General features: G+C 60.4%; 52 protein-coding genes, 1 other RNA gene and 1 other annotated feature (2 of these 54 running past the window's edge). Of the genes, 24 read left to right on the top strand and 29 right to left on the bottom strand.

The window, feature by feature from the left end; genetic code table 11:
• Positions 1-88: the 3' portion of an NfeD family protein gene (locus tag QMZ29_RS16120; RefSeq protein WP_025301808.1), read on the top strand. The gene continues 374 nt to the left of window position 1, outside the view; only the last 88 of its 462 coding nucleotides appear in the window; the start codon falls outside the window, past its left edge; the stop codon is at positions 86-88.
• Here QMZ29_RS16120 and cueR read toward each other — a convergent pair.
• Positions 85-486 (bottom strand): Cu(I)-responsive transcriptional regulator, encoded by a 402-nt coding sequence (gene cueR / locus QMZ29_RS16115; protein WP_025301807.1) that lies wholly within the window; start codon positions 484-486, stop codon positions 85-87. The genes QMZ29_RS16120 and cueR overlap by 4 nt on opposite strands.
• A 238-nt stretch (positions 487-724) precedes the next feature.
• On the opposite strand from cueR, the gene QMZ29_RS16110 reads away from it, so the two are divergent.
• The 8 genes from QMZ29_RS16110 (at position 725) to ybaK (ending at position 10865) form a co-directional block, all read left to right on the top strand.
• Complete coding sequence (locus QMZ29_RS16110) at positions 725-1630, top strand: LysR family transcriptional regulator (protein WP_060432572.1); 906 nt, start codon at positions 725-727, stop codon at positions 1628-1630.
• 117 nt (positions 1631-1747) lie between these two features.
• Positions 1748-3808, top strand: coding sequence for an FUSC family protein (locus QMZ29_RS16105; protein WP_060432571.1), 2061 nt, complete (start codon positions 1748-1750; stop codon positions 3806-3808).
• Positions 3801-3992 (top strand): DUF1656 domain-containing protein, encoded by a 192-nt coding sequence (locus QMZ29_RS16100; protein WP_060432570.1) that lies wholly within the window; start codon positions 3801-3803, stop codon positions 3990-3992. Before QMZ29_RS16105 ends, QMZ29_RS16100 begins: the two co-directional genes overlap by 8 nt.
• 16 nt (positions 3993-4008) lie before the next feature.
• The gene (locus QMZ29_RS16095) at positions 4009-4929 is read left to right on the top strand and encodes an efflux RND transporter periplasmic adaptor subunit (protein ID WP_154618021.1); all 921 of its coding nucleotides are present in this window, start codon (positions 4009-4011) and stop codon (positions 4927-4929) included.
• A gap of 4 nt (positions 4930-4933) precedes the next feature.
• A complete protein-coding gene (locus QMZ29_RS16090; RefSeq protein WP_283225784.1) occupies positions 4934-6358 on the top strand; it encodes an efflux transporter outer membrane subunit in 1425 nt (474 codons plus the stop codon).
• 147 nt (positions 6359-6505) lie between these two features.
• Positions 6506-9217: a copper-exporting P-type ATPase CopA gene (gene copA / locus QMZ29_RS16085; protein ID WP_261425475.1), complete on the top strand. Its 2712-nt coding sequence runs from the start codon at positions 6506-6508 to the stop codon at positions 9215-9217.
• A gap of 133 nt (positions 9218-9350) precedes the next feature.
• A complete protein-coding gene (locus QMZ29_RS16080) occupies positions 9351-10157 on the top strand; it encodes a TraB/GumN family protein (protein WP_025301805.1) in 807 nt (268 codons plus the stop codon).
• 228 nt (positions 10158-10385) lie between these two features.
• Positions 10386-10865, top strand: a complete 480-nt coding sequence (ybaK, locus tag QMZ29_RS16075) for a Cys-tRNA(Pro)/Cys-tRNA(Cys) deacylase YbaK (RefSeq protein WP_004940240.1) — start codon at positions 10386-10388, stop codon at positions 10863-10865.
• Positions 10866-10875: 10 nt separating this feature from the next.
• Here ybaK and dacB read toward each other — a convergent pair whose 3' ends face one another.
• Positions 10876-12342, bottom strand: a complete 1467-nt coding sequence (gene dacB / locus QMZ29_RS16070) for a D-alanyl-D-alanine carboxypeptidase/D-alanyl-D-alanine endopeptidase (RefSeq protein WP_164063564.1) — start codon at positions 12340-12342, stop codon at positions 10876-10878.
• 92 nt (positions 12343-12434) lie between these two features.
• Positions 12435-13592 (bottom strand): multidrug effflux MFS transporter, encoded by a 1158-nt coding sequence (locus tag QMZ29_RS16065; RefSeq protein ID WP_025301802.1) that lies wholly within the window; start codon positions 13590-13592, stop codon positions 12435-12437.
• A 100-nt stretch (positions 13593-13692) separates the two neighbouring features.
• Here QMZ29_RS16065 and QMZ29_RS16060 point away from each other — a divergent pair, with 100 nt between their 5' ends.
• Positions 13693-14460, top strand: coding sequence for an AraC family transcriptional regulator (locus QMZ29_RS16060; RefSeq protein WP_261425476.1), 768 nt, complete (start codon positions 13693-13695; stop codon positions 14458-14460).
• 108 nt (positions 14461-14568) lie between these two features.
• Here QMZ29_RS16060 and ushA read toward each other — a convergent pair whose 3' ends face one another.
• Complete coding sequence (gene ushA, locus QMZ29_RS16055) at positions 14569-16221, bottom strand: bifunctional UDP-sugar hydrolase/5'-nucleotidase UshA (RefSeq protein WP_261425477.1); 1653 nt, start codon at positions 16219-16221, stop codon at positions 14569-14571.
• A 178-nt stretch (positions 16222-16399) separates the two neighbouring features.
• Here ushA and QMZ29_RS16050 point away from each other — a divergent pair, with 178 nt between their 5' ends.
• Complete coding sequence (locus QMZ29_RS16050; protein ID WP_025301799.1) at positions 16400-17620, top strand: MFS transporter; 1221 nt, start codon at positions 16400-16402, stop codon at positions 17618-17620.
• A 245-nt stretch (positions 17621-17865) separates the two neighbouring features.
• On the top strand, positions 17866-19557 hold the full coding sequence (gene ybaL, locus QMZ29_RS16045) for a YbaL family putative K(+) efflux transporter (RefSeq protein WP_025301798.1): 1692 nt from the start codon (positions 17866-17868) through the stop codon (positions 19555-19557).
• A 59-nt stretch (positions 19558-19616) separates the two neighbouring features.
• Here ybaL and QMZ29_RS16040 read toward each other — a convergent pair whose 3' ends face one another.
• The 12 genes from QMZ29_RS16040 to QMZ29_RS15985 all read right to left on the bottom strand — a co-directional run bounded on the left by QMZ29_RS16040 (position 19617) and on the right by QMZ29_RS15985 (position 32922).
• The gene (locus tag QMZ29_RS16040) at positions 19617-20921 is read right to left on the bottom strand and encodes an inosine/guanosine kinase (RefSeq protein ID WP_060432564.1); all 1305 of its coding nucleotides are present in this window, start codon (positions 20919-20921) and stop codon (positions 19617-19619) included.
• Between the two features lie 90 nt (positions 20922-21011).
• Entirely contained in the window at positions 21012-21974 is a 963-nt protein-coding gene (gene hemH, locus QMZ29_RS16035) for a ferrochelatase (RefSeq protein ID WP_004940253.1), read from the bottom strand.
• Positions 21975-22093: 119 nt separating this feature from the next.
• Positions 22094-23257: a glycerate kinase gene (locus QMZ29_RS16030; protein WP_261425478.1), complete on the bottom strand. Its 1164-nt coding sequence runs from the start codon at positions 23255-23257 to the stop codon at positions 22094-22096.
• 9 nt (positions 23258-23266) lie between these two features.
• On the bottom strand, positions 23267-24532 hold the full coding sequence (locus QMZ29_RS16025) for a GntP family permease (RefSeq protein WP_173889141.1): 1266 nt from the start codon (positions 24530-24532) through the stop codon (positions 23267-23269).
• A 119-nt stretch (positions 24533-24651) separates the two neighbouring features.
• Positions 24652-25785 carry a sugar diacid recognition domain-containing protein gene (locus QMZ29_RS16020; protein WP_025301794.1) on the bottom strand — a complete coding sequence of 378 codons (1134 nt, stop codon included), beginning with the start codon at positions 25783-25785 and terminating at the stop codon, positions 24652-24654.
• A 166-nt stretch (positions 25786-25951) separates the two neighbouring features.
• On the bottom strand, positions 25952-26596 hold the full coding sequence (gene adk / locus QMZ29_RS16015) for an adenylate kinase (RefSeq protein ID WP_025301793.1): 645 nt from the start codon (positions 26594-26596) through the stop codon (positions 25952-25954).
• Between the two features lie 203 nt (positions 26597-26799).
• Complete coding sequence (htpG, locus tag QMZ29_RS16010; protein WP_038628970.1) at positions 26800-28665, bottom strand: molecular chaperone HtpG; 1866 nt, start codon at positions 28663-28665, stop codon at positions 26800-26802.
• A 144-nt stretch (positions 28666-28809) separates the two neighbouring features.
• Positions 28810-29415: a recombination mediator RecR gene (gene recR / locus QMZ29_RS16005; protein WP_261425484.1), complete on the bottom strand. Its 606-nt coding sequence runs from the start codon at positions 29413-29415 to the stop codon at positions 28810-28812.
• Positions 29415-29744 (bottom strand): YbaB/EbfC family nucleoid-associated protein, encoded by a 330-nt coding sequence (locus QMZ29_RS16000; protein WP_025301790.1) that lies wholly within the window; start codon positions 29742-29744, stop codon positions 29415-29417. The genes recR and QMZ29_RS16000 overlap by 1 nt, the downstream gene beginning before the upstream one ends.
• A 41-nt stretch (positions 29745-29785) precedes the next feature.
• Positions 29786-31744 (bottom strand): DNA polymerase III subunit gamma/tau, encoded by a 1959-nt coding sequence (dnaX, locus tag QMZ29_RS15995; RefSeq protein WP_261425486.1) that lies wholly within the window; start codon positions 31742-31744, stop codon positions 29786-29788.
• Positions 30389-30453 (bottom strand) — a sequence feature (DnaX frameshifting element). (Overlaps the previous gene by 65 nt.)
• Before the next feature lie 92 nt (positions 31745-31836).
• On the bottom strand, positions 31837-32388 hold the full coding sequence (gene apt / locus QMZ29_RS15990; protein ID WP_019454166.1) for an adenine phosphoribosyltransferase: 552 nt from the start codon (positions 32386-32388) through the stop codon (positions 31837-31839).
• Between the two features lie 153 nt (positions 32389-32541).
• Entirely contained in the window at positions 32542-32922 is a 381-nt protein-coding gene (locus QMZ29_RS15985) for a DUF454 family protein (protein ID WP_043135674.1), read from the bottom strand.
• Positions 32923-33056: 134 nt separating this feature from the next.
• Here QMZ29_RS15985 and priC point away from each other — a divergent pair, with 134 nt between their 5' ends.
• Both priC and rsmS read left to right on the top strand, forming a co-directional pair.
• Complete coding sequence (priC, locus tag QMZ29_RS15980; RefSeq protein WP_049209315.1) at positions 33057-33593, top strand: primosomal replication protein PriC; 537 nt, start codon at positions 33057-33059, stop codon at positions 33591-33593.
• A 106-nt stretch (positions 33594-33699) separates the two neighbouring features.
• The gene (gene rsmS, locus QMZ29_RS15975; protein WP_016928837.1) at positions 33700-33879 is read left to right on the top strand and encodes a pleiotropic regulatory protein RsmS; all 180 of its coding nucleotides are present in this window, start codon (positions 33700-33702) and stop codon (positions 33877-33879) included.
• Between the two features lie 40 nt (positions 33880-33919).
• Here the strand turns inward: rsmS and mscK are convergent, their stop codons facing one another.
• The 3 genes from mscK to acrR all read right to left on the bottom strand — a co-directional run bounded on the left by mscK (position 33920) and on the right by acrR (position 38443).
• The gene (gene mscK / locus QMZ29_RS15970; protein ID WP_261425488.1) at positions 33920-37303 is read right to left on the bottom strand and encodes a mechanosensitive channel MscK; all 3384 of its coding nucleotides are present in this window, start codon (positions 37301-37303) and stop codon (positions 33920-33922) included.
• Positions 37304-37403: 100 nt separating this feature from the next.
• On the bottom strand, positions 37404-37757 hold the full coding sequence (locus QMZ29_RS15965) for a DsrE/DsrF/TusD sulfur relay family protein (RefSeq protein ID WP_004940282.1): 354 nt from the start codon (positions 37755-37757) through the stop codon (positions 37404-37406).
• Positions 37758-37768: 11 nt separating this feature from the next.
• The gene (gene acrR / locus QMZ29_RS15960; RefSeq protein WP_025301785.1) at positions 37769-38443 is read right to left on the bottom strand and encodes a multidrug efflux transporter transcriptional repressor AcrR; all 675 of its coding nucleotides are present in this window, start codon (positions 38441-38443) and stop codon (positions 37769-37771) included.
• A 142-nt stretch (positions 38444-38585) separates the two neighbouring features.
• Between acrR and sdeX the strand changes: the two genes are divergently transcribed.
• The 4 genes from sdeX (at position 38586) to ykgO (ending at position 43531) form a co-directional block, all read left to right on the top strand.
• Positions 38586-39773: a multidrug efflux RND transporter periplasmic adaptor subunit SdeX gene (sdeX, locus tag QMZ29_RS15955; protein ID WP_025301784.1), complete on the top strand. Its 1188-nt coding sequence runs from the start codon at positions 38586-38588 to the stop codon at positions 39771-39773.
• Between the two features lie 17 nt (positions 39774-39790).
• Positions 39791-42937 carry a multidrug efflux RND transporter permease subunit SdeY gene (gene sdeY, locus QMZ29_RS15950; RefSeq protein ID WP_025301783.1) on the top strand — a complete coding sequence of 1049 codons (3147 nt, stop codon included), beginning with the start codon at positions 39791-39793 and terminating at the stop codon, positions 42935-42937.
• A 186-nt stretch (positions 42938-43123) separates the two neighbouring features.
• The gene (locus QMZ29_RS15945; RefSeq protein WP_004940303.1) at positions 43124-43378 is read left to right on the top strand and encodes a type B 50S ribosomal protein L31; all 255 of its coding nucleotides are present in this window, start codon (positions 43124-43126) and stop codon (positions 43376-43378) included.
• Between the two features lie 12 nt (positions 43379-43390).
• Positions 43391-43531, top strand: coding sequence for a type B 50S ribosomal protein L36 (gene ykgO, locus QMZ29_RS15940; RefSeq protein ID WP_004940304.1), 141 nt, complete (start codon positions 43391-43393; stop codon positions 43529-43531).
• Between the two features lie 108 nt (positions 43532-43639).
• On the opposite strand, the gene QMZ29_RS15935 is transcribed toward ykgO, so the two are convergent.
• The 3 genes from QMZ29_RS15935 to QMZ29_RS15925 are packed head-to-tail and all read right to left on the bottom strand — an operon-like array spanning position 43640 to position 46111.
• A complete protein-coding gene (locus tag QMZ29_RS15935; protein ID WP_173889151.1) occupies positions 43640-44518 on the bottom strand; it encodes a metal ABC transporter substrate-binding protein in 879 nt (292 codons plus the stop codon).
• Between the two features lie 25 nt (positions 44519-44543).
• Positions 44544-45401 carry a metal ABC transporter permease gene (locus tag QMZ29_RS15930; RefSeq protein ID WP_043135664.1) on the bottom strand — a complete coding sequence of 286 codons (858 nt, stop codon included), beginning with the start codon at positions 45399-45401 and terminating at the stop codon, positions 44544-44546.
• Positions 45398-46111: a metal ABC transporter ATP-binding protein gene (locus QMZ29_RS15925; RefSeq protein WP_173889153.1), complete on the bottom strand. Its 714-nt coding sequence runs from the start codon at positions 46109-46111 to the stop codon at positions 45398-45400. The genes QMZ29_RS15930 and QMZ29_RS15925 overlap by 4 nt, the downstream gene beginning before the upstream one ends.
• Before the next feature lie 408 nt (positions 46112-46519).
• Between QMZ29_RS15925 and QMZ29_RS15920 the strand changes: the two genes are divergently transcribed.
• From QMZ29_RS15920 to hha, 3 genes are all read left to right on the top strand, one after another.
• Positions 46520-46873 (top strand): hypothetical protein, encoded by a 354-nt coding sequence (locus QMZ29_RS15920; protein ID WP_025301779.1) that lies wholly within the window; start codon positions 46520-46522, stop codon positions 46871-46873.
• A 158-nt stretch (positions 46874-47031) separates the two neighbouring features.
• Positions 47032-47400: an Hha toxicity modulator TomB gene (gene tomB / locus QMZ29_RS15915; RefSeq protein WP_004940312.1), complete on the top strand. Its 369-nt coding sequence runs from the start codon at positions 47032-47034 to the stop codon at positions 47398-47400.
• Between the two features lie 50 nt (positions 47401-47450).
• Complete coding sequence (gene hha / locus QMZ29_RS15910; protein ID WP_004940313.1) at positions 47451-47654, top strand: hemolysin expression-modulating protein Hha; 204 nt, start codon at positions 47451-47453, stop codon at positions 47652-47654.
• 330 nt (positions 47655-47984) lie between these two features.
• On the opposite strand, the gene ffs is transcribed toward hha, so the two are convergent.
• Positions 47985-48081, bottom strand: an RNA gene (gene ffs / locus QMZ29_RS15905) — signal recognition particle sRNA small type.
• A 156-nt stretch (positions 48082-48237) separates the two neighbouring features.
• On the opposite strand from ffs, the gene QMZ29_RS15900 reads away from it, so the two are divergent.
• Complete coding sequence (locus QMZ29_RS15900) at positions 48238-48552, top strand: MGMT family protein (protein WP_025301778.1); 315 nt, start codon at positions 48238-48240, stop codon at positions 48550-48552.
• A 64-nt stretch (positions 48553-48616) separates the two neighbouring features.
• Here QMZ29_RS15900 and QMZ29_RS15895 read toward each other — a convergent pair whose 3' ends face one another.
• Positions 48617-49108 carry a YbaY family lipoprotein gene (locus QMZ29_RS15895; protein ID WP_025301777.1) on the bottom strand — a complete coding sequence of 164 codons (492 nt, stop codon included), beginning with the start codon at positions 49106-49108 and terminating at the stop codon, positions 48617-48619.
• A gap of 231 nt (positions 49109-49339) precedes the next feature.
• On the opposite strand from QMZ29_RS15895, the gene tesB reads away from it, so the two are divergent.
• A complete protein-coding gene (gene tesB / locus QMZ29_RS15890) occupies positions 49340-50203 on the top strand; it encodes an acyl-CoA thioesterase II (RefSeq protein WP_016928847.1) in 864 nt (287 codons plus the stop codon).
• Positions 50204-50293: 90 nt separating this feature from the next.
• Here the strand turns inward: tesB and amtB are convergent, their stop codons facing one another.
• From amtB to QMZ29_RS15865, 5 genes are all read right to left on the bottom strand, one after another.
• Positions 50294-51580: an ammonium transporter AmtB gene (amtB, locus tag QMZ29_RS15885; RefSeq protein WP_049295142.1), complete on the bottom strand. Its 1287-nt coding sequence runs from the start codon at positions 51578-51580 to the stop codon at positions 50294-50296.
• 36 nt (positions 51581-51616) lie between these two features.
• Complete coding sequence (glnK, locus tag QMZ29_RS15880; RefSeq protein WP_004940327.1) at positions 51617-51955, bottom strand: P-II family nitrogen regulator; 339 nt, start codon at positions 51953-51955, stop codon at positions 51617-51619.
• A gap of 279 nt (positions 51956-52234) precedes the next feature.
• The gene (gene smdB / locus QMZ29_RS15875) at positions 52235-54013 is read right to left on the bottom strand and encodes a multidrug efflux ABC transporter permease/ATP-binding subunit SmdB (RefSeq protein ID WP_060432558.1); all 1779 of its coding nucleotides are present in this window, start codon (positions 54011-54013) and stop codon (positions 52235-52237) included.
• On the bottom strand, positions 54006-55781 hold the full coding sequence (gene smdA / locus QMZ29_RS15870; RefSeq protein ID WP_060432557.1) for a multidrug efflux ABC transporter permease/ATP-binding subunit SmdA: 1776 nt from the start codon (positions 55779-55781) through the stop codon (positions 54006-54008). Before smdA ends, smdB begins: the two co-directional genes overlap by 8 nt.
• A gap of 92 nt (positions 55782-55873) precedes the next feature.
• The gene (locus QMZ29_RS15865; RefSeq protein ID WP_004940330.1) at positions 55874-56335 is read right to left on the bottom strand and encodes an Lrp/AsnC family transcriptional regulator; all 462 of its coding nucleotides are present in this window, start codon (positions 56333-56335) and stop codon (positions 55874-55876) included.
• Between the two features lie 122 nt (positions 56336-56457).
• On the opposite strand from QMZ29_RS15865, the gene QMZ29_RS15860 reads away from it, so the two are divergent.
• Positions 56458-57228 carry the 5' portion of a PLP-dependent cysteine synthase family protein gene (locus QMZ29_RS15860; RefSeq protein ID WP_025301773.1) on the top strand. The gene runs 270 nt beyond the window's last position, so 771 of the gene's 1041 nt are visible here — the first part of the coding sequence; its start codon is at positions 56458-56460; the stop codon falls past the right edge of the window.

The following is a 57228-nucleotide window of genomic DNA, read 5'->3' as shown; positions in this document are numbered from 1 at the left end:
GGCGGCGGAAGATCTGCCCGCCGGCACCGAGGTGGAAGTGGTGGCGGTGGAAGGGGTCACGCTGGTGATCCGCGCCATCAGCCGTTAATTAGAACGACAACACCCCGCCAGGTTATTGATGATGGGGCACTCCGCCCCCTCATCGCCCGGGCATTGTTCCGCCAGCGTCAGCAGGCGCTGGCGCATGTTCCCCAGCTCGCTGATGTGCTTTTCGATCTCCGCCACCTTCTGCAGCGTGCGTGCCTTCACGTCGGCGCTGTGGCGGGCCGGATCGTTGAACAACGCCACCAGTTCGCGGCACTCGTCCAGGTTGAAGCCCACCTGCCGCGCCTGACGCAGCAGCGTCAGCTCTTCGACATGCTTGGCGGAATAGTGGCGGTAACCGTTGTCGCTGCGGATCGGGGCGGTAATCAGCGCTTTCTCTTCGTAAAAACGAATCGTCTTGCTGGTTAACCCGGTTTTTTTCGCGACATCGCTAATATTCATTTGCTCCTCCCAAACCGCTCTCAAGTGAAAGCCGCTTTAATTTTAACGAACTCGCCCTGCCGTCTCCAGGCCAACTCACTATACGGAAAATTAAGTAAACGAATGAAAGCTTTCGTCAATGGCGTCTGTAGTTTTCCCTTCTCATCCCACTTGGCCGCCTGTTATTGGCTATAAAACTTATTTTTTTTTCCGCATACTCTCGGAATAAGAGCGATTCTCATTCGGAGTATTGATATCGATGCGCCCCGACCTGAACATGTTGTATGCCCTTGAAGCGTTGCTGGAGGAAGGTAGCGTCGTCGGCGCTGCGCGACGCATGAATCTGAGCCCGCCGGCGATGAGCCGCGCGCTGGGACGCATCCGACACACCGTCGGCGATCCGATCCTGGTGCCTTCAGGGCGAGAACTGGTGCCAACGCCGCGCGCCATCGAGATCCGCGACCAGCTCAAAGATGCCCTGCAACAAGCCACCGCGGTTCTGGCAAAAAGCGGCGATATCGATTTACGCAGGCTGGAAGCGCGTTTCAACGTCCGGGCCAACGACATTTTCATTGGCATCTATGCCGGCAAACTGCTCGACATCATGCAAACGCAGATGCCTTGCGCGACGCTGTGCTTTACCCCTGAAGAAAACGATGTCGACAACGAAGCGCTTCGCACCGGACGAATCGACCACTTCATCAGCGCATCGCGCCCGTTCGGCAAAGAGATGCACGTTCAGCCCTTGTTTTCCACTCACATGGTCGGCGTGGTTGGCGCGAATCATCCGATTCTCGCGGAGGATATCACGCCGGCGAGCCTTGTCCGCTGGGGACATATCGGCGTATCGCGCCGCGGCAAAAACCATGGCCCGCTGGATGAAGCGTTGGCCCGGCACGGGTTAGCCAGAAAGGTGGCGTTGGTGGTCCCTACGCCAAGCAGCGCCCTGCTGGCTCTGAACGCGACCGACTTTATTCTGTCCTTACCGGAACAGCTCGCTCACGCCGCGCGGCAAGCCGGCCTTGACATCGCCACGTTCAAACTGCCGGTAGCCCTGGCAGATATACTTATCACGCAGACCTGGCATCCGCGCCACCAGCACGATCCGGCTCACCAGTGGCTGAGGCGCACCATCCGTACACTTACAGAATCGCGTATAACATAACCGCCCGCAGACGTGCGTTTAACGCACGTCTGGCGTGCAATATGGCAACTTCCGCCTTTTTGCGGCCACTTTTACACTCCCCTCGTCGTTATGCCACCGTCGATGAGGAAGTTTCGCATGCCGCCCGCCCCCCACCTTCGCCAGACAAGAGCGCCATTCATCAATCTGCTGTCGCATCTGGACTTCATTACGCCACGGTGCGCCTATATCGTCCGTTCGATTGCCGCTGCGGGACTGGCGCTGGCCGTCGCCTACCAGCTCGAACTGGATATGCCTTATTCCGCGGCTTCCACCGTGCTATTGGTGATCAATCCAACGCAAGGAGCCGTCATCGGCAAAGGCAGCTGGCGCCTGATCGGCACGCTGATCGGTATTCTGGCCGCGCTGTTGCTGATGTCGTTATTCGGCCAAATGCCGCTGCTTTTCATCATCGCCTTTGGCTGTTGGATGGGGTTGTGCGTTGCTGCCATGACGCTGTTGCGTCATTTCAAAGGTTCTGGCGCCGTCGTCGCGGGCTATACCGTCGGGCTGGCGACCTATGGCGCGATGGGGCACCCGGAAAAGACCTTTGAGCACGTCATTGGTCGCGGTTCAACGGTGGCTATCGGAGTCGTTTGCCTCGGCCTGGTGGTTTCTTTATTCAGCGCACGCGGCATGCGCGAGAAACTGGCCGCTCACTACGCTCGCCTGGCGGCGAACACGGCGAAGATCATCGGCGACAGCACGCCCGCCGCCGAGCCGGCCAGGGTGCACATCATGAGCGATATCTACAGCATCGACGACCTGCTGGCTCTGGGCAAAGCCGAGTCAAAAGAGCTTGCACAACGCGCAGCGGCGATTCGCGATGCCATGTCTTCGCTTTTCAGCGCACTGGCCGGCGGGCCAACGCCGCAGGACTGCCCTCCAGAAGCCCTGAAGGCGTTGAGTTCGCCGCTGCAGGCCGCCTGGCTCAGCGCCGGCGATGCTTTAGCGGAGGGCGCCGATGGTGCACGGCGCGCCGTCACCATTTTACAGGCAGCCCGCGCGCATCTTATCGAACAGCGTGACGCATTGAATTTGCCAAATATGCGGGAAGAGGCGGCATTGCTCATTGCCGCGGATCGACAGCTGGAGCAGGTGGACGATTATCTGGCCGCGTTGGTCGGGCTGTCAGCGATCGATCGCCCACGCGCACCGCTGAAAAAAAGACGGACGGTACATTTTCACCGCCCGTTAGCCAGCGCCGCGCAGAACGGCTTTCGCGCCATGCTGACCCTTGTTCTGGCCGGTTTTTTCTGGCTGGAAAGCGGCTGGAATTATGGCGACATGATGTTGCTCGTCCTGGCGCCTTATTGCGCATTGGTCGCTACCATGGGCAACCCGGCCGCCGGCGCCTGGCAGTTTCTGAAAGGCACTATGTACGCCGTGCCGGCGGCGTTTGTCTGCGCATTCGGCATCCTCCCGCATCTTGACGGCCTCCCGTTGCTGGTCATCACGCTGGCGCTGTTCTGGCTACCTGGGATCTACGCGACCACGCTACCTCGGCATATGCTGGCGGGCCTGGCGTATCTGGTTGGATTCAACACGCTGGCCGCCGCCGACAATCCCATGCATTACAACCTGCATGATTTTCTGAATTACAGCGTCGCCTGGATCGCAGCGACCGCTTTCGCCGTGTTGAGTTTTCAGCTGCTTCTGCCACGCAACCCGGAAAGAGACATCGAGCGTTTACGCCATCGCGTGCGCAACGAAACATTGGCGCTTCTGCGAGGCAAATCTCCGGACGCCGTCGTCTGGCAACAACGCCAACAGCACCGAATAGCGCAGCTTGGCGCGATGCTCAAAAGCAGCCCGCAACGGATAGCCGCGGAGCTCGCCCCCGCGCTGGCGGCGATCCACGTTGGGCGAGAAGTACTGCGGATCAAAAAAACGCTCGCCTCTCGCCGACTGCCCCCTACGCCGCACACCGTGGCCCAGCGGGGGATGGTGCGTCTTGCCGCCACCGCAGGTTCGTCCTCCCGCACAATACGCCATGCCCGGCGTACCGCACGCCAGCTCGCAGGCATGGCAGAACGCTATCCGCAGCAGCGGCAAGACATTCAAAAAACCATGGCGGCCTTCGCCGATATTTTTTGGCTGATCCAGCGCCATGCCCACTATTTCAACGCGCTGCCCGCGCAGGAACGCCTCCATGAGTGAGTTCGCCATCGCCGAAACCTATGTGTCGCCTTTTTTCATCTATGCCTGCGTCACGCTCCCTATCTATATCACCGTCAGGGCGCTGCTGGCGCGCAGCGGATTGCTGCGGTGGGTATGGCATCCCGCCCTGTTCGAATTCGCCGTTTCGCTGATGCTGTTGGCAGCCTTAATCCTTTACGTTTAATGCAAAGAGTTTCGCCATGTCCTTGCCCGTCAATAAATTATTCAGAGTTCTGTTCACGCTCGGCGCCTGTGCCGCCGCGCTATCGCTGGTGGTCGCGCTTTGGAAGGCTTATGTCATCGCCCCCTGGACCCGCGATGGCCGGGTCAGCGCGGATGTTGTGCGCATCGCGCCGGAAGTGGCCGGCACCGTCCTGGAGGTCGCCGTCGAGGATAACCAACGCGTCAAACGCGGCGATGTGCTGTACCGCATCGATCCGCAGCGTTTCAAACTGGCTGAAACCCAGGCAAACGCCCAACTTGCCGCCGCCGAAGAAACGTTGCACCAACGCCAGGAAGAAGCGAAACGGCGCCGGGGCCTCGACGAGATCGTGCCCCTGGAAGATATCCGCCGCGCCGGACGCAGCGTCGCCATCGCCCAGGCGGACATGCAAAAGGCGCAGGCCGCCTTGCATATCGCCCAGTTGAACCTCGAGCGCAGCGTGTTGCGCGCGCCTGCGGACGGTTTCATCACCCACCTTCGTTTGCGCCAAGGCGACTATGCACTCGTCGGCCAGGCCAACATAGCCTTGATCGATGCCACCAGTTTCCGGGTTACCGGTTATTTCGAAGAGACCAAGCTGCGTCGTATCACCGTCGGTGCACCGGCCAGCATCCGTCTGATGGGCAGCGACAAACCGCTGGCGGGCCATGTCGCCTCTATCGGACGCGGCATTTCCGACGACAATGGCAACCTGGGCGATAACGGCTTACCGACCGTCACGCCAACCTTCAGTTGGATACGCTTGGCTCAACGCATCCCAGTGCGCATCGCGCTCGACGACCTGCCCGCCAACGTTCTGCTCGCCGCGGGGATGACCGCCAGCATCGATATTACGCCCCCGGATCAGGAAAACGTGGCACACGGACGCCTGACCGATTGGCTGCACGCCATGATGTAAAAGGATGCACATGAATCATTTATCAAACAGTTGTCGCTATCTGACAATGGCAGGCATCACGTTTCTTATCCTGCAACTTGGCGGCTGCGCTGCCGTTGGCCCCGACTATCGGCCTGAACCGCCCGCCCATCCCGCCGGCTGGTCGACAACGGAAAGCACCCATTACGCGCAGGAACAAGAATTGGCCCATTGGTGGCGCCTGTTCAACGATCCCGTCTTGAATCAGCTTGTCGACAGCGCGCTGCTGCATAACCAGGATCTGGCGATAGCGCGCCAGCGGCTGTTACAGGCGCGCGCCGAAAGGGAACGTTCCGCCGGCTTGCTCGAACCAGAAATCAACGCCGGGGCAGAAACCACGACGGCACAATGGTCGACAAAATTGGATAACGCCCCCACACCGGCGCGTTCTAAAACCTATCGGCTCGGCCTGGAAGCCAGTTGGGAAATTGACGTCTTCGGCGGACGGCGGCGCTCGCTGGAGGCCGCCGATGCCCAAGTGCAGGCGGTGGAAAATGACGGGCGCGCCATTTTGGTCAGCCTGCTGGCGGAACTCGCCGACGACTACGCGGCGCTGCGCACCACCCAACAACGTCTGTCGATCGCCCAGGACAACCTGGCGGCATTGACGACGGCGGAAAGGCTGGCGGTCAAAGCCTATTCTCACGGTTTAGGCACGGCGGCAGAAGTCGCTCAGGCCCGTGCGGAGCGTGAAATCAACCAGGCCAGAGTGCCTGAATTCGCTGGCGAAGCCGAGCGCCTGATGCATGCTATCGGCGTCCTGATCGGCGATTTTCCCGCAACGCAGCGCGGCATGTTGAACCGTCAAGAAGCAGCGCTCACCGTACCGCCCGCGCTACCGCTCTCGCTGCCTTCGGAGGTGGTAAGACGGCGCCCGGATATCCGGGCGGCGGAACGTCGCCTAGCTGCCGCCAATGCCGGGATCGGCGTTGCGATCGCTGCTGATTTTCCCAGATTCACCATCCCGTTGGGCCTGGATACTACCGCCAGCCTGCTGCATCAGCTCTTTTCCGCCCAAAGCTTCGCCTGGGTGCTGAGTGGTTCCGTCCAGCAGTCCGTTTACAACGGCGGAAAAAACAACGCTGCAGTGCAGGAGGCGCGAGCAGAAGCCGAAGCGCAGCGCCTCATTTACCAACAGCAGGTACATTTGGCCTTCAGGGATGTGGAAAACGCGTTGTCCGGCCTGAGAACCGAACGGTTGCGGCACGCCGCCTTGTCCGCCGCCGAACGCGATAGCCGAGTTGCACTCACTCGCGCCACCCGGCTCTATCGTCAGGGGCTCAGCGGCTATCTGCCCGTGCTTACCGCACAACGCAGCGCCTATCAAACCCGGGATGCGCTCGCGCTTAACCAACTGAACGATGTTCAGGCCATGATCGGTCTTTATAAAGCCTTGGGGGCCGGGTGGTAACCGCAAAGGGCGACGGCGCACTTTTTTCATCATCGATAAAAAAGTCTGTTGACCTTAACCTTGCTGGAAGGTTTAAGCTCTGCGTTGAGTAAAAGTCGATCCTGCGGTGACCGTTGCAACACCGCCCTTTAAGCAAGGAGTTCAATCATGTCACACACCACTATGCTGGCATTGCAGGGGCTGTCCTGCATGAACTGCGCGCAGCGGGTGAAAAAAGCCCTGGAAAGCCGCAGCGATGTCGAAAAAGCCGAAGTTAACGTGCATTACGCCAAAGTGACCGGCGACGCACCGGACAACGCGCTGATCGACAGCGTGATCGCCGCCGGCTATCAGGCCGAAGTCGCGCCGCACGCCGACACCGAGCTGCAGCTGAGCGGCCTGAGCTGCATGCACTGCGTCGGCAGCACCCGCAAGGCGCTGGAAGCGGTGCCGGGGGTGTTCGCCGCCGAGGTCGAGATCGACAGCGCGAAAGTGTACGGCGATGCCGATCCGCAGGCGCTGATCGCCGCGGTGGAACATGCCGGTTATCACGCCAGCGTGGCGGGTGCCGTCGTCCCAAAAACTGAGCCGTTGACTGACGCAACACCTTCGTTGCCGGACGTTCAGCCAGCGGCGCAGCCTCCCCTTCCGGCAACCGACAACGCGGACGACAGCGTACAGCTGCTGCTCAGCGGCATGACCTGCGCCAGCTGTGTCAATAAAGTGCAGCATGCGCTGCAAAGCGTCCCCGGCGTTGAACACGCGCGCGTCAACCTGGCGGAGCGCAGTGCGCTGGTCACCGGCGCCGCCGATGCGCAGGCACTGGTAGCGGCGGTGGAAAAAGCCGGCTACGGTGCCGAGATGATTCAGGACGAGACAGAACGTCGCGAACGCCAACAGCAGACCGCACGCGCCAACATGAAGCGCTTTAGCTGGCAGGCGGCACTGGGGCTGGCGTTGGGTATCCCGCTGATGGCCTGGGGGCTGTTCGGCGGCAGCATGACGCTGACGCCGGAAACCCAGCGCCCCTGGCTGCTGGTCGGCGTCATCACCCTGGCGGTGATGGTGTTTGCCGGCGGGCACTTCTACCGCAACGCCTGGCGCGCGCTGATGAACGGCAGCGCCACCATGGATACCCTGGTGGCACTCGGCACCGGCGCCGCCTGGCTTTACTCGATCGCCGTCAACATTTGGCCCGATTTCTTCCCGATGGAAGCGCGCCACCTCTATTACGAGGCCAGCGCGATGATCATCGGTTTGATCAACCTCGGCCATGCGCTGGAGCAGCGCGCTCGTCAGCGTTCTTCACAGGCGCTGGAGCGGTTACTGGATCTGACACCGCCCACCGCGCGGCTGGTGACCGACGACGACGAACGCGATATCCCGCTGGCGGAGGTGCAGCTCGGCATGACGCTGCGGCTGACCACCGGCGATCGCGTGCCGGTCGACGGTGAAATCGTGCAGGGCGAAGTCTGGCTCGATGAAGCGATGCTGACCGGCGAAGCGGTGCCACAGCAGAAAGGCCCCGGCGATACGGTGCATGCCGGGACGGTGGTCGACGACGGCAGCGTGCTGTTCCGCGCCGCCGCCATCGGTAGCCAAACCACGCTGGCGCGCATCATCAAACTGGTGCGTCAGGCGCAGAGCAGTAAACCGGCGATTGGCCAGTTGGCTGACCGCGTCTCGGCGGTGTTCGTGCCGGCGGTGGTGGCGATCGCCCTGTTCAGCGCAGCGATGTGGTACTTCTTCGGCCCGCAGCCGCAGCTGGTCTATACGCTGGTGATCGCCACTACGGTGCTGATCATTGCCTGCCCGTGCGCATTGGGCCTGGCAACGCCGATGTCGATCATCTCCGGCGTCGGCCGCGCGGCGGAGTTCGGCGTGCTGGTTCGCGACGCCGACGCCCTGCAACAGGCCAGCCAGTTGGACACCCTGGTGTTCGACAAAACCGGCACCCTGACCGAAGGGAAACCGCAGGTGGTGGAGATCCTGACCTTCAATCAGGTCAGCGAGCAGCAGGCGATCGGCTGGGCCGCCGCGCTGGAACAAGGCTCCAACCACCCGCTGGCGCGCGCCATCATGGAACGCGCCGCCGGGCAAACGCTGCCGCAGGTGGCGCAGTTCCGCACCCTGCGCGGCGCCGGGGTCAGCGGGGAGATCGACGGCGCGCAGTTGCTGCTGGGTAACGCCGCGCTGCTGGAACAGCATCAGGTCGCGACCGCCGAACTGGATGCGCCGATGCGCGCCCAGGCCGAACGCGGCGTGACGCCGGTGCTGCTGGCCGTTGACGGTAAACCGGCCGCGCTGTTCGCCATTCGCGATCCGCTGCGCGAGGACAGCATCGCGGCGCTGCAGCGCCTGCACCAGCAGGGATATCAGCTGGTGATGCTGACCGGCGACAACCCGGTGACCGCCAACGCCATCGCCAAAGAAGCCGGTATCGATCGGGTGATTGCCGGCGTGCTGCCGGACGGCAAAGCGGCGGCGATCAAACAGCTGCAGGCGCAGGGCCAACGCGTGGCGATGGTCGGCGACGGCATCAACGACGCCCCGGCGCTGGCGCAGGCCGACGTGGGCATCGCGATGGGCGGCGGCAGCGACATCGCCATCGAGACCGCTGCCATCACCTTGATGCGCCACAGCCTGAATGGCGTAGCGGATGCAGTGGAGCTGTCGAAGGCCACGCTGCGCAACATGAAGCAGAACCTGTTCGGCGCCTTTATCTATAATACGCTGGGCATTCCAATCGCCGCCGGCGTGCTCTACCCGCTGACCGGCACACTGCTCAGCCCGGTGGTGGCGGGTGCCGCAATGGCGCTGTCGTCGATTACCGTAGTCAGCAACGCCAACCGGCTGCTGCGTTTTAAACCCAGGAAGTAAGCTCCGGGGCGCCGTCAAGGCGCCCCGCTGTTTTCCGGGCTTCCCTGCGCGGCAGATAGCGTTTAGCATGAATGACGATTTTCCCTCGCCTTGCACGCGAAAACGCGCACCCGTTATTCAGGAGCCACGCCGTATGGGTCAACTGTTACGCCGCCTCGCCGCCTTTCTCGGCCTGATCTCGCCCAAAAGTTACGCTTATCCGGCGCTGGACATCACCCTGCCGGGCGAACGTCGGCTGCATCTGGTAGGCAGCATCCATATGGGCACCGTCGATATGTCGCCGCTGCCGCCCCGGCTGGCCGCCCGGCTGCAACAGGCCGACGCGCTGATCGTCGAAGCCGATATCACCGGCGCCGCCTCCCCTTTCGACCACGCCGAACAGCAGCCGGAGCTGGAACAGCGCCTGTCCGCCGAAGAGTATCAACAGCTGCTGGCGCTGTGCCACGAACTGGGCGCCGATCCGCACGCCTTCGCCACCCTGCCCGGCTGGCAGGTGGCGCTGATGATGCAGGCGCGGCAGGCTCAGCGTCTGGGGCTGCGCGCAGAGTACGGCGTAGATTATCAGCTGCTGCAGGCCGCCAGAGCGCAGGACAAACCGGTGATCGAACTTGAAGGGGCGCAGCAGCAGTTGGCAATGCTGGAACAGCTGCCGGAAGGCGGCATCGCACTGCTGCGCGATACGCTGGAACACTGGCATACCAACGCGCGGCTGCTGCAAACCATGGTGAGCTGGTGGCTGGACGCCAAACCGCGAGGCACGCTGGACACGCTGCCGGCCACCTTCAGCGCTGGGCTGTACGACGTGCTGATGCATCAGCGCAATCGCGACTGGCGGCGTCAGCTGGAGGCGCTGCCGGCCGGGGACTATGTGGTGGCGGTTGGCGCATTGCACCTGTATGGCGAGGATAACCTGCCGGCGATGCTGCAGCCACAGGGGTAAAAAAGTGGCCAATATCGCTATTGGCCAGTCAAAGAGGAATTTCTTGTATTCTAGTTATACGCATAGCAACCGTGTTAACGGTTACAGTAAACAGGGTAGCAACCCGGTGAATATCTTGGCAACCCGCTTTATGTAACAGCCGCTCAGGTTGCCGGGCAGGTTGGATTTTTGTATTTTTAAGGCTGGTTATCACCCCTTCCCCGCTGGGGACATTTTGGACAACACATCATGACGCCCGCAGTCGTTCTGCTTGAGAAACAAAAGGTCGCCTTCACCCTCCATCCTTATCACCACGACAGCGACGAAACCAACTTCGGCGATGAGGCGGTGAGAAAGCTGGGGCTGGATGCCGATCGGGTTTACAAAACCTTGCTGGTGGCGCTGAACGGCGACGCCAAACACCTGGCGGTGGCGGTCACGCCGGTCGCCACCCAGCTGGATCTGAAAAAGGTTGCCCGCGCCCTCGGTGCCAAAAAGGCCGAGATGGCCGATCCGCAGCTGGCGCAGCGCGTCACCGGGTATCTGGTGGGCGGCATCAGCCCGCTGGGGCAGAAAAAACGGCTGCCGACGGTGATCGACAGCCCGGCGCAAGCGTTCGCCACCATCTACGTTTCCGGCGGCAAACGCGGGCTGGACATCGAGCTGGCCGCCGCCGATCTGTGCCGCCTGCTGGCCGGCAGCTTCGCCGACATCGCCAAACGCGACTGACGACGCGTACTCAGCGGCACACCACCGTGGCGTCACAGGCTGCCAGCGTCTCCACCAGGCGGTCCTCCAGCGCCTTCACCTCCGCGCCGGGCACCAGATAGTTGTTGCTGATAATGGCGAACGCCAGCGGCCGTCCGGTCGCCGAATCGACATAGCCGCTGAGCGATGAGACCCCGGTCATGGAGCCGCTCTTGGCGTGGGCGCGCCCCGCCGCCGCGCTTTTTACCATACGGTGCTGCAGCGTGCCGCCCACCAGCAACCCCGGCTGGCCCGCGACGGGCAAAGCGCGATACCAGTCGGCGAACCACGGCTGTTTTCTGGCCGCCAACAGCAGCGTCGTCAGCTGTTGCGGCGTGATCTGGTTCATGCGCGACAGCCCTGAACCGTCCACCTGACGGTACGCGCCGGCCGCGATGCCCTGGCTTTGCACAAACTGGCCGATCGCCTGCAGGCCGGCGGCCCAATCCCCCTTACCCTGCGTTTTGCGGCCCATCGCTTTGGTCAGTACCTCACCGTAACCGTTATTGGACACTTTCAGGAAGGTGACGATCAGGCGGGAGAGCGGCGGCGAGGTTTTTTGCGCCAGCAGCTGTGCGCCGGCCGGCGTCACGCCCTCTTCAGCATTACCGTGCAGGGTAATGCCGTGCGCGCGCAGGGCATTTTGCAGTAAGGCGCCAACCACGCGGGTGGGTTGATCGACAGTGATCAATCGCGAACGGGCCTCCGCCTGCGCGGCGATGGTGCCGCTGACCACAACCCGATTACTGCCCGGCTGGCGCTCGAACGTCAGTGCGGTGTCGCCGCCGGTGCTGGTACGGTTGACCAGCGTCACCGCGTCATTGGCGGGATAGAAGCTCACCCGCCCCGGCGCACCGGCGCGGGCGCCCGGTTGCACATCCACCCGCACCACGTTGATATCGCCGCCGGGGGTAAAGGCGTAGTTTAGCGCCGAGATCGGTGCAGCGAAGGCAAAGGGTTCATCGTCCCAGCTCCAGCCGGCGCCGAATGGCGTTTGATCGAACGCGCTGGCGTCCAGGATCAGCCGCCCATGAATCTGGCGAACGCCGCGCTGCGCCAGCGTGGCGGCGAAGGTGTCGAGATCGTCAGGATGCAACGTCGGATCGCCGCTGCCCTGCAGATAGAGATCCCCCTGCAAGGTGTTGCCGCGCTGTTCACCGGTGGTCAGCAGCCGGGTTTCAAACCGGTAATCCGCCCCCAGCACGCCGAACGCCGCCAGAGAAGTGAACATCTTCATGTTGGAAGCCGGCGCCAAACGCTGCTCCGCGTGCGCCTGATAAAGCACGGTGCCGCTCTCGGCATCGCGCACCATCACGCCGCTCGACGCCCCAACCAGCGCCTTGTCCTGGCCGAGGGCCGCCAGCGCCTGGCTAAGCGTTTGCTCATGACCTTGGCCGGATGACGAACACCCCGCCAGCGCCAGGATGGCGGGCAGCAGCCAGCCTGCGGTTTTCAACATGTCATCTTCCTGTTTGCGTTATCAAAACCAAATTGTCGCTCAGGCTATCATTGGAAGGCAGCGGTGGCGAGAATGTCCGCCCCGTTTATCATTCAGCTACGCGCAGGCAACGCCAAACGACGCTCGTTGTGCGCCACCCGCCACGCCAACAGCAGCACGCAGAGACTGCAGAGCGACAGCACGGCACCCAGGTGCAGCGACAGCCCCGCCAGCACCAGGCCACCGCCGAGCATCAGGTAATACATCAGGCCAAGGATGGCGCCGGCAGTGCCCATGCAGTCTTTATAATGGCGCAGCGCGCGCGCCAGAATATTGGGAATGGCGATGCCGTACGCCATCACCACCAGCATCATCGGCAGAACAAACCACAAGGTCCCTTCCAGCAGCAATACCAGCAGGCCGCCGGTCAGCGACAGCGCGCAGGCCAGCATCAACAGTGCGGGGAACAGCCAGCGTTTGCCGATCAAAAACTTGTTGATCGCCGCGCCGATACCCACTCCGACCGCCAATACCAAACCGGTATAACCGAACCACTGCGTCGGCAATCCCAACGCTGAGAAGTGGAATGGCGCCAGTTGGTAATAGCTGAACATGCAAATATTGAACAACGCCACCAACAGCGCACTGAGCCAAATATCCCCGTCCTTGATCATCCGCCCCAGCGTGCCGAAAAATGAACTCTTCACCACCTGTTGCGGACGCGTCTCCGGCAGTTGCCAACCGGCATAGCCCAACAACAGCGCCGCCAACAGCGCCAAACCGCCGAACACCCCCTGATAGCCCCAATAGTAAGTCAGCACTGCGCCGCTCAACACGCCAACCGCCGGACTGATCGCCATGGCGATCCCCATCACCGAGAACACCCGCGCCAACTCATAACCGTCGAAGCGATCGCGAATCGCCGTTTGCGTCCCGACCGAACCGACCGCCGCGCCAAAGGCGGCCAGCACCCGCGCCGCCAGCAGCACGCTGAAGCTGCCGCTGAACAGCGCGATGATAGAAGCCAGCAGATAGAGCGTCAGCCCGGCCAAAATGGTAGGACGCCGCCCGATGACGTCGCACATCCGCCCCCATACCACCACGCCGAGCGCAAAAGCGAAAAAGTAACAAGAGAGCGTTTGCGCCGCCATCTCCGCACTGACCCGGAAACCGTGCGCAATGTGCGTCAATGCCGGGCTGTAGATGGTCTCCACCACCTGGGGAAACATCATCATCGACGTCGCCAACGTCAGCGTCAGTTTACGTTGCATAACAGATCCTGTAGCCAAGAATAGGCTGCACAAGGTAGCATCAGCTCCCCGGTACCGATTACAATATGAAAGACAATAAATTTACAAAATCGGACATACTATGGCGTGGCTTCAGGCGCAGGACAGTTTTAATCCGGATACGCTCGACAACGGGGTACTCGGGATCGCCGCCGAACTGGCGCAGCACGACTCGGGCACGCATTGGCATGACAGGGGGCAGTTGCTGTTCTGTCAGCAAGGCAGCATGCGCATCACGCTCAACCAAAGCATCTGCATGCTGCCGCCGGGCAGAGTCGCCTGGATCCCGCCGCAGGTGGCTCACCGCGTTCAGGTCAACGGCGTCGTCGGTTACCGTTCGCTTTATCTCGACGCCGATCGCTATGCCTGTCTGCCTGCGCAGCTTGCCGTACTGACAGCCTCGCCGCTGCTGCGCGAGGTGTTGGAACGCATCGCGTTCGCCGCCTTCGACACCGACTGGCAGCACGGGCCTCACGCCAATATTCTGGCGGTCTGCCTCGACGAGATCGCCGCCGCACCGCGCGAACTGACGTTGCTGCCGCTGCCCAGCGACCGGCGCCTGCGCCATCTGGCCAATCTGGACATGCTTCCGCCGCTGCACGAGCTATCGCGCTATAGCGGCGCTTCCGAGAAAACCATCAGCCGGATTTTCCGCCGTGAAACCGGGCTCGGTTATCAACAATGGCGTCAGCAATGGCGCCTGATCAAAGCGATAGAGATGCTGGCCGCAGGGATGAGCCAATCCGATGTCGCCGGCCAGCTGGCGTTTTCCAGCGACAGCGCCTTCGCCACTTTTTTCAAGAATATGATGGGTTGCCCAGCGAGGGCGTATATGGAGAGACGAAAGTAAGACGCCGTCTAAAACGGCAACGCCGACAGAAGGCGTTGATGGAGAGGAGGCTCGCGAAGGCGGGAACGGCGCCCCCGCGACAAGCGAGAACGCCGTTCCGCTACACCTCTATCGATAGACGATCTCGCCCTTCGGTTCGTAAGCCGCCGCATCCAGCGGCGAGTGTTTCTCGATGTACTGCTTCAGCACCTCGGCATCGATAAAGCCGGTGTTGACGTAGCTCGGCAGCCCGTCCAGCTTCGGATAGCCGTCGCCGCCCAGCGCGTTGAAGTTCAGCGTCGCCATGCGGTAGGTTTTATCCGCCTGCAGCGGCTGGCCGTTGATCTTCACCTCGCTGACGCCCTTGCCGTCCGCCACCAGGCTGACGTTGGCGAACTGGGCGTAGGCGCCGGAATCCGGCTTCATGTTGGCCACTACCGCCAGGTACTGCTCAACCTCGCTGCCTTTCATATCGACATGCACCAGGGTGTTGCCGAACGGCTGTACCTTGAGCACGTTTTTGTAGGTGATATCGCCGCTTTCAATGGAGTCACGCACCCCGCCGCCGCTCATCACCGCAAAGTCGGCATCGGCGCGCTCCCTCTGCGCGGCCAACATCACCCGCGCCAGGTTGGTCTGCACGAAGCGTACCTTGCTGCGATCGCCCTCCAGCTTGCCGTTAACGCTGCCGATCTTCACGCTCAGCTGCTCCTTGCCCTTCTCCTGGAACGGCGTCAGCAGTTTCATCATGGTCGGATCTTCCGCGATCTGCTGGGTGTAATACACTCGCTCGCTGGTGCCGTCCGCCTTCTCCACCTTCTTCTTCAGGTTCACCGGGATCAGCTGATAATGCACCAGCTTCAGCTCACCGTTGCGGAATTCGAAATCGGCGCGGCCCACGTACTTGCCCCACTCATGCGCCTGCACGATCCAGGTGCCGTTCTGGCGATCCGGCGAACACGGCGTGCCCGGCACATAGTCCACCTGCTTACGGTTGTCGCCGGCCATGCACACCGGGTCCTGCGAGTGGCCGCCGACGATCATGTTGAGATACCCGGCCGGCAGGCTGCGCGCCATCTCCACGTCGCCCGGCGCGTTGGAGCCGTGTTCGCCGTTGTCATAGTGCCCCATGTGGGTAGCGGCGATGATCACGTCCGGTTTCTCATCCTTGCGCAATTGCTCCACCACCCGCTTCGCCTCCGGCGCCGGCACGCGGAATTCAATGTCGGTAAAGTACTCCGGATTGCCCATTTTCGCGGTGTCGTCGGTCGTCAGGCCGATCACCGCAATCTTGATGCCCTGCTTGTCGAACAAGGCGTAAGGCTTGAACAGGCGCTGGCCAGTGCTTTTCTGATAGATGTTGGCGGACAGCAGCGGGAAGGTCGCCCATTTCTCCTGCTGGCGCAGCACGCTCAGCGGGTTATCGAATTCGTGGTTGCCGATCGCCATCGCGTCATAACCCACCAGGTTCATGCCGCGGAAGTCCGGCTCGGCATCCTGCAGATCCGATTCCGGCACGCCGGTGTTGATATCGCCGCCGGACAACAGCAGCAGGCTGCCGCCCTGCGCCGCCACTTCCTGGCGAATACCGTCCACCAGCGTTTTCTGCGCGCCCAGGCCGTATTCGCCGTGATCGTTCTGCCAGAAGTGACCGTGATGATCGTTGGTGTGCAGAATGGTGATGGCGTAGGTCTTATCCTTTTCCCAGGCACTGGCGGCCCCCGACAGCAACGTCAGGGAAACGGCCAACGCGCATGCGGTGGTTTTCAGCGAAAAACGCATGGCGGATCTCCGTGTATTAAATGGCTTTTATGATGAGGGCGAAATTGTAGCGCGAATTAATGACAGCTGATTTCAAATTTTTGCGATGTGAGTCTGATTATTTCAGATATGGTAAAAATTGGGCGCCCTGCCTAAGATGTCATCTCTGTGCTCAACAACTTCTCAGGCTAATAATAATATGACCGACAGTAGCCAAAGCGCGATGCCGCCCGCCAAGGGCAGTGCGGTGAAGGGAACCGCCTTCTCCATCCTTGGCGCCATCAGCGTGTCTCACCTGCTCAACGATATGATCCAGTCGCTGATCCTGGCGATCTACCCGATCCTGCAAGCCGATTTTCACCTCAGCTTCGTGCAGATCGGCATGATCACCCTGACCTATCAGCTAACCGCCTCGCTGCTGCAGCCGCTGATCGGGTATTACACCGATAAACACCCGCAGCCTTACTCGTTGCCGATCGGCATGGGCTTTACCCTGTCCGGCCTGCTGCTGCTGTCGGTGGCGAGCACCTTCCCGCTGGTGCTGCTGGCGGCGGCGCTGGTGGGCACCGGCTCATCGGTCTTCCACCCGGAATCCTCGCGCGTGGCGCGCATGGCCTCCGGCGGACGACACGGCCTGGCGCAGTCGCTGTTCCAGGTCGGCGGCAACTTCGGCAGCTCGCTCGGCCCGCTGCTGGCCGCGCTGATCATCGCGCCTTACGGCAAAGGCAACGTCGCCTGGTTCACGCTGGCGGCACTGCTGGCGATCGTGGTGTTGCTGCAGGTCAGCAAATGGTATCAACATCAGCATCGGGCAACTAAAGGGCTGCCGAAAAGCCCTTCGGTGTTGAAACCGCTGCCAAAACGTACCGTTGCCTACTCACTGGGCATTCTGCTGGTGCTGATTTTCTCCAAATACTTCTATCTGGCCAGCATTAGCAGCTATTACACCTTTTATCTGATACATAAGTTCGGCGTTTCAGTGCAGAATGCGCAAATTCATCTGTTCGCCTTCCTGTTCGCAGTAGCGGCTGGCACCATTATCGGCGGGCCTCTTGGCGATAAGATAGGGCGTAAATACGTTATTTGGGGCTCTATTCTCGGCGCTGCGCCATTTACCCTTGTTTTACCCTATGCATCACTCTATTGGACCGGCATTTTAACGGTGATCATCGGGGTTATTCTCGCCTCGGCGTTCTCCGCCATTCTGGTCTACGCTCAGGAGCTTATCCCCGGTAAAGTCGGCATGGTTTCCGGCTTATTCTTCGGTTTTGCTTTCGGTATGGGCGGGTTAGGCGCGGCAGTTCTTGGTTATGTCGCCGATTTAACCAGTATCGAACTGGTCTACCAAATCTGTGCTTTCCTACCGCTGATCGGCATTATCACCGCGCTACTGCCCAATATGGAGCATAAACCGCAATAACCCCGCGAACCGCCCGGATGAAATTATTTATTCATCCGGGTTATCCTACGGATAAATCAATGTTATTTGGCTTATCTGACACAAAACTCCCTTATTGCCCCGCCTTAAGTGAAATCCTTTGCTTTTTTACAAAAAAGGCCAAATTAGCCAAGCAAGCCGCGAACAAATGCAATAAACTAAATGTATCTTTTCGTAACTTTGTTGCGTTTCTCCCGTGCCGCGATGCATAGCCAGAAGGAGTATGGATGCATAATTCAACACCGCTCATTACCACCATCGTCGGAGGGTTAGTACTCGCCTTCCTCCTCGGCATGCTGGCGAACCGCCTGCGCATCTCCCCTCTGGTGGGGTATCTGGCCGCAGGGGTACTCGCCGGCCCGTTCACCCCCGGTTTCGTTGCTGATACCTCACTGGCGCCGGAACTGGCGGAAATCGGCGTTATCCTGTTGATGTTCGGTGTTGGCCTGCACTTCTCTTTGAAAGACCTCCTCGCAGTAAAATCTATCGCCATACCCGGCGCCGTGGCGCAGATAGCCGTCGCTACCCTGCTCGGCATGGGGCTGTCCAAGCTGCTCGGCTGGGATCTGATCTCCGGGCTGGTGTTCGGCCTCTGTCTCTCCACCGCCAGCACCGTGGTGCTGCTGCGCGCGCTGGAGGAACGGCAGCTGATCGACAGCCAGCGCGGGCAAATCGCCATCGGCTGGCTGATCGTCGAAGATTTGGCGATGGTGCTGACGCTGGTGTTACTGCCGGCCTTCGGCAACATGCTGGGCAACAACAACGCCAGCAGCGGCCAACTGCTGATGGAGCTGGCGCTGACCATCGGCAAGGTCATCGCCTTCATCGCGCTGATGATCGTGGTCGGCCGCCGTCTGGTACCGTGGATCCTGTCGAAAACCGCCAGCACCGGCTCGCGCGAACTGTTCACCCTGGCGGTATTGGCGCTGGCGCTCGGCATCGCCTACGGCGCGGTGAAACTGTTCGACGTCTCCTTCGCCCTGGGCGCCTTCTTCGCCGGCATGGTGCTGAACGAGTCCGAACTGAGCCACCGCGCGGCGCACGATACCCTGCCGCTGCGCGACGCGTTCGCGGTGCTGTTCTTCGTCTCGGTCGGCATGCTGTTCGATCCGATGATCGTGATTAACGAACCGCTGGCGGTGCTGGCGACACTGGCGATCATCGTGTTCGGCAAATCCGCCGCTGCGTTCCTGCTGGTGAAAATGTTCGGCCACTCCAAGCGCACCGCGCTGACCATCTCCGCCAGCCTGGCACAGATCGGCGAGTTCGCCTTTATTCTGGCGGGCCTTGGCATCACGCTCGGCATGATGTCGGAACACGGTCGCAATCTGGTGCTGGCAGGCGCTATCCTGTCGATCATGCTCAACCCGCTGTTGTTCACCCTGCTGGAGCGCTATCTGGCCAAGACCGAAACCATCGAAGAGCAAATCCTCGAAGAGGCGGTGGAAGAAGAGAAGCAGATCCCGGTAGAGATGTGCAACCATGCGCTGGTGGTCGGCTACGGCCGCGTCGGCAGCCTGCTGGGCGGCAAACTGGCCGAGGCGGGCATTCCGCTGGTGGTGATCGAAAACTCCCGCCCGCGGGTGGAAGCGCTGCGCGAGCAAGGCATCAAGACGGTGTTGGGCAACGCCGCCAATCCGGAAGTGATGGATCTGGCGCGGCTCGACTGCGCACGCTGGCTGCTGCTGACTATCCCCAACGGCTATGAGGCCGGCGAGATCGTCGCCTCGGCGCGCGCCAAGCGCCCGAACATCGAGATCATCGCCCGCGCCCACTACGACGACGAGGTGGCCTACATCACCGATCGCGGCGCCAATCAGGTAGTGATGGGCGAACGGGAGATCGCCAACAGCATGCTGAACATCCTGCAGCTGGACACCCTGAGCGAAGAAGAAAAAATGGGCGGCTGCCCGATCTGAAACGCCACGCGCGCATAAAAAAAGGTCCGGCATTGCCGGACCTTTTCTTTTTCAGCGGGTTAACGCTCCCAGTAAGACTCTTCCAGGCTGTCTTCGCGCTCCGGCAGGCCGCGAGTGAGTCGTGGCGAATGCTGGTTCAACACCTGGTAGCTGACGCGGTTGGCGTATTTGCACACCTGCGCCAATGAGGAGTATGTCAGGTAACTGCGCACGTGCTTGCTGGAATTCGGCACGTTGTGGCGGTGATAGCCGTTGGCGGCGATATCGTGCAGCAACGCCGACAGCGCGCCGTCGCCGGCGCCGTTGGTGTTCATGATCCTCTCGGGGCCGCCCATATAAGGCGCGATGTGCGAATAAACGCGCAGCGGATGTTCACAGTGCTCGCGGCGCATAGCGCGGCTGAATTCGTAGCGGTTGAACTCGGCGATATGCCCCGGCAGCAGCGGATGCTGGGTCTGACGCTTGTTGGCTTCTTCGGTGTAGCCCGCCATATACAGGCCGTTCGGACCGGCGGTGCACAGCACCAGATCCACCCACTCCAGCGCCATGTCCGAGGCGGTCAACGGATCGCTCAGCCCGGTCAGCTCCAACGCTTCGTCTTCGTTCATCGCCAGAATCGTCACGTTTTCCTTCAGGAAATCGCGCCACCACTGCGGGTTGTCAGCGATCACGTACTTGGTGCCCAGCGTCAACACCACCGGCACGTCGTGTTTTTTGGCGTATTCGATCGCCTGCAGGGTAGCGGCCTTCATCGGCTCCCCTTCCTTGCAACGCACCAGATAAGAGCTCAGCACCAGCGCCGATGCGCCGGCGATCACCTCTTCAGGAATGCTTTCCGGGCGTAGTTGGTTCATCTGGCCAGGGTTGATGGCGAAGGTACGCTCGCCGCTTTCCCCGATCAGCGTGAAGCAGCGGCCGATGGCGCCGTCTACGCCCTGCAGATAGTTAAGATCGGTACGGCTGGAGGTATTGCACAGATAACGGTAGGCATAGCTGCCGATTTTCACGTTGCTGCACATCACGCCGAGCAGCACCGAGCGATCGTCCGCCAGCACCGAATAGTTGTGCATGGTATTGCCGATGGTGCCGCCGGCGAATTGATGGGTGACCAGGTTGTTTTCATTCAGTTCCTGATACAACGCCTCGGCGACGTCGTCTTCGATCACCAGAGAGTGGCCCAGGCTCAGGCCGTAGCGCTGGACAAAAGCGTCGTCCACTTTCGCCTCGATATCCACCAGCGTCTGATCGATGCCGACGATATACGAGGTGCTGATTTCACTTTCGGGCTGGGCCTGCTGCAGAAGCGGATCGCGGGCGCTCACCGGGAAATAGTGTTTGGACTTGCGTTTACCAGGAAATTTCATGTGATTGGCGGTGGTGACGGTTTAACAAGCGGAGAATGTTAACACATCCCCGCCCGATCACGATGCATCTAATAGACAGATTATGGATGATTACAGACGCTGCGCCACCAGCTGCTGCATCATATCGATATGCGCCGGCTCGTCGTTCAACGCCGAGATATATTCAAACTTCTCGCCGCCGGCCTTGAGGAAGATCTCGCGGTTCTGTTCTTTGATCTCTTCCAGCGTTTCCAGGCAGTCCGCCGAGAAACCGGGGCAAATCAGCTGAATGTGCTTCACGCCCTGTGCCGGCAGCCCCTTCAGGGTCTCATCGGTGTACGGCGTCAGCCACGGCTCGCGGCCGAAGCGCGATTGGTACGTCATCATCACGCGCTCCGGCGCCAGCGGCAGCGTGGCGCTCAGCGCACGCAGCGTATCTTCGCAGCGCTGCGGGTAGTCATCGCCCAGACGCGCATAGCGTTTGGGGATGCCGTGGAACGACAACACCAGCCGATCCGGCTGGCCGTGCTCGGCGAACGAGCGCTCCACGCTTTGCTGCAGCGCGGCGATATAGGCCGGGTGTTCGGCGTAATCGCGGATGAAGGCCACCGACGGCAAGCGGCGATAGCCTTTCAGCACTCGCGCTACGCCATCCCATACCGCCGCGCTGGTGGAACAGGAGTATTGCGGGTAGAGCGGCAGCACCACCAGGTTGGTCACACCTTGCGCCAGCAGCTTGTCGATGGCTTCCGCCAAACTTGGCGAGCCGTAGCTCATTCCCAGCTCCACCGGCGTATTCGGCATGCGCGCCGCCAGCGCCCGCTGTTGGCGGCGGCTGTATACCAGCAGCGGCGAGCCTTCTTCCATCCACACCGACTGATAGAGCTTCGCCACGCGCGGCGAGCGGATCGGCAGGATCGCGCCGTTGAGGATCGGCCACCAGATCAGCGGCGCCGTGTCGACCACGCGATCGTCACTGAGGAATTCCTTCAGATAGCGTTTGACCGCCGACGAGGTCGGCGCATCTGGTGTGCCCAGGTTCACCAGCAATACGCCGTGTTTCTCTTGCTTCATCTCAGTTCCCCTCATTTCCTTTCCGGCCGGCATTCCGTTCTGGGTCGGGATGTCAGCAGCCATTAATGCCAGCTATTGTAACGGAAAAGTCCTGCGTCGGAACCGATAACAGCAACAGGCTATCCCTGTGGGCTTCCCCCTTGCGCCAGTTGCCATACCGCCGCCACATTGCGCGCCGTCACCTGCAGATTGCGATCGGCGTCCGCCAGCGCGTCTTCCAGCGTCACGATGCGATCGAGCACCGAAAACGCCGCATCGATGCCGTGTTGATGCACCACCGAATAATCCGGCGTCAGGCTGCCGGCGATGGCGATCACCGGCACGCCGTGACGCTTGGCCACTCGCGCCACGCCGATCGGCGTTTTGCCGTGGATCGACTGGCTGTCCAGCCGCCCTTCGCCGGTGATCACCAAGTCGGCATCGCGCACCGCTTCATCCAGGCGCAGGGTTTCGGTGACAATCTCGATGCCCGGCCGCAAGCGCGCTTCGAGCATGCCAAGCAGCGCCGCCCCCATGCCGCCCGCCGCGCCCGCCCCTGGCTGGGTCAGCACGGCGCGGCCGGTTTCCCGCTCCAGCAGTTCGCCATAGTGATGCAGCGCCGCATCGAGCTGGGCCACCATCTCCGGCGTCGCCCCCTTCTGCGGCCCGAACACCGCCGACGCGCCCTTTTCGCCGCACAGCGGGTTATCCACGTCGCAGGCGGCGGTTACGCTCACCCGTTGCCAACGCGCGTCCAGCCCGGCGAGATCGAGATGCGCCAGCTGCGCCAGTGCCGCACCGCCCACCGGCAGCGGCCGGCGATCCTTATCCAGCAATTTAACGCCCAGCGCCTGCATCATCCCAGCGCCGCCGTCGTTGGTGGCGCTACCGCCGATGCCGAGAATGATCGCCTTCACGCCGCGCTCCAGCGCCGCCAGCATCAGCTCACCGGTGCCGTAACTGGTGGTGATGCGCGGATCGCGCCGGTTGGGCGGCGCCAAATGCAGCCCGGAAGCGGCGGCCATTTCAATCACCGCGGTTTCGCCGTCGCCCAGCAGGCCATAAAATCCCAACACCGACTCCCCCAGCGGCCCGGTGACCGTCACCTGGACGATTTCGCCGCCGGTGGCCGCCACCATCGACTCCACTGTGCCTTCGCCGCCGTCCGCCATCGGCAGCTTCACGTAGTGCGCCTGCGGGTAAATTTGGCGGAATCCCCGCTCGATGGCGTCAGCGACGCCGAGCGCGCTCAGGCTCTCTTTGAAAGAATCCGGGGCAATAACCACTTTTTTCAGCGTTTTCATCACTGTTCCTTATCCCGCCAGGTTAAATACGCCAAACATCAGCGCCGAGATTGCCGCAATGGTGAACCCCACCAGCGTTTCATACGGCAGCAGCTTCAGCCGCTCGTGCACCGCCATATTGACGCTGCCGCCGGTGGCGTGGAAGAAGCTGCCGTGCGGCAGGTGATCCAGCACCGTGGCGCCCGCATGGATCATCGCCGCACCGGCCAATCCGCTCACCCCCAGCTCGAGCAGCGTGGAGCTGAACACCCCGGAAGCCACGGCGGTGCCGGCGGTGGTCGAGGCGGTCGCCATCGACATCAGCGCGCCGGACAGCGGCGCCAGCAGCCAGGCCGGCAGCCCGGTGTGCGTCAAACCGTTAATCAAGACATCCTTCAGTGCCGAGTTGGCGATAATGCCCGCCAGCGTGCCGGTGCCGAGCAGCATAATCGCCACCGGCGCCATGCGCGACAGGCCGGAAACCATAAACTGATTGCACTGGCGGATGCGCCCCATCAGCAGCGCGCCCGCCAACCCGCCAGCAGGCAGCGCGATCAGCGGATCGACGGCGATACCGGCGATCGGCCGCAGCGACAGCAGCAGGATCGCCACCAGCGGCGCGCTGATCGCCGCAGCGAAGCCCGGCCGCGCCCCTTCGGCATGCTGAGTCAGCTCTTCAGCCATCACCCTGCCGCCTTTATCGCTCAGGCGGCGCGCCAGCAGATAGGCCATCACCAGGCCGCACAGCCCCGGCACGATGCCGGCGATCATCACCGAAGTGAGCGGCACGTGGAAGTTGTCCGCCGCCGCGATGGTGTTCGGGTTGGGAGACATCACGTTGCCGGCCTTGCCGCCGCCGATCATCGCCAGCAGGATCGCCGCGCGCGAAATGCCGGCCCTCTGGGCGATCGACAGCGCGATCGGCGCGACGGTGATCACCGCCACATCGATAAACACCCCCACCGCCGTCAGGATCAGTGTAGCCACCGCCAGCGCCAGCAGCGCGCGGGTTTCGCCCACTTTGCGCACGATGGTTTCGGCGATGGTGTGCGCCGCGCCGGATTCGATCAGCACCCCGGCCAATACCCCCGCCGCCAGAATGCGCATCACGGCGTTGGTGATGCCCTGCGCCCCGCCGATCATCAGCGTTACGGTCTGCACCAGATCGGCGCCGCCGCACAGCCCGCCCGCCAGCGCGCCGGCAATCATGCCGTAAGCCGGCGGCACCTTACGTAGGATCAGAACGATGGCGACGGCTAACGCCACCAGCGCTCCCAGAGTGGATACGGTTGTCATTGTTGTTTTCTCCGTGGTTGATGTGCAGGCCAACATATCCCGCGCGCCCGGCGTTGACCTGAGGGGAAACAACAAAAAATTGCCGAAGGAACGGCGCGAAATTTGTGGGTTGGCACAACTCAGTCGTGCATCAGCATGCCGATATACAACCGCAGAGCGTCGGTTAATTGATTGATTTTCATGCCAGTTATGGCTTCGATGCGCTGCAGGCGGTAGCGCAGGGTATTGACGTGAATATGCAGCTGCGCGGCGGCCTGCGTCTGATCACAATTCTGCGAAAAATAGTGGCGCAGCGTGGCGCGCAGCACGCCTTTTTCATCCTGTTCGCCCAGCGTCCGCCAGGGGCGCCCCAGCTCTTGCGCTCGCCAGTCCTCCCCGAGATCGCACAGCAGCGACGGCAGCGGATAGTCGTGGTAGAACAGCGTGGCGTGACGCAGTTTCAGGCGCTGCGCCATTGCCTGGGTGGCACGCGCCGTCAGGCTGGAACGGTAGGCGCTTTGCGGATCGTCATAAAAACCGCCGACGATCAGCCGCACCCGAAAGCGGTGTTTTAGCTGGTTTTGCAAACGCTGCGCCTGCTGGCGCTCCAGCTTCAAACTCCATTCGCCCTGAGCCATGCAGGCCGGGCGCAACAGGGTCATTTCATTGAAGCCGGTAATGGCGATCAACGCGTCGCGCTGGGTGGCCTCCAGCTCCGCCAACAGCTCACGCAGCAGGTGCGGCTGCGCCTCTTGCAGCTCGACGATCCAGACGATGCGCGCCTGGCGCAGATCCAATCCCAGATACGCCGCCATCGCCTCCAGCGATGCGGTGTTCGGCTGCGGTTGCAGCAGCTGATTCGCCAGCTCTTCCCGGTAACGTTTTTCCCACTGGTGCTGATCCAGCAGCGCCGCCTGCTCCACCATCATCTCCGCCGCCATCTTCACCAGCTCGGCATAGGCGCGCACCTCGGCCGGCTCGCCGGAGATGCCGATCACCCCCACCCGCTGATTGCGAAAGCTGAACGGCAGGTTGATGCCGGGCCGCACGCCCTTCAGGTGTTCGGCGGTGGCGCGGTCGATTTCCACCACCCGGTTCTCCGCCAGCGCCAGCACCGCGCCTTCATGACGCTGGAACAGGCGCTGCGGGTTGCCGGAGGCGATGATCACGCCGTTGCTGTCCATCACGTTGACGGAATGGCTGATGATGCCCATCGCCCGCTGGACGATCTGGCGCGCGGTGGCTTCCGCCAGAAGATTGGTTTGTCTGAGCATGCCCGGCTCCCTGCTGAGGGTGAAAACGCAGGCTTGTTATACGCCATTTGGCGCGGGCGATTAACGGGCACGGCCGCAACAAGCTGCCGCGATCACAATTTGGCGGGAAAACGGCAAAAAAAAACGCCGGACCACAGGCCCGGCGTCATGCACAATGCGCTTGCTATCAACCGAGGATAGTCGCCAGCTCTGCGCTCACTTCGGCCACCTTGCGGGTGCCGTCGATTTTGCGGTATTGGGTGTTGCCCGCTGCCGCTTCTTTGCTGTAGTAAGAGATCAGCGGCGCAGTCATCTGATGGTATTCCACCAGGCGCTTGCGCACGGTCTCTTCCTGATCGTCCTTGCGCGTGGTCAGCTCTTCGCCGGTCACGTCGTCTTTGCCTTCCACCTGCGGCGGGTTGAACTTCACGTGGTAGACGCGGCCGGACGGCGCGTGTACGCGGCGGCCAACGATGCGGTCAACGATCAGCTCGTCCGGCACGTCGAACTCCAGCACGAAGTCCACGTTGATGCCGGCTTCTTTCATCGCGTCAGCCTGCGGAATGGTGCGTGGGAAGCCGTCCAGCAGGAAGCCCTTGCGGCAATCTTCCTGCGTGATGCGCTCTTTGACCAGCGCGATCACCAGCTCATCGGTCACCAGCTTGCCGGCGTCCATGATCTCTTTCGCCTGCTTGCCCAGTTCACTGCCGGCCTTCACGGCTGCGCGCAACATGTCACCGGTGGAGATTTGCGGAATGCCGTATTTCTCCATGATGAATTGAGCCTGAGTACCTTTACCAGCGCCCGGAGCGCCCAGCAGAATGATACGCATTGCGTAAATCCCCTTGCTATGTAGTTTTTATAAAATTGCGAAAACGCTCAACGATACCATTTCAGGGGGGGCAGGCTCAAGGCGCGCGAAGGAAATCGATTGCGGAATGTGCAAAAAAACGGACGAACAAAAGGCAAGAAAAAGCGGGGAAAAACCGGAAATACGCCCCTAACGGTGCCGTTAAGGGCGCATATCTTCAGCTTTTAGGCGGACAGCAACTTATTCATGCGACGGATGAACAAGTTCGGATCCTCCAGCGTGCCGCGTTCAGCCAGCAGCGCCTGATCCAATAACAGGTCGATCCATTCGGCGAAATGTTCGTTATCGCCCACGTCGGATGCTCGTTTGACCAGTGCATGCTCGGGATTAAGCTCGAAAATGTACTTCACTTCCGGCGCCTGCTGACCGGCGGCGGCGAACAGCTTGGCCATCTGGGTGCTCATTTCGTCGGCGTCGGTCACCACGATCGCCGGCGTATCGGTCAGGCGGTGCGTCAGGCGTACATCCTTCACACGCTCGCCCAGCAGGGTTTTCACGCGTTCGATGAACGGTTCCAGCTGCTTCTCGGCCGCCTTCTGCTCTTCGGTTTCATCCGCCAGTTTATCCAGCGTTTCATCCGCTTTGCTGACCGACTGGAACGGCTTGCCGTCGAACTCGGTCAGGTAGCTCATCATCCACTCGTCGATGCGATCGGACAACAGCAACACTTCGATGCCTTTCTTGCGGAACAGCTCCAGATGCGGGCTGCTCTTGGCGGCGGCGTAGCTGTCGGCGGTGATGTAGTAAATCTTTTCCTGCCCTTCCGCCATGCGGCCGACGTACTCTTCCAGCGACACGGTCTGCGCCGAGCTGTCGCCGTGGGTGGTCGCGAAGCGCAGCAGTTTGGCGATCGCTTCCTGGTTGCCGTTGTCTTCCGCCGGGCCTTCTTTCAGCACCAGACCGAACTGCTGCCAGAATTTCTGGTAGCCTTCGGCGTCGTCTTTGGCCAGCTTATCCAGCATCTGCAGCACACGCTTGGTCAGCGCACCGCGCAGGTTCTGCGTCACACGGCTGTCTTGCAGGATCTCGCGCGACACGTTCAGCGGCAGATCGTTGGAATCGATCAGGCCGCGCACGAAGCGCAGGTAGTTCGGCATGAACTGCTCGGCGTCGTCCATGATGAACACGCGCTGCACGTACAGCTTCAGGCCGTGTTTGTGATCGCGGTTCCACATGTCCCACGGCGCCTGCGCCGGGATATACAGCAGGCTGGTGTACTCCTGCTTGCCTTCCACCCGGTTATGGCTCCAGCTCAGCGGATCGGTGAAATCATGGGCGATGTGCTTGTAGAACTCTTTGTACTCTTCGTCGGTGACGTCAGCCTTGCTGCGGGTCCACAGGGCCTGCGCCTTGTTGATCTTCTCCCAGGTGACGGTGCCGTCTTCTTCGTTCTTGCTTTCGATCTCTACCGGCAGGGCGATGTGATCGGAATATTTGCCGATCACCGAGCGCAAGCGCCAGGCGTCGAGGTACTCATCTTCGCCTTCGCGCAGATGCAGGGTGATTTCGGTGCCGCGGGTCTCTTTGGTGATGTCGGCGATGGTGTAGTCGCCTTCACCGGCGGACTCCCAGAACACGCCTTCGTCATCGGCGGCGCCGGCAGCGCGGGTGCGCACGGTCACTTTGTCCGCCACGATGAACGCCGAGTAGAAACCGACGCCGAACTGGCCGATCAGCTGGCTGTCTTTCGCCTGATCTGAACCGATGGATTCCAGGAACGCTTTGGTGCCCGATTTGGCGATGGTGCCGAGGTTTTCGATCACTTCTTCGCGGCGCATGCCGATACCGTTGTCGGCGATGGTCAGGGTGCGCTGCTCTTTATCGAAGGACAAGCGCACGCGCAGCTCGCCGTCGCCGGCATACAGCTCTGGCGCGGACAGGGCGCGGAAGCGCAGCTTGTCGGCGGCGTCAGAGGCGTTGGAAATCAGCTCGCGCAGGAAAATTTCTTTGTTGGAGTACAGCGAATGGATCATCAAATGAAGCAGCTGTTTTACTTCAGACTGGAACCCGCGGGTTTCTTGACCTTTCATACTCATTGATTACCTCAAAAGACAATGGCTACCAAAATCGAACAATGAGGATCAGATGAGGGTCAGGGTCTTGTTTTTCAAGCGGACGGCGGGAAATTTTTGGCAAAAAAACGACGGGGCCGAGTGGCCCCGTCCGGGAAAACATCAGAACTTGATGGCGTGACGCCCGGCCAGCGAATGCGACAGCGTGGTGCCGTCGACCATCTCCAGCTCGCCGCCCACCGGTACGCCGTGGGCGATGCGGCTGGCGAGCACGCCATACTGGCCGCACATCTCGGCGATGTAGTTGGCAGTCGCTTCCCCTTCCACCGTTGGGTTGGTGGCGAGGATCACTTCGGTGATGCTTTCCTTTTCCAGCCGTTGCTCCAGGCGATCGAGACCGATATCCCCCGGCCCGATGCCATCTAGCGGCGACAGATGGCCCATCAGCACAAAGTAGCGCCCGGCGAACTGGCCGGTCTGCTCGATGGCGTGAATATCCGCCGGGCTTTCCACCACACAAATCTGGCCGTTTTGCTGACGGCGCGGATTGGCGCAGATGGTGCAGATGTCCTGCTCGGTGAAGGTGCGGCAGTCGGCGCAGTGGCCGATTTCCGACATCGCGCGCGTCAACGCCTGCGCCAGGTGCATGCCGCCGCTGCGATCGCGCTGCAGCAATTGAAACGCCATGCGCTGCGCCGATTTCGGGCCGACGCCCGGCAGGCAGCGCAGCGCCTCCATCAGGGATTCAAGGAGCGGGCTGGTTTGCATCAGAACGGCATCTTGAAGCCAGGCGGCAACTGCATGCCGCTGGAAACGGAGGCCATTTTCTCTTTCTGAGTCTCTTCGATGCGGCGCGCGGCGTCGTTAAACGCGGCGGCGATCAGATCTTCCAGCATGTCTTTGTCATCTTCCATCAGGCTAGGATCGATCTCCACGCGGCGGCAGTTGTGTGCGCCGTTGATGGTGACTTTCACCAGGCCTGCGCCAGACTCGCCGGTCACTTCCAATTTGGCGACTTCTTCCTGCATCTGCTGCATTTTTTCTTGCATTTGCTGGGCTTGCTTCATCAGGTTGCCCAGACCGCCTTTACCAAACATAGTCGTCTCTCGTCGCTAGGGCCGCGCACCTCGCGCGGCGTTTAAAGGGGGCGGATACTCTCTTCATCCAGATCCGCGTCGAAGAACCGGCACAGCGTCTGGATATGGGTATCCGCAACGATGGACTGGCGCGCCTGCGCCAGTTTTTCTTCATAGATGGCTTGTCGCCACTCCAGCGGGGTGCGCTCCGCCGGATTATCGTCCTCCACCACGGTCAGCTCAACCGGGCTGCCGTACAGCTCGCCGAGCGCTTCGGCCAGCGTCTTCTGCGCCGAAGGCGAATTCAGATGGCGCTGCGAAGACCGCAGATGGAGGTTAATCTTGCCCGGTTCCGGCTGCTGCTTGAAGGCGTTCAACGCCAGCTGCTGCACCAGTTTCGGGATCTTGAGCTTATCGATTTCCGCCGCCCAGGCGTCGCGCTCCAGCGATTCCACCGCCAGCTTGGCGGCCAGCTCCGGCGTTTTCTCGTGCTCCAACGCCGTGCGCAGCGCTTTCGGCGTCGCCAACGGTTCCGGCGCCGCTTCCGGCTCGGTCTGCGCGCGCCAGCGATAGGCTTCCGGCTTCGCCGGTTTTTCCGGCACCTTCTTCTCCGCCAGGCGCTGCTGGCTACGCTCGGTCACGGAAGCCAAACGCCCCAGCGCCGAGTTTGCCGGCCGCGCTATTCCTGGCGCCGCCGGCTCATTCTTTTTTGGTGTGGATGCTCCCTGCTGCCGTTGCAGCTGGGACCGCGCTTTCAACAGCTGGGCGGTGGCATCCGGTAAAGGGGTCGATGATTGTCGCTGCGGCGCGGCCGGCTGCCCTAGCGGGGGCGGCGCGTCCTGAAACTGCGGCGGCTGTGGCGATGTGGCCTGCTGCGGCTGCGCCATCGGCGCCGGCGCGGTCTGCACCAACGCCACCGGCTCCGGGATCACCGCTTTCGGGTGAAACGCCAGCGCACGCAGTAGAGTCATCTCAACCCCCATGCGACGATCCGGCGCATAGGCCAGCTCTTTGCGGCCCACCAACAGCGTTTGGTAATAGAGTTGCACATCGGCCGGCGGCAGAGTGCGCGCCAGCTCACGCAGCCGTTGTTCCACGGCGGCGTAGTGGTTGTCGAGCATCGAAGGCAGCAGTTGCACCATCGCAATGCGGTGCAGCAACGCCAGCGTCTCCACCAGCAGGTTTTCCCAGTCCACGCCGCGCGAAGCGGCCTGCGCGACCTGCGCCATCACCTTTTCGCCGTCGGCGCTGACCAGCGCTTCGAGGATCGCCAGCGGCTGCTCGTCATCGAGCGTGCCGAGCATCTGGCTGACGGTGGCGGCGGTCACCTGCCCCTGCCCCATGGCGATCGCCTGATCGGTCAGGCTCAGCGCATCGCGCATGCTGCCGTCGGCGGCGCGCGCTAGCAGTTGCAGCGCGCGGGCGTCGCTGGTGATCTGCTCCGCCGTCAGCACCGTTTCCAGCTGCTGACGGATCTGATCGACGTCCAGCGCTTTGAGGTGAAACTGCAGGCAGCGGGAAAGAATGGTCACCGGCAATTTTTGCGGATCGGTGGTGGCCAACAGGAATTTCACGTGCGATGGCGGCTCTTCCAGCGTCTTCAGCAACGCGTTGAAGCTGTGGCGCGAGAGCATGTGCACTTCATCGATCAGGTAGACCTTGAAGCGGCCGCGCGCCGGCGCGTACTGAACGTTGTCCAGCAGATCGCGGGTATCTTCCACCTTGGTTCGGGAAGCGGCGTCGATCTCGATCAGATCGACGAAACGCCCCTGTTCGATCTCACGGCAGTTGTCGCATTGGCCGCACGGCGTGGCGGTGATGCCGGTTTCACAGTTCAGGCCTTTGGCCAGCAGGCGCGCGATGGTGGTTTTCCCCACGCCGCGGGTGCCCGAGAACAGATAGGCGTGATGGATCCGCCCCAGCGAGAGGCCGTTGGCCAGCGCGGTCAGGACATGTTCCTGGCCGACCACGTCTGCGAACGTTTGAGGGCGCCACTTACGGGCGAGAACCTGATAGCTCATTAATACCGGAGAAGTCGAGTAATCTGGAGGGTCATGCTAACACAGCCCCGCGGCGATCCGCGAGGCCGTTGTGCCCAAGGGGCGATGCCGCATCAATGGCCGGCGAAGTCCACCAGGCAGTAGCAGTCGATACCCAGCTTGTTCAGACGCGCTTCCCCGCCCAGATCCGGCAGGTTGATGATGAACGCGGCGTCTTTCACTTCACCGCCCAGACGGCGGATCAGTTTAGTGGTTGCTTCGATGGTGCCGCCGGTCGCCAGCAGATCGTCCACCACCAGCACTTTGTCACCCGCGGTGATGGCGTCGGTGTGGATCTCCAGCTTGTCGGTACCGTACTCCAGCTCATAGCTTTCGCTGAGCGTGGCACGCGGCAGTTTGCCCGGTTTGCGCACCGGCACGAAACCGACGCCCAGCGCCAGCGCGACGGGCGCACCGAACAGGAAACCACGCGCTTCGGTACCCACCACCTTGGTCACGCCCGCTTCGCGATAGCGCTCAACCAGCAGCTCGATGCTGGCGGCGTAGGCCAACGGGTTTTCCAGCAGGCTGGTCACGTCGCGGAACAGGATGCCCGGCTTCGGATAATCCGGGATGGTTTTGATACTGTCTTTAATAAACTGAAGCTGCTGCGCAGTAGCGGTCATAATTGTTGCCTGATAAAGCTGCCTGAAAACCGGCGCGCCGCTCACCCGCCGCCTCTGGGTGAAACACACCGGAGAAGGAATGGCAGGCGATCCGCGCACGAAAACGCCCAAATCTATGCAAACTGGCGGACAAATGCAACCAGCGGCGCACAATCAGCGCTGTTTTTGTTGCGACAGGTCAATAACCGGCAGGCGCAGCATAAAGGTCAGCAAAATAGCCAACATCAGCAGCAACAGACCGCGCACCCACCAGATTTTCACCAGCCACAGCGAACAGGCGAAGGTCAGCACGATCACCAGCACCGCCTTCCACTTCGCTCCCGGCGGCAGCGCGCGATGCTGCTGCCAGTGGCGCAGATAAGGGCCAAACCAGGAACGGTACAGCAGCCAGTGATGAAAGCGCGGCGAAGAGCGGGCGAAGCACCAGGCAGCCAACAGCAGGAACGGCGTGGTCGGCAACAGCGGCAGCACCACGCCCAACGTCGCCAGCACCACCGCCAGCCAGCCCAAAATGATCAATAACCCTCGCTTCATGCGGCTCTTCGCTCCTCAATCGGTTGCGGCTTACTGTAGCATCGGCGCCGCGCCGGCGGAATATGCATGCGGCGCTTGTTTCAGGGCGGCATCGCGGGCAAGCTTACGCCTGTTGAAATCAAGAGGGAGCTTATGTGAGCACTCAGCGTTTATTACAGGTGTTGGCGCAGCAGATCGCGGCGCTGGCGGCCGAAGTCACTCCGCGCGGCGACGCCCCGATCCCGCAGGCGCGGTTCGACGTCGCCCTGTTCGCCAACCGCGGCACGCGGCTGCGCGACTACCTGGCCGAGGTGGAGAAAAACTTCGCCCAGCTGCAAAACGCCGCTAACGACAGCCGCGCCAGCCAGGTGGCCTTTCTGGCCGAAAAACTGGTTGCCCAAATCTCTGCCCTGCAGCGCGAGCTGGCAACCCAGGCGCTACGGCGCAAGAATCAGCCGAAGGAAGCCCCCGAGGCCGATCTGTACCACAAGCTGGCCGAGCACCAGGATTACGAACGCCGGCTGATCGCCATGATTCAGGATCGGGAAAGCCTGCTGGGGCGCCAGACCACGCTGGCGGCGCAACAAAAGCTGCAGCACGAGCTGGCGGCGCTGGAGGGGAGACTGATGCGCTGCCGTCAGGCGCTGGCGCGCATCGAGCGCAATATCGAGCGCAAAGAAAACGGTTTTTGAAGATTTATCACAATATTTTAATGATTATTCCCGGTTGCGCGCCGGGTTCACTATACTCTGCCGAGACACGAGTTTTTCATCCCATTAATTAATAAGCGCAGGTGCTATGTCTCTGGAAAACGCCTCACCCGAACTGCAGCTGGCGGTAGACTTGATTTACCTGCTGGAATGCAACGAGATCGATCCGGCTACCGCGTTGGCAGCACTGGATATCGTCAAACGGGATTATCAGGAAAAGCTGCAGCGCGCCGGCGTCACCTCTCCCTATTTGCCTGCCGGACAGTAATCAGGGACAGCCCGCTGTCCCTTCCATCTTTCAACGCACATCAGCCCGCCGTCTGGCCGCCTTCATCCGGCGAGAGCGTTCTTTTCACTTCCTGCACTTCATTGCCCTGCTGGTTATGCAGATACACCTCCAGCTGATTGAAGGCAATGTCGATGTCGTTTTCCCGGCACAAGCGGTCGATTGAGCGGTTCAGTTCGTCCACCGTGTAGCTGCGATCGCGCAGTTCCCGTACATAGAGCCGCAGTTCGTGATCCAGCGTGCTGGCCCCGAAGTTGAGGAAGAACACCTGCGGTTCGGGATCGGTCATCACCCGCGGGTTGTCGTGCGCCGCCTGCAGCAGCACCTTTTTCACCTTGTCGAGATCGGAACCGTAGGCCACGCCCACCTTGATCAGCACGCGGGTGATGGTGTCGGACAGTGACCAGTTGATCAGCCGCTCGGTGACGAACGCCTTGTTCGGAATGATCACCTCTTTGCGATCGAAGTCGGTAATGGTGGTGGCACGAATGCGGATCTTGCTGACCGAACCGGAGAAGGTGCCGATGGTGATGGTATCGCCGATGCGGATCGGGCGTTCGAACAGAATGATCAGGCCGGAGACGAAGTTGGCGAAGATCTCCTGCAGGCCAAAGCCAAGCCCGACCGTCAGACCGGCGGCCAGCCATTGCAGTTTGTCCCAGGATACGCCCAGCGCTCCCAGCGCAACCACGGCGCCCACGGCGGTGATCAGGTAAGTGAGCACGGTGGTGATGGCATAAGACGCCCCCTGCCGCAGCTGCAGCCGCGACAGCACCACCACCTCCAGCAGGCCGGGCAAGTTGCGGGTGAGCACATAAGCGACGATCACCGCGGCGATCGCCACCATCATGTTACCCAGCGTCACCGCCTGCGACACGCTGCTGCCCGCCACGGTGCTGGTGTAATGCCACAGCGTGATGCTGTCCAGGTAAGCGATGACCGTCACCAGATCCGACCAAATGGCGTAGAAGGCGCTGGCGAAGATGGCGAACAGCACCAGGGTGGTCAGGCGCAGCGACTGCTGGTTGATCTGATCGAGCGCTAGCGGCGGCTCTTCCACCACCGCTTCGCCGCCTTCGGCCCCCTCTTTCACCACGTTTTGCCGCCGCGCCAGCGCGCGCCGGTAGGCCAAACGCCGCGCCGCCACGCTCAGGCCGCGCAGGGCAGTCAGATACACGATATTCCACAGGAAGAACAGATACAGGCTGTCTATCCAGCGGCTGGCCAGCCGCAGCGTGGTATAGAAGTAACCGGCGAACATCAGCCCCAGCAGGATCAGCGGTGTGGCGGCAAGCGCGGTCACCACCACCAGCCGCACGGCATGCGAGCCCTTTTCACGCCAGCTGTCGCGGCACAGCGGGAACACCAGCACCGCAAGCAGCGCCAGCGTCAACATCACCACGATCTGGCCGATGACGTCTTCCACCAGACGCAGCGGCGCTTTCTCGCCCAATACCGACCAGAAGATCAGCGGCTGCAGCGCCAGCCCCAGCCGCAGCGTCTGGCGGCGGTAATGCGCGCACAGGTTAGCGCCGAAGTTGAAATGCCGCTCGGCAATGCCGCCCGGTTTCAGCATACGATAGCTGAAGCCGAACACCAACCACGACAACGCCAGCTGCTGCGACAACGCCCAAATAAAGTCGCTGATACCCAAATCCGCGCGATACATCCAGAAACCGACGCCGAGCAGCAGCGCGGCGCCAGGCAACACCTTCAGCAAGGTCAGCGCGATGGCCTTCGGCGTGTGCAGCTGGCCGTCGCGCTTCAGTTGCACCACGTCGTTGGCCAGCTTTTGCAAATGACTGTCGATCAACCGGTAGCGCCAGCGCAATACCCCGATCGCCAACAGCAACGGGATCAGGAACACCAGCGCATTCAAGCCGCCCTGCAATAGCTTGCCACCGTCGAATTTGATATCGAGCCCGGCGAGCTGATCGCGCACCGCCTCCGGCATTGCCTTCAGCCACGCCAGATCGACCGGCTTGTTGCTGTTGACCCAGAAAATCTGCTGGGTCAGCGTATCCTGCAGCGAGCCGTAGACGCTGGTGAGCTGCTGTTGGTTGATCTGCAGGTTGATCGACAGCGACAGCTGGTTGCTGAGCTGCTTGTTCAGTTGATCCAGCAGTTCGCGGCGCATGTCGACGATCTCGTTCAGTGCGTCGATCACTTCCGGGCCGGCCTTTTCCTTGCTTTCGGCCACCAGCTGGTTGATGTAATCCTCACCCTTGAACAGATCGTCGCGTTGCTGATTGATATCGAACTGCTCCAGCCGCAGATCGGCGATGCGCGTGTCTATATCAGCCAGCAGCGTGCCCTGCGGCAGGCTCTGCTGCTGCTGATACAGAATGCGCGACAGCACCAGGCTGCCCTTCAGCACCTGGATCTGCTCTTTCAGGTTACGTTCCGCCTGCAGACCGCGATCGAGCCAGTTTTTGACCCGAATATTCTGCTGGAACAGGGTGTTGCTCTCTTCGGTGGCGGCAATCAGCTGTTGGCTCAACTGTCGGTTGACGTCCAGCTGCTTGCTGACCAGCTGATCGTGCTGGATATCGGTGGCGTCTTCCGGGTTCTGCGCCTCTTTGGCGGTTTTTTCAGACAGCGTCAGGCGCTTGCTGTTGACGAGCTCCTGCAGCAGCTGCACCGACCGATCCAGCGCATCGATATGTGCCGTGGTGTAATCACGCTGTTTTTGCAGCAGATCTTGTAGCGTGGTGTTGGCTTCCAGGCTCTTGCGCTGCAGCTCCAACTGCGCGTTGAGCAGCGCCTGTTCGGTGGCCAGCATGACCTGCTGGCTATTGCGCAGCGAATCTTGCCCCGGCGTCTGGCCGCTGAGCTGGCTGCGGATCTCCTGCAGGCGCTGCGAAGCGGCGTACATGGTGCTCTGCACCCGTTCAGGCTGGGTTTGCAGCGACACCAGTTGGCTGTTGTAGGTCGAGAGGCTCTCCTGCGCGCTTTGCAGCTCGTCGAGCGTTTGATACAGCCGGCTTTCCAGCTGGCGCAGCGACAGCGGCAACAGCGCGGCGCGCGCGGCCGCGTTGTCCGTCGGCTGCTTCAGCGCATCCAGTTCGGCGGTGACCTGATTGAGCTTCACCGGCGCCTGCTGCACCTGCTGTTTAAGCTGTGCGACGTCTTGCCGGTTGCGCTCGATGGCATCCAGCAGTTCCAGCGTGCGGGTCAAATCCTGCTGGGAGAGCTTTTCGACCGGCGTCAGGGCTTTTTGTTTGTTCAGCGTTTCCAGCTGGCTTTGCACTTCGCTGCGCTGCGGCAGCTCGCCGTTCAGCGCCGCCTGTGCCGGCAAGCAACACGCAAAAATCAGGAAAAGGAGTGTCACGGCGGCGATGCGCCGCCGGCATGCGCCGACAAACGTGAGCGGCGTCAGAGAAGGCAGAGTCAACCAGCGATGCATGATTTGGCTTCGGATCGGTAAAGAAGCCTGAAGATTATCACGACCGCCGGCGGGCAACGAACAACAAAAACGTTGCCGGTGATGTCTCGTTGTCGCGAAATCAGAAAGTCAGCACTTTCTCCGCCGCCAGCGTCCACTGCGCCAGCTCGACCAAGGTGCCGATCGCCACGCCGTCCGCCAGCGGCAAGCGGCTGACGCCGCGCGCGTCGGCGCAGGTCTTGCACAGCTTGACCGGCACCTGCTGCGCGGTGAGGATCTCCAGCATCTGCTGCAGATGGTACCCTTCGTGCGGCTGCTGTCCGGCCAGCCCGGCCACCACCGCGTCGGACATCAGAAACAGCCGCAGGTCGAGGCTGCTCTGCTGCTCTTTCATGGCGATGGCCAACCGCAGCGCATTGAACAAGGATTCATGGCCATAGGCGGCGCCATTGGCAATAAGAACAACTGATGACATGAAATCTCTCCTTATAAAGGAAGGCGGTCGGCGTCAGGCGTCACCGCGTCGGGTTTGAGGCGCAAGGTGGGGCAAAACTGCAGCATCTCCAAAAACGCGTCCACCAGCGCTTCGGCTTCGGCCCGCAGATCGAAACTTTCCGGCATAAACAGCCAGTTTTCCATCAGGCCGGTGATATAACCGCGCAGGATGATCGCCGCACGGCGGGTATGTAAATCGGCGGGCAATTGCCCGTGGTGAATGCAGTTATACAGCACCGCTTCGATGCGTTCATAGCCGGCGAGGTACAGCACCTTGCGCGAATCCAGCAGCGGCATCATTTCACCGACAAACTCGCATTTGTGGAATATAATTTCCATCAACGCCCGCCTACGGCCGTCTTCAACCGTAGACGTCAGAATGTAAATCAGAATTTCTCGGATAACCCGCAGTGGATTATCGGGAAACTTTGCCTGATACTCTGTTTCGAGCTGGTCAATTTTCGGCTCGGTAGATTCCCAAACTTCATTAAACAGGTCTACCTTATTCTTGAAGTGCCAGTAGATGGCTCCACGCGTAACCCCGGCAGCGGTGGCAATATCTGTCAGTGACGTTGCAGCAACGCCACGTTCAGAGAACTCTCTCACCGCAGCATCAAGGATTTGCTGTCGGGTTTCTTGCGCCTGCTGTTTGGTTTTTCGTGCCATGGCATTGTTATTTAGGGGGAGTGTGATTTACATACATTCGCGAATGTATGTACCATAGCACGCACATATAATTAACGCAGCAATGGGTTTTAAAGCTTGTGATCCATTGATCATTTTGAAATCGGACACTTGAGGTTTTTCTATGAACAAAAACAGAGGGTTAACGCCTCTGGCGGCCGTTCTGATGCTTTCAGGCAGCTTAGTGCTAACAGGATGTAACGATAAAGAAACCCAACAGCAAGGCGCCCAACAACAGGCGCCTGAAGTGGGCGTAGTCACCTTGAAGGCTGAGCCTCTCAACATTACTACCGATCTTCCTGGCCGCACCGCTGCGTATCGTATCGCCGAAGTTCGCCCTCAGGTCAGCGGCATCATCCTGAAGCGCAACTTCGTTGAAGGCAGCGATATCAAGGCCGGGACGTCTCTGTACCAAATCGATCCCGCCACCTATCAAGCCAGCTACGACAGCGCGAAAGGCGATTTGGCCAAAGCACAGGCCAGCGCTTCCATCGCACGCGTGACGGTAAACCGCTACAAGCCATTGCTGGGCACGAGCTACATCAGTAAACAGGACTACGACAACGCCGTCTCCACGCTGCAGCAGGCGGACGCCGCCGTCGTGGCCGCCAAGGCCGCCGTGGAAACCGCGCGCATCAACCTGGCGTACACCAAGGTGACCTCTCCGATCTCCGGCCGCATCGGCAAGTCCGCCGTGACCGAAGGCGCACTGGTCAGCAACGGCCAGGCAACCGCACTGTCTACCGTGCAGCAGCTGGATCCGATGTATGTCGACGTCACCCAGTCAAGCACTGATTTCCTGCGCCTGAAGCAAGAGCTGGCCAGCGGCGCGCTGAAGCAGGAAAACGGCAAGGCCAAGGTGAAACTGATGCTGGAAAACGGCACCGAATACGCGCAGGAAGGCACGCTGGAGTTCTCTGACGTCACCGTCGATGAAACCACTGGCTCCATCACCATTCGCGCCCTGTTCCCTAACCCGAACGATACGCTGTTGCCGGGCATGTTCGTACGCGCCCGTCTGGACGAAGGCGTGCGCAGCGATGCGCTGCTGGTGCCTCAGCAAGGCGTTACCCGCAACCCGCGCGGCGACGCGACGGCGTTGGTGGTAGGGGCAGACGACAAAGTTGAGCTGCGCACGCTGAAGGCCGACCAGGCGATCGGCGACAAATGGCTGGTGACCGATGGCCTGAAATCCGGCGATCGCGTGATCGTCTCCGGCCTGATGAAAGTGCATCCGGGCGCGCAGGTAAAAGTGCAGGAAGTTGACACTCAGGCGCAAAAACAGCCGCAGTCTGAAGCGCAGAAGTCATAAAAAGGAGCCTGTAATACATGGCTAAGTTCTTTATAGATCGCCCGATTTTCGCCTGGGTAATCGCCATCATCGTCATGTTGGCGGGGGTGCTTGCAATAATGAAACTGCCAATCGCGCAGTATCCCACTATTGCACCGCCGGCGGTGAGTATTTCCGCCAACTACCCGGGCGCAGATGCCAAAACGGTGCAGGATACCGTCACGCAGATTATCGAACAGAACATGAACGGTATCGATAACCTGATGTACATGTCCTCCACCAGTGATTCCTCTGGTAGCGTCACCATTACCCTGACGTTTGATTCCGGCACCGATCCTGACATCGCGCAGGTTCAGGTTCAGAACAAACTGTCGTTGGCCACCCCGTTGCTGCCGCAAGAAGTTCAGCAACAGGGCCTGAAAGTAGAAAAATCCAGCAGCAGCTTCCTGATGGTGGCCGGCTTCGTTTCCGACGATCCGAACATGACTCAGGACGATATTGCGGACTACGTGGCGTCCAACATCAAGGACCCGATCAGCCGTTCGTCCGGCGTGGGTGAAGTGCAGCTGTTCGGTGCCCAGTACGCGATGCGTATCTGGCTGGATCCGAACAAGCTGAACAACTTCCAGCTGACGACCACGGACGTGACCTCCGCCATCACCGAGCAGAACAACCAGATCGCCGCAGGCCAGCTGGGCGGCCTGCCGCCGGTGCCGGGGCAGCAGTTGAACGCCTCGATCATCGCGCAGACCCGTCTGACTTCGCCGGAAGAGTTCGGCAAGATCCTGCTGAAAGTGAATACCGACGGTTCTCAGGTACGCCTGCGCGACGTCGCTCATATCGAGCGCGGCGCGGAAAGCTATGCCGTTACCGCTCGCTACAACGGCAAGCCTGCCGCCGGCCTGGGTATCAAACTGGCGACCGGCGCCAACGCCTTGAACACCGCCAAAGGTGTGAAAGACGAGTTGGCCAAGATGGCGCCCTTCTTCCCGCAAGGGATGAAAGTGGTTTATCCGTACGACACCACCCCGTTCGTTAAAATCTCCATCAACGAAGTGGTGAAAACGCTGATCGAAGCCATCATCCTGGTATTCCTGGTGATGTATCTGTTCCTGCAGAACTTCCGCGCGACGCTGATCCCAACCATCGCGGTGCCGGTAGTACTGCTGGGGACCTTTGCGATCCTCGCGGCGTTTGGCTTCTCGATAAACACCCTGACGATGTTCGGCATGGTGTTGGCGATCGGCCTGCTGGTGGATGACGCCATCGTGGTGGTGGAAAACGTCGAGCGCGTTATGTCCGAAGAGGGGCTGCCGCCGAAAGAAGCTACCCGTAAATCGATGGGCCAGATCCAGGGCGCGCTGGTGGGTATCGCCATGGTGCTGTCGGCGGTATTCGTGCCGATGGCGTTCTTCGGCGGTTCAACCGGCGCTATCTATCGCCAGTTCTCGATCACCATCGTGTCCGCGATGGCGCTGTCGGTGCTGGTGGCCTTGATCCTGACGCCGGCGCTGTGCGCCACCCTACTCAAACCGATCCCGAAAGGCGATCACGGGGTTAAAACAGGCTTCTTCGGCTGGTTTAACCGCATGTTTGAGAAGAGCACGCATCACTATACCGACAGCGTGGGCAACATCCTGCGCAGCACCGGTCGCTACCTGATCATCTACCTGCTGATCGTGGTTGGCATGGGCCTGCTGTTCCTGCGCCTGCCTTCCTCGTTCCTGCCGGACGAAGATCAGGGCATCCTGTTGACCATGGTGCAGTTGCCTGCCGGTGCCACCGAGTCCCGTACCAACAAAGTGCTGGAAGAAGTCTCCGACTACTTCCTGAACAAGGAAAAGGACAACGTGGTTTCGGTGTTTACCGTCGCGGGCTTCGGCTTCAACGGTAACGGCCAGAACAACGGCCTGGCATTCGTCAGCCTGAAAGACTGGGGTGAGCGTCCAGGGGCCGGGAACAAGGTCGAGGCGATCGCGGGCCGTGCCATGGGTGCCTTCTCGCAGATTAAAGAAGGCCTGGTGTTCCCGTTCAACCTGCCGGCGATCATCGAACTCGGTACCGCAACCGGCTTCGACTTCGAGTTGATTGACCAGGGTGGCCTGGGGCACGAAAAACTGACCGAAGCGCGTAACCAGCTGTTGGGCATGGTTGCTCAGCATCCGGACGTGCTGGTGGGTGTGCGCCCGAACGGCCTGGAAGATACGCCGCAGTTCAAACTGATCGTCGATCAGGAGAAAGCCAAGGCGCTGGGCGTCAGCATCACTACCATCAACAGCACGCTGAGCACCGCCCTGGGTGGTTCGTACGTCAACGACTTCATCGACCGCGGTCGTGTGAAGAAGGTGTATGTACAGGCCGACGCGCCGTTCCGTATGCTGCCGGAAGACATCAACAAGTGGTACGTGCGCGGTACCAGCGGCCAGATGGTGCCATTCTCCGCCTTCTCTTCGGCGAAGTGGGAATACGGCTCACCGCGTCTGGAACGCTATAACGGCCTGCCGTCGATGGAAATTCTGGGCCAGGCCGCACCGGGCAAGAGTACCGGTGAAGCGATGAACCTGATGGAACAGCTGGCATCCAAACTGCCAAGTGGCATCGGTTACGACTGGACCGGTATGTCCTATCAGGAACGTCTGTCGGGCAACCAGGCGCCGGCGCTGTACGCCATCTCGATTCTGGTGGTGTTCCTGTGTCTGGCAGCGCTGTATGAAAGCTGGTCCGTGCCGTTCTCGGTCATGCTGGTATTGCCGCTGGGGGTTATCGGTGCGTTGCTGGCCGCGACGATGCGCGGCATGAACAACGACGTGTACTTCCAGGTGGGGCTGCTGACCACCATCGGTCTATCGGCGAAGAACGCCATCCTGATCGTTGAGTTCGCCAAGGATCTGATGGAGAAAGAAGGCAAAGGTCTGATCGAAGCGACGTTGGAAGCGGTGCGTATGCGTTTGCGTCCAATCCTCATGACATCTCTGGCCTTCATCCTCGGGGTTCTGCCGCTGGTTATCAGCAGCGGCGCAGGCTCCGGCGCACAGAACGCGGTAGGTACCGGCGTAATGGGCGGGATGATCACTGCCACCGTCTTGGCGATCTTCTTCGTGCCGGTGTTCTTCGTGGTGGTTCGCCGCCGCTTCAGCAAGAAGAACGAAGACCTGGAACACAGCCATCCGGTAGAACACCACTGATCGCTCAGTGAAGGGATCTCTACCCGATAACCGAAAAGGCCGCGCATGCGGCCTTTTTCTTTTGCTTCAGTTGCTTAATGCAAACCGTTCTCATTAATTCACTTTTGTGTGCAATTTGCGCTTGATCGCGATGCCAGGTCGGCGCATAATTATTGTTATGGTATAACATTACACGAGAGGGCCATTATGAAACCCGGCATCCACCCCGATTACCGCACCGTGGTGTTCCACGACGTCAGCGCCAATGCCTACTTCAAAGTGGGATCGACCATCAAAACCGATCGCACCATCGAACTGGACGGGGAAAGCTGGCCGTATGTCACCCTTGACGTCTCTTCTGCTTCGCATCCGTATTACACCGGCAAGCAGAAAGACTATTCCAAAGAAGGCAGCACGGCGCGCTTCCAGCAGCGCTTTGGCCGCTTTATCGGCAATAAGTAACAAGGAAATCCCATGCAGGTATTGAGTTCATTGCGTTCGGCGAAAAACCGCCACCCGGATTGCAAAGTCGTGCGTCGTCGTGGCCGCATCTATGTGATCTGTAAAAGCAATCCGCGATTCAAAGCGGTACAGGGACGTAAGAAAAAGCGTTAACTCCAAAGTGTCATCTGTCGCAAAGCCCCGTTGCTGCTCAACGGGGCTTTTTTTTTACGGCGAGAAAGTACCTGCAAGCCGTCCCCCGCCGGCAGGCGGGGGCGGAGATTACTTCATGCTGCTCAGCAGCGCGTCGACATTGTGCTTGAACGCCTGCTCATAGGTGGCCGCCGGGCCGCCCGCGCGGGAGAGCGCTTCAGGGTACAGCTCGCCGCCCGCCTTGGCGCCGGTGGCGGCGGCGATCTGTTTCACCAACCGCGGATCGGTCTGATTTTCGATAAAGTAAGCGTTGACCTTTTCCTGTTTGATTTGCTTGATCAGATTGGCCACGTCGCTGGCGCTGGCTTCGGCCTCGGTGGAAAACCCGACCGGGGCAAGGAAGGTGACGCCGTACTCTTGCCCAAAGTAGCCAAACGCATCATGGCTGGTCAGCACCTTACGTTTCTGTGGCGGCACTGCGGCGAACTGGGTTTTGGCCCACTGGTCCAGCTTTTGCAGCTGCTGAATGTATTCGGCTCCGCGCTGGCGAAAATAGTTGGCATCCTCGGGATCGGCGGCAATCAGGGCGTTCATCACGTTGGTAGCGTACTGTACGCCGTTTTTCATGCTGTTCCAGGCGTGGGGATCGGTAATCGGTTTGCCGTCCTCTTCCATCTGGCGGGTACTGATCCCCTGTGAAGCGGTGATCACCTGCCCTTTATAACCCGAAGCGCTGACCAAGCGATCGATCCACCCTTCCAGCCCCAGACCGCTGACGAACACCACATCAGCCTGAGCCAGCTTCTTGCCGTCCTGCGGCGAAGGCTCGAAGCTGTGCGGATCGCCATCCGGCCCCACCAGCGTGCTGACCTTAACGTGATCGCCGCCCACCTCTTTGACGATATCACCCAGAATGGAAAAGCTGGCGACGGCGTCGACGGTCTTCGCCATCGCCCATGGGCTGGCCAGCAGAACAGCAACCGCCAGCGATATAGGTAAACGTTTCATACTTTCTCCTTGCAAATGGCACTTCTCAACGGCGCGCGAAGGCGCAAATGCCTCCGCGCGTTCCAAACAGGATCGAGACGAAAAAGATGACGCTGGCGCTGAGCACGATCGCCGGGCCGGCAGGCAGCGAAGCATAGTAGGACCACACCAGCCCAATCACGCTGGACAGCGCGCCGATGCCCATCGCCGTCGCCAGCGTCTGCGGCAGATTGCGCGCCCAGAAGCGCGCGCTGGCGGCGGGCAGCATCATCAGCCCCACCGACATCAGGGTGCCGAGGATCTGGAATCCCGCCACCAGATTGACCACAACCAGCGCCAGAAATAGGCCGTGGATCAGCGCCAACCGGCGCGGGGCGTTGACGCGCAGAAAAGTGACGTCGAAGGATTCGATCACTAACGCGCGGTACAGCGCCGCCAATGCCAGCAGCGAAACCGAGGCGATCGCACCGACCATCAGCATGGCCTGCGCATCCACCGCCAAAATCGAACCGAACAGCACGTGCAGCAGATCCACGCTGGAACCGCGCAGCGAGACCAGCGTGACCCCCAGCGCCAGTGACCCCAGATAGAACCCGGCGAAGCTGGCATCTTCTTTTAACGGCGTGCGGCGGCTCACCAGGCCGGACAGCATCGCCACCGCCAACCCGGCGATAAAACCGCCCACCCCCATCGCCACCAGCGACATGCCGGAGATCAGATAACCGATCGCCGCGCCCGGCAACACCGCGTGGGACAATGCGTCCCCGACCAGGCTCATGCGGCGCAGCAGCAGAAACACGCCCAGCGGGGCGGCGCTGAGCGACAACGCCAGACAGGCCATGAGCGCGCGGCGCATAAAACCGAAAGAGAGGAAAGGATCGATAAGCCCATGCAACAACATCATGGCGCCACCGCCCGCAGATCCGGCTGCCGTTCGGCGGCGTGATACCTCGGCACCTGTTCCAGCACCCGCTTGGCCGCGCCCCAGTGGCAAGCCTGCGGCGTCAGCAACAGTACCTGTGAAAAATGCTCGGCGACCATCGACATATCGTGCAGCACGGCGATCACCGTTTTCCCCTGCCGGTGCAGTTGCGCAATCACCTGCAGCAAAATTTGCGTGGTGGCGCTGTCGATACCGGTGAAAGGTTCATCCAGCAAAATCAGCGGCGCCTGTTGGACCAGCAGGCGCGCAAACAACACCCTCTGCAGCTGGCCGCCGGACAGTTCACCCACCGGAGTGTGCGCCAGCGCGCTCATGCCAACGCTCGCCAACGCCTCGTTGACCTGGCTCGCCGCACGCTTGTTCATGCCGCCGAACATGCCACTTTGCGGCCAACAGCCCATCGCCACCAGATCGCTTACCGCAATCGGGAATTGCCGATCCAGCTCCGCCTGTTGCGGTAGATAAGCTCTGCGCGGCGGCTTTCCGCCGATAAAACTCAGGCTGCCGCCCAGCGGCGGCAACAATCCGGCGAAGGTTTTCAGCAGCGTCGACTTACCTGCCCCGTTGACGCCCACCACCGCGGTGAGCGATCCGGCGGTAAACTGCCCGCTCAGCGGCGGGAAAAGCGGCATGGCGCCATAGCCTATCGCCAGCTGACGCAAGGTAATCATGGCAGCGACACCGCCCAGAAGATGCCGAGCCACAGCAGGGCCAGCAGCATAACGGCACCTGCGCAACGCGCGGCAGCAGAGGTGGTGAACAACGAATTCAGTGACGGCGTGGCGTCATGTTGCGAAGTGGGAGTCAATGTCGTAGCCAAAAATGATGGGTTTATAGTTATAATATAACATCACATAGACTGTCGCATCTCAAGCTATGGCGCGACAATAATGCAACGGAACGTAACAATCTCTCGCGCAGCGGCACTTTCCCCCCAAGCCTCCTTATCAAATCCAGGGATATTCCCATTCGGTTGAAATGTTGGCGTAAGGTAAAGAACAGCGGTAAATCGAAAAATTTACCGACGAGGGAGGAAAAGGAGTAAGATAAGTAGATAACATTGCTGTTGGCCGAGATTAATGCTTGTTACCCTTGCCTGTAACCTGGATGTCAACGCACTTTCTGTTAACAAATTAAAGAAAGTGATTAATGACAATATAGCGGAGTTAGTGCCGGCACTGACCAGCGGACTCAGTTTTTATTCTGAAAGCGCACGCTATGCCGAAGATTCATTAGAAATACTTGATATAGTGCAACAGGGTGGTAGCGATTATTCAATGAGTTATCGTTATAAGTGGGGCATTTTTAATGCCTGCCTGGATATCAACAGCGAAGACACTCTCAGCGATAGCGTCCGGTTCCGTGTGACAGAACGGGGTTTAATCTTCGACATCATTGATAACTCACGTCCATCAACAGCGGATGAATTGTAAGTTTACGTAATAACTACAGGCCAAACGCGAAAAAATGATTTATATTCACTTTACGGGAAGTTTATTTAAAGACCGTTAAGCTGCCTCCGTCCATGATGTAAATCAGCTTACTCACATAGTGTTATCACACCGCAATTAAGACTTACGGAGGGGATGATATGGATGAGTATTCGCCTAAGCGACACGACATTGCTCAGCTCAAATTCTTGTGCGAAAATTTGTATGATGAAGGTATCGCTACCCTGGGAGACAGTCATCATGGGTGGGTCAACGATCCGACGTCCTCCGTCAACCTGCAGCTTAATGAGTTGATCGAACATATCGCTTCGTTTGTGATGAGCTATAAAATTAAATACATGGACGAATCTGACCTGTCGGAGTTAGTCGAAGAATATCTCGATGATACCTATACGCTGTTCAGCAGTTACGGTATCAATGATTCCGACCTGCGCCGCTGGCAAAAAACCAAGGCGAGATTATTCAGAATGTTCTCAGGAGAGGACATCTGTACGACAATGAAAACTTAAGGGATAATTATTCCCGAGCTATTTTTACGGTTATTAAACTAAAGGCCACCATGACTAAAACCGACTATCTGATGCGTTTACGTAAATGCACCACGATTGATACTCTCGAACGTGTTATTGAGAAAAATAAGTACGAGCTTTCCGATGATGAACTGGAGCTGTTTTACTCAGCGGCCGATCACCGTCTGGCAGAGCTCACCATGAACAAACTGTATGACAAAATCCCCACCTCCGTTTGGAAATATGTCAGATAATCAGACCCCCAACGCGTTGAGCCGATGCTTTTATCGGCTTCAATGTTCAAGCTGAATACGTACTTTTCCTATTGACAGTAAAACTTCATTTGCACTCCCCCTTTCAATAATAATATTGCCTGGAAGCAATTTTCTTTTTAAATCGAGACAGGTTACGCCATCGCCCCCTCATTATGCTTGCATCCAGAACCGCTAATTCATTATCCAAAAGAATTGAGGGCGGGAAGAAAAGAAATGCCTTGTCGCTCTGCCTGATGGCAGAAAGGGATAATCGATGAGTAGAAGAGAGACGGCGAAAGTGCGGATTGGCGAAGGCCAAATGGGTGGGGACCCTGCCAGCTACATCCCGGCACACACGTCACCTGCTGCGGCTGCTTCCTTCCGGACCTGACCGAGTTCACAAGTTAGTGTTGCGGGAGAACCAACAGGGCCCCCATTGACGGCTTCTGTACTCTGAAGCGGTGGGCATTATCGGCGATGCCCCGCCAAATAGCAAGCCAACCGGGGCTAACCGCTGTTTTCTTACCCACCTGCACTGTGGCACACTCTTCGCCTGGGTTTTGACTCGCGCAGGAACAGCAATATGCAACCAGAAGACGCCTCTTTCAGCCAGCGGGTATTCCACATCGTGGCCGCCATTCCTTACGGCAAAGTCACCACCTACGGCGAAGTCGCCCGGCTGGCCGGTTCACCGCGCGCCGCGCGCCAGGTTGGCGGCGTGCTGCGGCGTTTGCCGGAAGGCAGCGCGCTGCCCTGGCACCGGGTGATCAACCGGCACGGACAGATCTCGCAGCAGGGGGAGGATTTTCAACGGCAACGGCAGGCACTGCTGGCGGAAGGGATTATTTTCGGCCCGCACAGCACGGTCGATTTCGAGCGCTACGGCTGGCGCTGGTAAAACAAAACAGCCTTTGGCCGAAGCGCAAAGGCTGTTGATTTCATCTTGCTGTACCGCAGGAAATTTACTGCATGGCGGTTGGCGCAGCCTGAATCGGTACACCCTGAACCGGAACCAGCAGCAGATCGGCGCGAGTACCGTTGCGGTTAACCACTTCCTGGATAGTGTCGGTAATAAACATCAGTCGCCCGTTGACCGTCACCGCCGCGCTCAGAATGATACGCGCATTCGGTTGGATGTCGGACGGATTGTACGGTAGCGTAAAGTTGAATGGCGCCTGTTGCCCTTCAGTACGTATCGCGCGCTGTGCAATCACTTTGGACGGTGCATCCGCCAGCGAGGCGTCAGAGAGGGTGACCGTCAGTACGGCGTCCGGCGGCAGCGCAATACGCTGACGTATATTAACCGAACCTGTCACCGCCGGGCCTTGAATCTGCGTTTGCGCAGCCGCCGGATTACCGGCCGCCTGTGTAGGCACATCAGCACTCTTTTGCGCGCATCCTGCCAGCGTGATCGTCAGTGCCGCGGCACCGCCTACGATTTGCCAGAGTTTCATGGATCGGTCTCCTTTTTTATTATCAACATGTTGGTGGCTTTCACCACCGCACTTATTAAACCTAGCACAAAACACTGATAAATCCACTTTACCCCGCCTATTAATCACTTAAACAGCCCAGGGCGCCCACGATTAAGAGCATTCTCATCGGCCCTGTAATGCAAAATGTTGACGCCACGCCGTGATATTCCGCACACTGCGCAAAATGATTATTAGAAAGGTAACAATTTTATGAGCCAGGCATTGCAAAACCTCCTTGATCTGCTGGATCTGGAGAAAATCGAAGAAGGGCTGTTTCGCGGCCAAAGCGAAGATCTGGGGCTGCGCCAGGTGTTCGGTGGACAGGTTGTCGGCCAGGCGCTCTACGCCGCCAAGCAGACGGTGCCGGACGAGCGCAGCGTGCACTCGTTCCACAGCTACTTTCTGCGCCCGGGCGACAGCAGCAAACCCATCGTTTACGACGTAGAAACCCTGCGCGACGGCAACAGCTTCAGCGCCCGTCGCGTCAGCGCTATTCAGCACGGCAAACCTATTTTCTATATGACCGCCTCTTTCCAAAGCCCGGAAACCGGTTTCGAGCACCAGAACCTGATGCCGGACGTGCCGCCTCCAGAAGGGCTGCTGTCCGAGTCAGAGATCGCCCAGAAGCTGGCGCATATGCTGCCGGAAAAAGTGCGCGAAAAATTTATCGGCCAGAAGCCGATCGAAATGCGCCCGGTGAAATTCCACAATCCGTTGAAAGGCAGCGTGGAAGAGCCGCATCGCTACGTGTGGTTCCGTGCCAACGGCAGCATGCCGGACGATCAGCGCATCCACCAATATCTGCTGGGCTACGCGTCGGACTTTAACTTCCTGCCGACGGCGCTGCAGCCACACGGCGTCGGCTTCCTCGAGCCGGGCATGCAGGTGGCCACCATTGACCACTCAATGTGGTTCCACCGTCCGTTCCGTATGGATGACTGGTTGCTGTACGCGGTGGAGAGCTCCTCCGCCTCCGGCGCACGGGGCTTTGTGCGCGGCCAGATCTACACTCGCGACGGCGTACTGGTCGCCACCACCGTGCAGGAAGGGGTGATTCGCCAGCGCGACGCCTAATCCGCAATATAAAGTAAGGGGCGATGTTTCCATCGCCCCTTTTTGCTTCATCATTATTTTAGTCTTTCGCGCACTGCCCTGCTTCGAGTCTTATTGGTTGTAGGCGCTCTCGCCGTGGCTGTTGACATCCAGCCCTTCGCGCTCCTGCTCTTCCGGTACTCTCAGCCCCACCATCGCGCCCGCAATCTTGAAGGCGATAAAGGCGGCGACGCTTGACCACACCAGCGTAATCACGACGCTCAGCAGCTGGATCCACACCTGATGGCCCATCGTCACGCCTTCGGCATAGCCGGTGCCACCGAGGGAAGAAGCGGTGAACACGCCGGTCAGCAGACAGCCGACAATGCCGCACACCCCGTGCACGCCGAACACGTCGCAGGTGTCGTCCACTTTCAGCCATTTCTTCAACGTCACGACGCCCCACAGGCCGGCAACGCCGCCCACCAGGCCGATGATCAACGCCCCACCCACGCCCACGGTGCCCGCTGCCGGCGTCACCGCAACCAGCCCGGCGATCATGCCAGAGCAGGCGCCCAGCAGCGAAGGCTTGCCGCGCAGCACCCACTCTGCGAAGGTCCAGGAGAGAATGGCGCCCGCGGTAGCCACCACCGTGTTGAGGAATGCCAGGGCCGCGATGCCGTTGGCCGCGCTGGCGGAACCGGCGTTGAAACCGAACCAGCCGATATACAGGATGGACGCCCCGGTAAACACCATCGGCAGGTTGTGCGGTTTGAACGCCTCTTTACCGAAGCCGGCGCGTTTGCCGAGCAGATAGGCGCCGATCAGCCCCGCGCTGGCGGCGTTGATGTGTACCACGGTGCCGCCGGCGAAGTCCAGCGCGCCGTCGGTGGCCAGATAGCCACCGCCCCACACCATGTGCGCGATCGGCAGGTAAGACAGGGTGAACCACACGATCGCGAAGATCAGCACCGCCGAGAAGCGAATGCGTTCGGCGAAGCCCCCCACCACCAGCGCCACAGTAATGCAGGCGAAGGAGGCTTGGAAAGCGACGTGGATCATCTGGCTGATGCTGCCAGTGACGCTGTCGATGCCGATGCCTTTCAGCATCGCCGTCTCGAATCCGCCGAACACCGCATTGCCTTCGCTGAACGCCAGGCTGTAGCCATACAGCACCCACAGCACGCAGACCAGCGCGAAGGTGACGGTGACCTGCGTCAGCATCGACAGCACGTTTTTGCCGCGCAGCAGGCCGCCGTAAAACAGCGCGATGCCCGGCAGCGTCATGAACAGCACCAACGCGGTGCAGATCATCATAAAGGCGTTGTCGGCCTTATCGGCGACCGCCGGGGCGGCCAGGGCCAAAGAAGGAACCAGGGTTACCGAACTCAGGCCCAACATGGATAACAGTCTTTTCATTATCAATCCATCCCCATTGCTTAACTGAGTTCGTGGTTACAGTGCCGATTCGTCGGTTTCGCCGGTGCGAATGCGGATCACGCGTTGCAACTCGGCAACGAAAATTTTGCCGTCGCCGATTTTACCGGTGTAGGCGGCTTTGCTAATCACATCAACCACTTCATCCAACTGATCGTCGGCGATAGCGATATCGATTTTGACCTTGGGCAAGAAGTTGACGTTATATTCGGCGCCGCGATACAGCTCGGCATGCCCCTTCTGGCGGCCAAAGCCCTTCACTTCGGTTACGGTCAACCCCTGAATGCCCACGGAGGACAGAGCCTCGCGCACATCCTCCAGCTTGAACGGTTTGATTACCACGGTCACCAGCTTCATATTGCCCCTCCACGAATTAAGCCCAAACTCACCCCTGGTACGCGTCATATGTAGCAAGGGCTGTGCCAAATTTAATTTTGCATGACGATTCAGCGGATTAGCGCACACGCGGGCGCCGCCGCGACGCAGCGCAGCGCCGATACCTTGAATGGGTTAAATAATGCGCACTAATTTGGTGCGCATCGCGTCGAAAAAGTGCAGAAAGGGGGCGTAGCTTGGGCGAGTTGCCTGCTTGTGGTGCGTTGGGAAAAATAAGGGCCGCGAATGCGGCCCGTGGGATCAGGCGAGTTGGCTCTCCTCGCGCACCGCTTCCGCCAACTGCTCGCCCGCCAGCTGCAGTTGATACATCTGGTAGTAGCGCCCCTGCTGCGCCAGCAGCTGTTGATGGTTGCCCTGCTCCACCGCGTGGCCACGATGCAGCACCAGAATGGAATCGGCATCGACGATGGTTGAGAGGCGGTGGGCGATCACCACCAGCGTGGTGTGCTCGCGGATCGCACGCAGCGCCCGCTGGATAGCCTGCTCGGTGCCCGAATCGATGTTGGCGGTCGCCTCGTCGAGAATCAGGATCTGCGGCGCCTGCACCAAGACCCGCGCCATCGCCAGCAGCTGTTTCTGCCCGACCGACAGGTTATTGCCCTGCTCCCCCAGGCGGGTGTGGATACCCTGCGGGAAGCCGCGCACCAGACTCGCCAGCTGCACCGTTTCCAGCGCCCGCCAAACGGCGTCTTCCTCGATGTTACGCCCCAACGTGACGTTGGCCAGTACCGAATCGGCGATCACCACCGGATCCTGCTGCACCATCGCTACGCCCTGACGCAGCGTGCGGTGCGACAGGCTGGATATCGGGCGTCCATCGAGACGCACTTCCCCCTCGCTGACCGGGTAATAGCCCATCAGCAAGTTGGCCAAGGTGCTCTTGCCGCTGCCGGTATGCCCGACCAGCGCCACGAAGCCGCGTGAGGGCACCGCCAGCGAAATATGCTGCAGCACCTTTTTGTCCGCACGGTAAGCGAAGCTCAGATCGGTGATGTCGATGCGGCCACCGGCCAGAGGACGATCGTCGGCACCGTAACTCTGCTGGCTGCGATCCATCAGCTCGAAAATGCGTTCGCCGGCCACCACCGCCTGCTGCAGGATCGACTGCTGTGACGTCAGCTCGATCAGCGGTTCATTCAGACGCCCCAGGTAGTTGATGAAGGCGTAGAGGACGCCGACGCCAATCACGCCCTCGCCGCTGAAGCCGAACAGCATCAACAGGCCGCACAGCACCAGCGCCGAAAACAGGCTGAGCAGCGGCCGCAGCAGAAAACCGTCGAGCCGCAGGGTCTGCATGCGCGCAAGATAATGCGACTGGCTGGCGGCGCTCATGCGCTCGCCGAAGCGCACCTGCTGGCGGAACTGCTGAATCACGCCCATGCCGTTGATCACTTCGTTGAAACCGTCGTTGATGTCCGCCAGATAACTGCGCACCCGGCGCACAATCGGCGTGCTGTAGTATTGATAGATGCCCATCACCACGAACACCGCCGGGAAGATGCAGATAGCCACCAGCGCCATGCGCCAGTCGAGGCTGAACATCGCCACCAGCATGGCGCCGATCAGCGCGGCGCTTTTCAGCACCGTGGAGACCACCATCACGTACAGATCCTTGATCACTTCGGTGTCGTTGGTAACGCGCGAGATCAATTGCCCGACCGGTTGTGTGTCAAAGGCGCTGAGCGGTTGGCGCAGCGCGGCGTCCATCACGTCGGTACGCAACCGCTGCACCACGCCCACCGCCGCCTGGTTGAACAACAGCGCCTGGAAGTAGTGCAGCGCCGCCGCCAGCAGCTCCAGCAGAATGTAGGCCGCCGCCAGCCCGCCGACAATCATCAGCGGCAGTTGCCCTTTGGCGACGTAATTATCGATAAAATAGCTGACCAGGATCGGCCCGGCGACTTCCGCCGCCGCCGCTATCCACAGCATCAGCACCGCCAGCCCCAGCGGTTTGCGGTACGGCGAGCCGTAGGCCAGCAGCCGCTTCAGCGTCGGCCACAGCTTTTGCACTTTATTCATCGGCCAACGCCTCCTCGCCGTTTTCCGGCGCTTCGTCCAGCGCCGCTTCCAGCTGCTGATAACGGTACATATCGCGATACCAGCCCGGCTGCGCCGCCAGCGCCGCCGGATCGCCGCGCTGCGCTACACCGCCGTGCTGCATCACCAGGATCTCGCTGGCTTCGGTCAATGCCGACAGCCGGTGCGCGCTGATGATCACCGTGCGATCTTGCCCCCAGCTGCGCAGGTTGTGCAGGATTTGGTGTTCGGTACGGCCGTCCACCGCCGACAGCGCGTCGTCGAGGATCAAGATCTCTGCATCCAGCAGCAGCGCACGCGCAATGGAGATGCGCTGTTTCTGCCCGCCCGACAACATCACGCCGCGTTCGCCCACCTCGGTGTCATAGCCCTGCGGCAGCCGCAGAATGTCCTCATGGACGCTGGCCAGCCGCGCTGCCTGTTCGATCTGCGCCTGCGTCGCGCCCGGATGGCCCAGCGCGATGTTGTTCGCCACGGTATCGGAGAACAGGAACGGCGTTTGGCTCACCACCGACAGTCGCGAACGCCAGTCGTCGAGTTTGACCTGCGGCAACGGCAGGCCGTGATAGCGGATCTGCCCTTGGTCGACGTCGAACTGACGCTGGATCAGCGACAACAGCGTCGATTTACCGGCCCCGGTCGGCCCGCACAGCCCCAGCATTTGCCCTGGTTTCAGCGTCACCGCCACATCGTGCAGCGCCGGATGTGGGTTTTCCGGGTAGTGGAACGCGCGGATATCCACGTCCAGCACGCCGCGCCCGGCCGGCAGCGCCTGTGGGCCATCCTGCACCGCCGGCGCCTCATCAAGCAGGCTGCGGATGCGGCTGTAGGCCGCGCTGCCGCGTTCGACGATGTTGAACATCCAGGCCAGTGCCAGCATCGGCCAGATCATCAGGCCGAGATACATCACAAAGCTGGTCAGTTGCCCGAGCGTCAGCGAACCGTTCACCACCATCCAACTGCCGCCGCCAATGGCCAGCAGGTTAGACGCACCGATGGCGATATAAATGGTCGGATCGAAGCGCGCATCCACCCGCGCCACGTGCATGTTCTTGGCCCCGGTCTGCGCCGCCACCTCGGCGAAGCGGTTGGATTGGTGATCTTCCAGCCCGAAGGCCTTGATCATGCGGATGCTGGTCATGCTTTCCTGCGCCTGATCGTTCAGGCTGGAAAACGCCGCCTGTGCCGATTTAAAGCGCTGGTGCAGCTGATCGCCGTAATATTTGATGGCGATCGCCATCAACGGCATCGGGATCAACGCCAGCACTGTCAGTTGCCAGCTGATTTGGGTGCTCATCACCACCAACACCACCAACCCCATCACCAGCGAATCCACCAGCGTCAGCACGCCTTCACCGGCGGCGAATACCACGCGATCCACGTCGTTGGTGGCGCGCGCCATCAGATCGCCAGTGCGGTGACGCAGGTAAAACGCGGGGTTTTGCCGGCTGAGCTGACGGTAAAAGTTTTCGCGCAGCTCGACCGCGAGCTGGTAGGACGCGCCGAACAGCAACACCCGCCACACATAGCGCAGCAGGTAAACGACGATCGCGGTACCGATCATCAACCCGAGCCAGGCCATCAGCACGCCGGTGGACATCTGTTTTTCGGTGACGCCGTCCACGATGATGCCGACCAGCTTAGGCGGCAGCAGTTGCAGGATGGCGATGACGATCAGCAGCACCACCGCCCCGAGGTAGCGGCGCCACTCCCGGCGGAAGTACCAGCCGATTTGAGCAAATAATCTCACGCAGTTTGATTCCAGGGTTTTATGGGATTTGTCTCTTTTTCTGCTTCAGCAGAGCAGGATACCACCGTTGAGCCGCCCGTCCGGTGAACTTTTCACTCCGGCACCGGCAGCGCGGTGGTGTATTTGATTTTTTCCATGGCAAAGCTCGAGGTGACGTCGATGAGGCCCGGTACGCCGTTCACCAGACGCTTATAAAAGCCGTCGTAGCTTTTCATGTCCGCCACTTCGACCTGCATCAGGTAGTCGTACTCTCCCGCCATGCGGTAAAACGCCAGCACCTCGGGCATCTGGCTGGTCAGCTGCACAAAAGCCTGATACCACTCGCTGCTGTGCTGCTGGGTTTTGATCAGCACGAACGCCGTCAGCCCCAGGCCGAGCTTTTCATTATCCAGCAAGGCCACCCGACCGCGGATATAGCCCTCGTCTTCCAGACGCTTCAGGCGTTTCCAGCACGGCGTCGAGGTCAAATTGACCGCATCCGCCAGCGCCTGCAGCGACTGGGTGCAATCTTGCTGCAGCATGCACAGCAGCTTACGGTCTGTTTTATCTAACATAGCGGCCACCAGGAGAAAAATTTTCTCTCATTAGGCGATTAAACAGGAAAAATGGCAATCCTTTTTTCCCGCCGACAGGCTATGCTACGCCATAAATCAGCCCCCTATTCTGAGGCCAAATCATGACAAACTCTTGGGTAAAATATGCTATCGGTGAAATAGAAGCGGATTTTCAACGCTCCGCCGATACGCACCTAATTCGCCTGAACCTGCCGGCGTTTCCCGGCATCTGCCTGTACCTGAAAGATGAGAGCACCCACCCGACCGGCAGCCTGAAACACCGCCTGGCGCGCTCGCTGTTCCTTTATGGCCTGTGCAACGGCTGGATCACCGAGAACACCACCATTATCGAGGCCTCCTCCGGCAGCACCGCGGTGTCCGAAGCCTACTTCGCTCGCCTGATCGGCCTGCCGTTCATCGCGGTGATGCCGTCCTGCACCGCGCGCCGCAAGGTGGAACAGATCGCCTTTTACGGCGGCCGCTGTCACTTCGTCGATCACGCCGCCCAGATCTACGCCGCCTCCGAACAGCTGGCGAAAGAGCTGAACGGCCACTATATGGATCAGTTCACCTACGCCGAACGCGCCACCGACTGGCGCGGCAACAACAACATCGCCGACAGCATCTTCCGCCAGATGGCGCGCGAACCCTTCCCGGTGCCGAAACACATCGTAATGAGCGCCGGCACCGGCGGCACCTCCGCCACGCTGGGGCGCTACATCCGCTATCAGGGGCACGACACCCGGTTGACGGTGGTCGATCCGGAAAACTCGGTGTTCTATGACTGCTTCCACCATGGCGATCGCACCCTGATCGGCAGCTGCGGCAGCCGTATCGAAGGCATCGGCCGCCCACGCGCCGAGCCGTCGTTCATCCCATCGGTGGTCGACAAC

The sequence above is a fragment of the Serratia sp. PF-27 genome, from assembly GCF_030053255.1.
Lineage (GTDB): Bacteria > Pseudomonadota > Gammaproteobacteria > Enterobacterales > Enterobacteriaceae > Serratia > Serratia bockelmannii.
This window is presented reverse-complemented; position numbering and strand designations above follow the sequence as displayed.

Coding starts and splice junctions, on each gene's coding strand:
- QMZ29_RS16100 (WP_060432570.1), top strand. CDS start 3,801: ATGAGTGAGTTCGCCATCGCCGAAACCTATGTGTCGCCTTTTTTCATC.
- hha (WP_004940313.1), top strand. CDS start 47,451: ATGACTAAAACCGACTATCTGATGCGTTTACGTAAATGCACCACGATT.
- QMZ29_RS15895 (WP_025301777.1), bottom strand. CDS start 49,108: ATGAAACTCTGGCAAATCGTAGGCGGTGCCGCGGCACTGACGATCACG.
- acrR (WP_025301785.1), bottom strand. CDS start 38,443: ATGGCACGAAAAACCAAACAGCAGGCGCAAGAAACCCGACAGCAAATC.
- QMZ29_RS15930 (WP_043135664.1), bottom strand. CDS start 45,401: ATGATGTTGTTGCATGGGCTTATCGATCCTTTCCTCTCTTTCGGTTTT.
- QMZ29_RS16105 (WP_060432571.1), top strand. CDS start 1,748: ATGCCGCCCGCCCCCCACCTTCGCCAGACAAGAGCGCCATTCATCAAT.
- QMZ29_RS15925 (WP_173889153.1), bottom strand. CDS start 46,111: ATGATTACCTTGCGTCAGCTGGCGATAGGCTATGGCGCCATGCCGCTT.
- ushA (WP_261425477.1), bottom strand. CDS start 16,221: ATGCGTTTTTCGCTGAAAACCACCGCATGCGCGTTGGCCGTTTCCCTG.
- copA (WP_261425475.1), top strand. CDS start 6,506: ATGTCACACACCACTATGCTGGCATTGCAGGGGCTGTCCTGCATGAAC.
- dnaX (WP_261425486.1), bottom strand. CDS start 31,744: ATGAGCTATCAGGTTCTCGCCCGTAAGTGGCGCCCTCAAACGTTCGCA.
- dacB (WP_164063564.1), bottom strand. CDS start 12,342: ATGTTGAAAACCGCAGGCTGGCTGCTGCCCGCCATCCTGGCGCTGGCG.
- tesB (WP_016928847.1), top strand. CDS start 49,340: ATGAGCCAGGCATTGCAAAACCTCCTTGATCTGCTGGATCTGGAGAAA.
- QMZ29_RS16065 (WP_025301802.1), bottom strand. CDS start 13,592: ATGCAACGTAAACTGACGCTGACGTTGGCGACGTCGATGATGATGTTT.
- ybaL (WP_025301798.1), top strand. CDS start 17,866: ATGCATAATTCAACACCGCTCATTACCACCATCGTCGGAGGGTTAGTA.
- QMZ29_RS15865 (WP_004940330.1), bottom strand. CDS start 56,335: ATGTTAGATAAAACAGACCGTAAGCTGCTGTGCATGCTGCAGCAAGAT.
- QMZ29_RS16000 (WP_025301790.1), bottom strand. CDS start 29,744: ATGTTTGGTAAAGGCGGTCTGGGCAACCTGATGAAGCAAGCCCAGCAA.
- ykgO (WP_004940304.1), top strand. CDS start 43,391: ATGCAGGTATTGAGTTCATTGCGTTCGGCGAAAAACCGCCACCCGGAT.
- htpG (WP_038628970.1), bottom strand. CDS start 28,665: ATGAAAGGTCAAGAAACCCGCGGGTTCCAGTCTGAAGTAAAACAGCTG.
- sdeY (WP_025301783.1), top strand. CDS start 39,791: ATGGCTAAGTTCTTTATAGATCGCCCGATTTTCGCCTGGGTAATCGCC.
- smdB (WP_060432558.1), bottom strand. CDS start 54,013: ATGAATAAAGTGCAAAAGCTGTGGCCGACGCTGAAGCGGCTGCTGGCC.
- glnK (WP_004940327.1), bottom strand. CDS start 51,955: ATGAAGCTGGTGACCGTGGTAATCAAACCGTTCAAGCTGGAGGATGTG.
- hemH (WP_004940253.1), bottom strand. CDS start 21,974: ATGAAGCAAGAGAAACACGGCGTATTGCTGGTGAACCTGGGCACACCA.
- QMZ29_RS16110 (WP_060432572.1), top strand. CDS start 725: ATGCGCCCCGACCTGAACATGTTGTATGCCCTTGAAGCGTTGCTGGAG.
- QMZ29_RS15965 (WP_004940282.1), bottom strand. CDS start 37,757: ATGTCATCAGTTGTTCTTATTGCCAATGGCGCCGCCTATGGCCATGAA.
- apt (WP_019454166.1), bottom strand. CDS start 32,388: ATGACCGCTACTGCGCAGCAGCTTCAGTTTATTAAAGACAGTATCAAA.
- QMZ29_RS16030 (WP_261425478.1), bottom strand. CDS start 23,257: ATGAAAACGCTGAAAAAAGTGGTTATTGCCCCGGATTCTTTCAAAGAG.
- recR (WP_261425484.1), bottom strand. CDS start 29,415: ATGCAAACCAGCCCGCTCCTTGAATCCCTGATGGAGGCGCTGCGCTGC.
- tomB (WP_004940312.1), top strand. CDS start 47,032: ATGGATGAGTATTCGCCTAAGCGACACGACATTGCTCAGCTCAAATTC.
- QMZ29_RS15935 (WP_173889151.1), bottom strand. CDS start 44,518: ATGAAACGTTTACCTATATCGCTGGCGGTTGCTGTTCTGCTGGCCAGC.
- mscK (WP_261425488.1), bottom strand. CDS start 37,303: ATGCATCGCTGGTTGACTCTGCCTTCTCTGACGCCGCTCACGTTTGTC.
- QMZ29_RS16040 (WP_060432564.1), bottom strand. CDS start 20,921: ATGAAATTTCCTGGTAAACGCAAGTCCAAACACTATTTCCCGGTGAGC.
- QMZ29_RS16020 (WP_025301794.1), bottom strand. CDS start 25,785: ATGCTCAGACAAACCAATCTTCTGGCGGAAGCCACCGCGCGCCAGATC.
- QMZ29_RS15945 (WP_004940303.1), top strand. CDS start 43,124: ATGAAACCCGGCATCCACCCCGATTACCGCACCGTGGTGTTCCACGAC.
- QMZ29_RS16080 (WP_025301805.1), top strand. CDS start 9,351: ATGGGTCAACTGTTACGCCGCCTCGCCGCCTTTCTCGGCCTGATCTCG.
- QMZ29_RS16095 (WP_154618021.1), top strand. CDS start 4,009: ATGTCCTTGCCCGTCAATAAATTATTCAGAGTTCTGTTCACGCTCGGC.
- QMZ29_RS15920 (WP_025301779.1), top strand. CDS start 46,520: ATGCTTGTTACCCTTGCCTGTAACCTGGATGTCAACGCACTTTCTGTT.
- adk (WP_025301793.1), bottom strand. CDS start 26,596: ATGCGTATCATTCTGCTGGGCGCTCCGGGCGCTGGTAAAGGTACTCAG.
- QMZ29_RS16090 (WP_283225784.1), top strand. CDS start 4,934: ATGCACATGAATCATTTATCAAACAGTTGTCGCTATCTGACAATGGCA.
- QMZ29_RS16050 (WP_025301799.1), top strand. CDS start 16,400: ATGACCGACAGTAGCCAAAGCGCGATGCCGCCCGCCAAGGGCAGTGCG.
- amtB (WP_049295142.1), bottom strand. CDS start 51,580: ATGAAAAGACTGTTATCCATGTTGGGCCTGAGTTCGGTAACCCTGGTT.
- QMZ29_RS16025 (WP_173889141.1), bottom strand. CDS start 24,532: ATGACAACCGTATCCACTCTGGGAGCGCTGGTGGCGTTAGCCGTCGCC.
- ybaK (WP_004940240.1), top strand. CDS start 10,386: ATGACGCCCGCAGTCGTTCTGCTTGAGAAACAAAAGGTCGCCTTCACC.
- QMZ29_RS16060 (WP_261425476.1), top strand. CDS start 13,693: ATGGCGTGGCTTCAGGCGCAGGACAGTTTTAATCCGGATACGCTCGAC.
- QMZ29_RS15900 (WP_025301778.1), top strand. CDS start 48,238: ATGCAACCAGAAGACGCCTCTTTCAGCCAGCGGGTATTCCACATCGTG.
- sdeX (WP_025301784.1), top strand. CDS start 38,586: ATGAACAAAAACAGAGGGTTAACGCCTCTGGCGGCCGTTCTGATGCTT.
- QMZ29_RS15985 (WP_043135674.1), bottom strand. CDS start 32,922: ATGAAGCGAGGGTTATTGATCATTTTGGGCTGGCTGGCGGTGGTGCTG.
- rsmS (WP_016928837.1), top strand. CDS start 33,700: ATGTCTCTGGAAAACGCCTCACCCGAACTGCAGCTGGCGGTAGACTTG.
- cueR (WP_025301807.1), bottom strand. CDS start 486: ATGAATATTAGCGATGTCGCGAAAAAAACCGGGTTAACCAGCAAGACG.